Source organism: Thalassospira sp., from assembly GCF_002709775.1.
Lineage (GTDB): Bacteria > Pseudomonadota > Alphaproteobacteria > Rhodospirillales > Thalassospiraceae > Thalassospira.
Genome location: NZ_PAQR01000018.1, coordinates 1 through 54,942, shown reverse-complemented (window position 1 = coordinate 54,942; position 54,942 = coordinate 1). Strand labels below are relative to the sequence as shown.

Annotated in this window: 67 protein-coding genes (1 of these 67 only partly in view); 12 read left to right on the top strand and 55 right to left on the bottom strand. The window is 54.7% G+C overall.

Annotated elements, in window-relative coordinates; genetic code table 11:
• Window position 1: a 1-nt sliver of an alpha/beta fold hydrolase gene (locus tag CMO10_RS08810; protein ID WP_297020872.1), read on the bottom strand. The gene continues 806 nt to the left of window position 1, outside the view; only 1 of the gene's 807 nt is visible here; its start codon straddles the left edge of the window (only 1 of its three bases is visible, at window position 1); its stop codon lies off the left edge, out of view.
• Window positions 2-155: 154 nt separating this feature from the next.
• The gene (locus CMO10_RS08805) at window positions 156-1,358 is read right to left on the bottom strand and encodes an aspartate transaminase (protein ID WP_297020870.1); all 1,203 of its coding nucleotides are present in this window, start codon (window positions 1,356-1,358) and stop codon (window positions 156-158) included.
• A gap of 315 nt (window positions 1,359-1,673) precedes the next feature.
• Between CMO10_RS08805 and uvrB the strand changes: the two genes are divergently transcribed.
• Window positions 1,674-3,809 (top strand): excinuclease ABC subunit UvrB, encoded by a 2,136-nt coding sequence (gene uvrB / locus CMO10_RS08800; RefSeq protein ID WP_297020868.1) that lies wholly within the window; start codon window positions 1,674-1,676, stop codon window positions 3,807-3,809.
• A 112-nt stretch (window positions 3,810-3,921) separates the two neighbouring features.
• Window positions 3,922-4,692 carry a substrate-binding periplasmic protein gene (locus tag CMO10_RS08795; RefSeq protein WP_297020865.1) on the top strand — a complete coding sequence of 257 codons (771 nt, stop codon included), beginning with the start codon at window positions 3,922-3,924 and terminating at the stop codon, window positions 4,690-4,692.
• An 88-nt stretch (window positions 4,693-4,780) separates the two neighbouring features.
• Here CMO10_RS08795 and msrP read toward each other — a convergent pair whose 3' ends face one another.
• Window positions 4,781-5,749: a protein-methionine-sulfoxide reductase catalytic subunit MsrP gene (gene msrP, locus CMO10_RS08790; protein ID WP_297020862.1), complete on the bottom strand. Its 969-nt coding sequence runs from the start codon at window positions 5,747-5,749 to the stop codon at window positions 4,781-4,783.
• A 225-nt stretch (window positions 5,750-5,974) separates the two neighbouring features.
• On the opposite strand from msrP, the gene CMO10_RS08785 reads away from it, so the two are divergent.
• From CMO10_RS08785 to CMO10_RS08755, 7 genes are all read left to right on the top strand, one after another.
• On the top strand, window positions 5,975-6,868 hold the full coding sequence (locus CMO10_RS08785; RefSeq protein ID WP_297020859.1) for a LysR family transcriptional regulator: 894 nt from the start codon (window positions 5,975-5,977) through the stop codon (window positions 6,866-6,868).
• 89 nt (window positions 6,869-6,957) lie between these two features.
• Window positions 6,958-7,794: a putative hydro-lyase gene (locus CMO10_RS08780; RefSeq protein ID WP_297020856.1), complete on the top strand. Its 837-nt coding sequence runs from the start codon at window positions 6,958-6,960 to the stop codon at window positions 7,792-7,794.
• Between the two features lie 55 nt (window positions 7,795-7,849).
• Window positions 7,850-8,902 carry a TRAP transporter substrate-binding protein gene (locus tag CMO10_RS08775; RefSeq protein ID WP_297020854.1) on the top strand — a complete coding sequence of 351 codons (1,053 nt, stop codon included), beginning with the start codon at window positions 7,850-7,852 and terminating at the stop codon, window positions 8,900-8,902.
• A 28-nt stretch (window positions 8,903-8,930) separates the two neighbouring features.
• The gene (locus CMO10_RS08770; RefSeq protein ID WP_297020852.1) at window positions 8,931-9,479 is read left to right on the top strand and encodes a TRAP transporter small permease subunit; all 549 of its coding nucleotides are present in this window, start codon (window positions 8,931-8,933) and stop codon (window positions 9,477-9,479) included.
• Window positions 9,476-10,756 carry a TRAP transporter large permease gene (locus tag CMO10_RS08765; RefSeq protein ID WP_297020849.1) on the top strand — a complete coding sequence of 427 codons (1,281 nt, stop codon included), beginning with the start codon at window positions 9,476-9,478 and terminating at the stop codon, window positions 10,754-10,756. The genes CMO10_RS08770 and CMO10_RS08765 overlap by 4 nt, the downstream gene beginning before the upstream one ends.
• Window positions 10,757-10,885: 129 nt before the next feature.
• Window positions 10,886-11,569: a DUF2848 domain-containing protein gene (locus CMO10_RS08760; protein ID WP_297020845.1), complete on the top strand. Its 684-nt coding sequence runs from the start codon at window positions 10,886-10,888 to the stop codon at window positions 11,567-11,569.
• A 46-nt stretch (window positions 11,570-11,615) separates the two neighbouring features.
• Window positions 11,616-12,890 carry an amidase family protein gene (locus tag CMO10_RS08755; protein ID WP_297020843.1) on the top strand — a complete coding sequence of 425 codons (1,275 nt, stop codon included), beginning with the start codon at window positions 11,616-11,618 and terminating at the stop codon, window positions 12,888-12,890.
• A gap of 77 nt (window positions 12,891-12,967) precedes the next feature.
• Here the strand turns inward: CMO10_RS08755 and CMO10_RS08750 are convergent, their stop codons facing one another.
• Both CMO10_RS08750 and CMO10_RS08745 read right to left on the bottom strand, forming a co-directional pair.
• Window positions 12,968-13,438 (bottom strand): Dps family protein, encoded by a 471-nt coding sequence (locus tag CMO10_RS08750; protein ID WP_297020841.1) that lies wholly within the window; start codon window positions 13,436-13,438, stop codon window positions 12,968-12,970.
• Window positions 13,439-14,615: 1,177 nt separating this feature from the next.
• Window positions 14,616-15,416, bottom strand: coding sequence for a DNA adenine methylase (locus tag CMO10_RS08745; protein WP_297020839.1), 801 nt, complete (start codon window positions 15,414-15,416; stop codon window positions 14,616-14,618).
• 129 nt (window positions 15,417-15,545) lie between these two features.
• Here CMO10_RS08745 and CMO10_RS08740 point away from each other — a divergent pair, with 129 nt between their 5' ends.
• Window positions 15,546-16,067, top strand: coding sequence for a hypothetical protein (locus CMO10_RS08740; RefSeq protein ID WP_297020836.1), 522 nt, complete (start codon window positions 15,546-15,548; stop codon window positions 16,065-16,067).
• Here the strand turns inward: CMO10_RS08740 and CMO10_RS08735 are convergent, their stop codons facing one another.
• The 49 genes from CMO10_RS08735 to CMO10_RS08505 all read right to left on the bottom strand — a co-directional run bounded on the left by CMO10_RS08735 (window position 16,068) and on the right by CMO10_RS08505 (window position 51,262).
• On the bottom strand, window positions 16,068-16,754 hold the full coding sequence (locus CMO10_RS08735; RefSeq protein WP_297020834.1) for a DUF4376 domain-containing protein: 687 nt from the start codon (window positions 16,752-16,754) through the stop codon (window positions 16,068-16,070). It lies immediately after the preceding gene.
• A 14-nt stretch (window positions 16,755-16,768) separates the two neighbouring features.
• Window positions 16,769-18,991, bottom strand: a complete 2,223-nt coding sequence (locus CMO10_RS08730) for a DUF7483 domain-containing protein (protein WP_297020832.1) — start codon at window positions 18,989-18,991, stop codon at window positions 16,769-16,771.
• A 3-nt stretch (window positions 18,992-18,994) separates the two neighbouring features.
• Complete coding sequence (locus CMO10_RS08725; RefSeq protein ID WP_297020829.1) at window positions 18,995-19,579, bottom strand: hypothetical protein; 585 nt, start codon at window positions 19,577-19,579, stop codon at window positions 18,995-18,997.
• 1 nt (window position 19,580) lies between these two features.
• Window positions 19,581-20,165, bottom strand: a complete 585-nt coding sequence (locus CMO10_RS08720; protein WP_297020827.1) for a YmfQ family protein — start codon at window positions 20,163-20,165, stop codon at window positions 19,581-19,583.
• Window positions 20,166-20,170: 5 nt separating this feature from the next.
• Window positions 20,171-21,241: a baseplate J/gp47 family protein gene (locus tag CMO10_RS08715; RefSeq protein ID WP_297020824.1), complete on the bottom strand. Its 1,071-nt coding sequence runs from the start codon at window positions 21,239-21,241 to the stop codon at window positions 20,171-20,173.
• Complete coding sequence (locus tag CMO10_RS08710; RefSeq protein WP_297020820.1) at window positions 21,241-21,690, bottom strand: phage GP46 family protein; 450 nt, start codon at window positions 21,688-21,690, stop codon at window positions 21,241-21,243. The genes CMO10_RS08715 and CMO10_RS08710 overlap by 1 nt, the downstream gene beginning before the upstream one ends.
• Window positions 21,690-22,307, bottom strand: coding sequence for a phage baseplate assembly protein V (locus CMO10_RS08705; protein ID WP_297020818.1), 618 nt, complete (start codon window positions 22,305-22,307; stop codon window positions 21,690-21,692). The genes CMO10_RS08710 and CMO10_RS08705 overlap by 1 nt, the downstream gene beginning before the upstream one ends.
• The gene (locus tag CMO10_RS08700; protein WP_297020816.1) at window positions 22,295-23,356 is read right to left on the bottom strand and encodes a phage baseplate assembly protein; all 1,062 of its coding nucleotides are present in this window, start codon (window positions 23,354-23,356) and stop codon (window positions 22,295-22,297) included. The genes CMO10_RS08705 and CMO10_RS08700 overlap by 13 nt, the downstream gene beginning before the upstream one ends.
• Entirely contained in the window at window positions 23,349-24,542 is a 1,194-nt protein-coding gene (locus CMO10_RS08695; protein ID WP_297020813.1) for a DNA circularization protein, read from the bottom strand. Before CMO10_RS08695 ends, CMO10_RS08700 begins: the two co-directional genes overlap by 8 nt.
• Entirely contained in the window at window positions 24,542-26,290 is a 1,749-nt protein-coding gene (locus CMO10_RS08690) for a tape measure protein (protein ID WP_297020810.1), read from the bottom strand. Before CMO10_RS08690 ends, CMO10_RS08695 begins: the two co-directional genes overlap by 1 nt.
• Window positions 26,291-26,299: 9 nt before the next feature.
• Window positions 26,300-26,419 (bottom strand): GpE family phage tail protein, encoded by a 120-nt coding sequence (locus tag CMO10_RS19790; RefSeq protein ID WP_363928337.1) that lies wholly within the window; start codon window positions 26,417-26,419, stop codon window positions 26,300-26,302.
• Window positions 26,419-26,706, bottom strand: a complete 288-nt coding sequence (locus CMO10_RS08685; protein ID WP_297020806.1) for a phage tail assembly protein — start codon at window positions 26,704-26,706, stop codon at window positions 26,419-26,421. The genes CMO10_RS19790 and CMO10_RS08685 overlap by 1 nt, the downstream gene beginning before the upstream one ends.
• Window positions 26,706-27,077, bottom strand: coding sequence for a phage tail tube protein (locus CMO10_RS08680; RefSeq protein WP_287465581.1), 372 nt, complete (start codon window positions 27,075-27,077; stop codon window positions 26,706-26,708). Before CMO10_RS08680 ends, CMO10_RS08685 begins: the two co-directional genes overlap by 1 nt.
• A 25-nt stretch (window positions 27,078-27,102) precedes the next feature.
• Complete coding sequence (locus CMO10_RS08675) at window positions 27,103-28,578, bottom strand: phage tail sheath subtilisin-like domain-containing protein (RefSeq protein ID WP_297020798.1); 1,476 nt, start codon at window positions 28,576-28,578, stop codon at window positions 27,103-27,105.
• A 1-nt stretch (window position 28,579) separates the two neighbouring features.
• A complete protein-coding gene (locus CMO10_RS08670) occupies window positions 28,580-28,939 on the bottom strand; it encodes a DUF2635 domain-containing protein (protein ID WP_297020796.1) in 360 nt (119 codons plus the stop codon).
• Window positions 28,936-29,505, bottom strand: a complete 570-nt coding sequence (locus CMO10_RS08665; RefSeq protein ID WP_297020794.1) for a phage tail terminator protein — start codon at window positions 29,503-29,505, stop codon at window positions 28,936-28,938. The genes CMO10_RS08670 and CMO10_RS08665 overlap by 4 nt, the downstream gene beginning before the upstream one ends.
• Complete coding sequence (locus CMO10_RS08660; protein WP_297020791.1) at window positions 29,505-29,912, bottom strand: gp436 family protein; 408 nt, start codon at window positions 29,910-29,912, stop codon at window positions 29,505-29,507. The genes CMO10_RS08665 and CMO10_RS08660 overlap by 1 nt, the downstream gene beginning before the upstream one ends.
• A gap of 28 nt (window positions 29,913-29,940) precedes the next feature.
• A complete protein-coding gene (locus tag CMO10_RS08655) occupies window positions 29,941-30,357 on the bottom strand; it encodes a hypothetical protein (protein ID WP_297020789.1) in 417 nt (138 codons plus the stop codon).
• Between the two features lie 36 nt (window positions 30,358-30,393).
• Window positions 30,394-31,296, bottom strand: coding sequence for a Mu-like prophage major head subunit gpT family protein (locus CMO10_RS08650; RefSeq protein ID WP_297020785.1), 903 nt, complete (start codon window positions 31,294-31,296; stop codon window positions 30,394-30,396).
• A 25-nt stretch (window positions 31,297-31,321) separates the two neighbouring features.
• Window positions 31,322-31,753: a hypothetical protein gene (locus tag CMO10_RS08645; protein ID WP_297020783.1), complete on the bottom strand. Its 432-nt coding sequence runs from the start codon at window positions 31,751-31,753 to the stop codon at window positions 31,322-31,324.
• A gap of 35 nt (window positions 31,754-31,788) precedes the next feature.
• Complete coding sequence (locus CMO10_RS08640) at window positions 31,789-32,892, bottom strand: phage protease (RefSeq protein ID WP_297020780.1); 1,104 nt, start codon at window positions 32,890-32,892, stop codon at window positions 31,789-31,791.
• Between the two features lie 297 nt (window positions 32,893-33,189).
• On the bottom strand, window positions 33,190-33,648 hold the full coding sequence (locus CMO10_RS08635; RefSeq protein WP_297020778.1) for a phage virion morphogenesis protein: 459 nt from the start codon (window positions 33,646-33,648) through the stop codon (window positions 33,190-33,192).
• 98 nt (window positions 33,649-33,746) lie between these two features.
• Window positions 33,747-34,988, bottom strand: a complete 1,242-nt coding sequence (locus CMO10_RS08630) for a PBECR2 nuclease fold domain-containing protein (RefSeq protein ID WP_297020775.1) — start codon at window positions 34,986-34,988, stop codon at window positions 33,747-33,749.
• A 5-nt stretch (window positions 34,989-34,993) separates the two neighbouring features.
• Window positions 34,994-36,574, bottom strand: coding sequence for a DUF935 domain-containing protein (locus tag CMO10_RS08625; protein WP_297020773.1), 1,581 nt, complete (start codon window positions 36,572-36,574; stop codon window positions 34,994-34,996).
• Window positions 36,575-36,586: 12 nt separating this feature from the next.
• Entirely contained in the window at window positions 36,587-38,161 is a 1,575-nt protein-coding gene (locus CMO10_RS08620) for a terminase large subunit domain-containing protein (RefSeq protein WP_297020770.1), read from the bottom strand.
• Window positions 38,162-38,166: 5 nt separating this feature from the next.
• Window positions 38,167-38,742, bottom strand: coding sequence for a DUF3486 family protein (locus CMO10_RS08615; RefSeq protein WP_297020768.1), 576 nt, complete (start codon window positions 38,740-38,742; stop codon window positions 38,167-38,169).
• Between the two features lies 1 nt (window position 38,743).
• Window positions 38,744-39,043, bottom strand: coding sequence for a VpaChn25_0724 family phage protein (locus CMO10_RS08610; RefSeq protein WP_297020766.1), 300 nt, complete (start codon window positions 39,041-39,043; stop codon window positions 38,744-38,746).
• The gene (locus CMO10_RS08605; protein WP_297020765.1) at window positions 39,040-39,432 is read right to left on the bottom strand and encodes a DUF2730 family protein; all 393 of its coding nucleotides are present in this window, start codon (window positions 39,430-39,432) and stop codon (window positions 39,040-39,042) included. Before CMO10_RS08605 ends, CMO10_RS08610 begins: the two co-directional genes overlap by 4 nt.
• A 5-nt stretch (window positions 39,433-39,437) precedes the next feature.
• On the bottom strand, window positions 39,438-39,584 hold the full coding sequence (locus CMO10_RS19785) for a TraR/DksA family transcriptional regulator (RefSeq protein WP_363928338.1): 147 nt from the start codon (window positions 39,582-39,584) through the stop codon (window positions 39,438-39,440).
• 49 nt (window positions 39,585-39,633) lie between these two features.
• Entirely contained in the window at window positions 39,634-39,837 is a 204-nt protein-coding gene (locus tag CMO10_RS08600) for a hypothetical protein (protein WP_297020764.1), read from the bottom strand.
• Window positions 39,834-40,433, bottom strand: coding sequence for a plant Invertase/pectin methylesterase inhibitor family protein (locus CMO10_RS08595; RefSeq protein ID WP_297020763.1), 600 nt, complete (start codon window positions 40,431-40,433; stop codon window positions 39,834-39,836). The genes CMO10_RS08600 and CMO10_RS08595 overlap by 4 nt, the downstream gene beginning before the upstream one ends.
• A gap of 9 nt (window positions 40,434-40,442) precedes the next feature.
• Window positions 40,443-41,003 (bottom strand): glycoside hydrolase family 108 protein, encoded by a 561-nt coding sequence (locus CMO10_RS08590; protein ID WP_297020762.1) that lies wholly within the window; start codon window positions 41,001-41,003, stop codon window positions 40,443-40,445.
• A gap of 84 nt (window positions 41,004-41,087) precedes the next feature.
• Window positions 41,088-41,447, bottom strand: a complete 360-nt coding sequence (locus CMO10_RS08585; protein ID WP_297020761.1) for a helix-turn-helix domain-containing protein — start codon at window positions 41,445-41,447, stop codon at window positions 41,088-41,090.
• Window positions 41,448-41,600: 153 nt separating this feature from the next.
• Complete coding sequence (locus CMO10_RS08580; RefSeq protein ID WP_297020759.1) at window positions 41,601-41,870, bottom strand: hypothetical protein; 270 nt, start codon at window positions 41,868-41,870, stop codon at window positions 41,601-41,603.
• The gene (locus tag CMO10_RS08575; protein ID WP_297020756.1) at window positions 41,867-42,571 is read right to left on the bottom strand and encodes a gp16 family protein; all 705 of its coding nucleotides are present in this window, start codon (window positions 42,569-42,571) and stop codon (window positions 41,867-41,869) included. The genes CMO10_RS08580 and CMO10_RS08575 overlap by 4 nt, the downstream gene beginning before the upstream one ends.
• 262 nt (window positions 42,572-42,833) lie before the next feature.
• Window positions 42,834-43,250: a helix-turn-helix domain-containing protein gene (locus tag CMO10_RS08570; RefSeq protein WP_297020755.1), complete on the bottom strand. Its 417-nt coding sequence runs from the start codon at window positions 43,248-43,250 to the stop codon at window positions 42,834-42,836.
• Complete coding sequence (locus CMO10_RS08565) at window positions 43,247-43,903, bottom strand: MT-A70 family methyltransferase (protein WP_297020753.1); 657 nt, start codon at window positions 43,901-43,903, stop codon at window positions 43,247-43,249. Before CMO10_RS08565 ends, CMO10_RS08570 begins: the two co-directional genes overlap by 4 nt.
• Complete coding sequence (locus tag CMO10_RS08560; protein WP_297020751.1) at window positions 43,896-44,195, bottom strand: hypothetical protein; 300 nt, start codon at window positions 44,193-44,195, stop codon at window positions 43,896-43,898. The genes CMO10_RS08565 and CMO10_RS08560 overlap by 8 nt, the downstream gene beginning before the upstream one ends.
• Before the next feature lies 1 nt (window position 44,196).
• Window positions 44,197-44,490, bottom strand: coding sequence for a hypothetical protein (locus tag CMO10_RS08555; protein WP_297020749.1), 294 nt, complete (start codon window positions 44,488-44,490; stop codon window positions 44,197-44,199).
• 196 nt (window positions 44,491-44,686) lie between these two features.
• Window positions 44,687-44,911: a hypothetical protein gene (locus CMO10_RS08550; protein ID WP_297020748.1), complete on the bottom strand. Its 225-nt coding sequence runs from the start codon at window positions 44,909-44,911 to the stop codon at window positions 44,687-44,689.
• Window positions 44,911-45,126, bottom strand: coding sequence for a hypothetical protein (locus CMO10_RS08545; protein WP_297020747.1), 216 nt, complete (start codon window positions 45,124-45,126; stop codon window positions 44,911-44,913). Before CMO10_RS08545 ends, CMO10_RS08550 begins: the two co-directional genes overlap by 1 nt.
• Entirely contained in the window at window positions 45,113-45,547 is a 435-nt protein-coding gene (locus tag CMO10_RS08540) for a hypothetical protein (protein ID WP_297020743.1), read from the bottom strand. Before CMO10_RS08540 ends, CMO10_RS08545 begins: the two co-directional genes overlap by 14 nt.
• A gap of 3 nt (window positions 45,548-45,550) precedes the next feature.
• Complete coding sequence (locus tag CMO10_RS08535) at window positions 45,551-46,051, bottom strand: host-nuclease inhibitor Gam family protein (RefSeq protein WP_297020740.1); 501 nt, start codon at window positions 46,049-46,051, stop codon at window positions 45,551-45,553.
• A gap of 133 nt (window positions 46,052-46,184) precedes the next feature.
• Complete coding sequence (locus CMO10_RS08530; protein WP_297020737.1) at window positions 46,185-46,484, bottom strand: hypothetical protein; 300 nt, start codon at window positions 46,482-46,484, stop codon at window positions 46,185-46,187.
• Between the two features lie 10 nt (window positions 46,485-46,494).
• The gene (locus CMO10_RS08525; protein WP_297020734.1) at window positions 46,495-47,463 is read right to left on the bottom strand and encodes an AAA family ATPase; all 969 of its coding nucleotides are present in this window, start codon (window positions 47,461-47,463) and stop codon (window positions 46,495-46,497) included.
• Between the two features lie 64 nt (window positions 47,464-47,527).
• On the bottom strand, window positions 47,528-49,471 hold the full coding sequence (locus CMO10_RS08520) for a transposase domain-containing protein (RefSeq protein WP_297020731.1): 1,944 nt from the start codon (window positions 49,469-49,471) through the stop codon (window positions 47,528-47,530).
• Complete coding sequence (locus CMO10_RS08515) at window positions 49,471-49,944, bottom strand: phage regulatory CII family protein (RefSeq protein WP_297020728.1); 474 nt, start codon at window positions 49,942-49,944, stop codon at window positions 49,471-49,473. The genes CMO10_RS08520 and CMO10_RS08515 overlap by 1 nt, the downstream gene beginning before the upstream one ends.
• On the bottom strand, window positions 49,944-50,807 hold the full coding sequence (locus CMO10_RS08510; RefSeq protein ID WP_297020725.1) for a ParB/RepB/Spo0J family partition protein: 864 nt from the start codon (window positions 50,805-50,807) through the stop codon (window positions 49,944-49,946). The genes CMO10_RS08515 and CMO10_RS08510 overlap by 1 nt, the downstream gene beginning before the upstream one ends.
• Before the next feature lie 158 nt (window positions 50,808-50,965).
• The gene (locus CMO10_RS08505) at window positions 50,966-51,262 is read right to left on the bottom strand and encodes a helix-turn-helix domain-containing protein (protein WP_297020722.1); all 297 of its coding nucleotides are present in this window, start codon (window positions 51,260-51,262) and stop codon (window positions 50,966-50,968) included.
• A 193-nt stretch (window positions 51,263-51,455) separates the two neighbouring features.
• Here CMO10_RS08505 and CMO10_RS08500 point away from each other — a divergent pair, with 193 nt between their 5' ends.
• Window positions 51,456-52,010, top strand: a complete 555-nt coding sequence (locus CMO10_RS08500) for a helix-turn-helix domain-containing protein (protein WP_297020719.1) — start codon at window positions 51,456-51,458, stop codon at window positions 52,008-52,010.
• A gap of 324 nt (window positions 52,011-52,334) precedes the next feature.
• Window positions 52,335-52,943 carry a hypothetical protein gene (locus tag CMO10_RS08495; protein ID WP_297020716.1) on the top strand — a complete coding sequence of 203 codons (609 nt, stop codon included), beginning with the start codon at window positions 52,335-52,337 and terminating at the stop codon, window positions 52,941-52,943.
• Window positions 52,944-53,287: 344 nt separating this feature from the next.
• Here the strand turns inward: CMO10_RS08495 and CMO10_RS08490 are convergent, their stop codons facing one another.
• Entirely contained in the window at window positions 53,288-54,721 is a 1,434-nt protein-coding gene (locus CMO10_RS08490) for an adenylate/guanylate cyclase domain-containing protein (protein ID WP_297020714.1), read from the bottom strand.
• Window positions 54,722-54,942: the final 221 nt, after the last annotated feature.

The following is a 54,942-nucleotide window of genomic DNA, read 5'->3' as shown; positions in this document are numbered from 1 at the left end:
TATCAGGGGCAATCTTTGTTCGGGCTTTGACCGGATTATTTATCGGTATTTCGGTGCGTAATTATTTAATTTCAATCATGGACAAAAAAACAGGGCCCGGCAAGTGCCGGACCCTGTTTGATGCGTTTTAATCCCGAAGTTCGGGAATGCAGACCTTATTTCAGGGCTGCGCAAGCCCGTTTGATGCGTTTGCAAGCTTCGATCAGGGCATCGTCCGAAGTCGCATAGGAAATGCGGAAATACGGAGCCAGACCGAATGCCGAACCCTGAACCGCAGCAACGCCTTCTGCTTCGAGCAGGTAGGTGACGAAGTCGGTATCGGTTTCGATTTTCTTGCCATCCGGGGTGGTTTTGCCAATCGCGCCCGCGCAGGACGGATAGACATAGAACGCACCTTCAGGCGTCTTGCAGGACAGGCCTTCGCATTCGTTGAGTGCTGCGACGACAAGGTCACGACGCTTTTTGAAGACTTCAGCGCGCTCGGCCAGGAAGTCCTGCGGGCCGTTGAGTGCTTCGATTGAAGCAGCCTGGCTGATTGAGGAGGTATGCGTGCTTGACTGCGACTGTACCTTGTTGATCGCCTTGATCAGGTCTTTCGGACCTGCGGCATAACCAAGGCGCCAGCCGGTCATGGCATAGGATTTCGACACACCGTTACAGGTGAGCGTACGCTCTTTGAGCTTCGGCTCGACCTGGGCGATGGTGGTGAACTCGAACCCGTCATAGACGAGGTGCTCATACATGTCGTCAGACATGACATAGACGTTTTCGTGTTTCAGAAGAACGTCAGCAATCGCACGCAGTTCTTCGCGCGAGTAAGCCGCACCGGTCGGGTTCGACGGTGAGTTCAGAACAACCCATTTGGTTTTCGGCGTGATTGCGGCTTCAAGTTCGGCAGCGGTGATTTTGAAGTCGTTTTCTTCCTGGCATTCGACAATGACCGGGGTGCCTTCGGCCATCAGCGCCATGTCCGGATAGGATACCCAGTACGGTGCCGGGATGACGACTTCGTCGCCCGGGTTCAGGGTCGCGAAGAACGCGTTGAACAGGGTCTGCTTGCCACCGCAACCGACGGTGATTTCGTCGATGGTGTATTCCAGATCGTTTTCACGCTTGAACTTTTCGACAATCGCCTTGCGCAGCTCAGGAGTACCGGCGACCGGAGTGTATTTGGTCTTGCCAGCATCGAGCGCAGCCTTGGCGGCTTCTTTGATGTTGTCGGGGGTATCGAAATCCGGCTCACCTGCGCCAAGCCCGATCACATCAACGCCAGCAGCCTTAAGCTCGGCAGCCTTGGTGGTGACAGCAATGGTGGGGGAGGGTTTGATACGGCTCAAACGGTCGGCAATGAACGCCATTGGTCTGTTTCCCTGGAATTTATGAGAGTGAAAAGAATCTCGTTCTTTCGGTTCGGACCCTACGCCTGCCTTTATTCCAATTCAAGGCTGTTTAGCGGCTTTTGCGGGTTCTTTGGGATGATTTTATCCAATTTTGTGCCCTTTACGAAGTCCGAGCGGAAAGAACTGATCTGCAAACGCGTTAAAACATCGGTTGTTCCGGAATTTCCGTACTGACGTCTCCTGACATTTACTGACAGGAACTGTCAGGGGCAGGGCTTGCGATTGGGTGTATCTGACCTATAACTAGGGTTGGAATAAAAAGGGACCTGCCCGATGAATGCGCTGCCGGAATTTCTGACCAAACGTCGCCCGCCTGTTGAAGGATCACGGGAATTCAAACTGGTGACGGAATATGAGCCTGCTGGCGACCAGCCGCAGGCGATTGCCGAGCTGATGGCTGGCATCAATGATGATGAGCGTGATCAGGTTCTGCTGGGTGTGACGGGGTCGGGCAAGACGTTCACCATGGCCAATATCATTGCCAATACCCAGCGACCGGCGCTGGTTCTTGCGCCGAACAAGACTTTGGCCGCCCAGCTTTATGCCGAAATGAAGCATTTCTTCCCGGACAATGCGGTCGAGTATTTCGTTTCCTATTACGACTATTACCAGCCGGAAGCCTATATCCCGCGTTCGGACACCTATATCGAGAAAGACAGTTCGATCAACGAACAGATCGACCGGATGCGCCACGCCGCCACGCGTGCGATTTTGGAGCGCAATGACTGTATCATCGTGGCATCGGTGTCGTGCATTTACGGTATCGGGGCGGTGGAAACCTATCTTGAGATGACCCAGCGCATTTCGGTGGGCGACGAGGTTGATCGCAACGACATCATGAAGCGTCTGGTGGAATTGCAGTACACGCGTAATGACGCGGCCTTTTCGCGCGGTACATTCCGGGTGCGCGGCGATGTGCTTGAGATTTTCCCGGCCCACGCCGAAGACCGCGCCTGGCGTGTGTCGATGTTTGGTGACGAGATCGAGGAACTGGCAGAGTTCGACCCGCTGACCGGGCACAAGTTTGCAACGATGGACTCGGTCACCGTTTATGCCAATTCGCACCACGTCACCCCGCGCCCGACACTGGTGCAGGCCATGGCCGGCATCAAGCAGGAGCTTAAAGATCGACTGGCGCAGTTCCAGGCCGAAGGCAAGTTGCTGGCGGCTGAACGGATCGAGCAGCGCACGACCTTTGATCTGGAAATGATGGAAACGGTCGGGCACTGCAAGGGGATTGAAAACTATTCCCGCTGGCTTTCGGGCCGTAATCCGGGGGAGCCGCCACCGACCCTGTTTGAGTATCTGCCGGAAAACGCGCTTTTGTTTGTTGATGAAAGCCACGTGGCCGTGCCGCAGATCGGTGGCATGTTCCGAGGGGACTATAATCGCAAAGCGACATTGGCCGAGCATGGCTTCCGTCTGCCGAGTTGCGTTGATAACCGGCCGCTGAAGTTCGAGGAATGGGAAGCAATGCGCCCGCAAAGCGTGTTTGTTTCCGCAACACCGGGCAACTGGGAAATGGAGCGCACCGGGGGTGTGTTTGCCGAGCAGGTCATTCGCCCGACGGGCCTGATTGACCCGGTCTGTATCGTGCGCCCTGTCGAAACCCAGGTGGATGATTTGCTGGGCGAGGCCAAGAAATGTGCGGCCAAGGGTCAGCGTGTTCTGGTCACGACATTGACCAAGCGCATGGCGGAAGACCTGACCGAATACCTGCATGAGCATGGCATTCGAGTGCGTTATCTGCATTCCGATATTGATACGCTGGAGCGGATCGAGATCATCCGTGATTTGCGCCTTGGCGTGTTTGACGTGCTGGTGGGGATTAACCTTCTGCGAGAAGGGCTTGATATCCCGGAATGTGCGCTGGTGGCGATTTTGGATGCGGACAAGGAAGGCTTCCTGCGTTCGAAAACATCACTGGTTCAGACGATTGGCAGGGCTGCGCGTAACGTTGATGGTCGCGTGCTGCTTTATGCCGACAAGATGACCGACAGCCTCGAATACGCGATTGGCGAGACCAACCGCCGGCGTGAAAAGCAGATGGCCTATAACGAGGAACATGGCATCACGCCCGAAACCGTGCGGTCGCGGATCAATGATGTTCTCGAAAGTGTTGCCGAGCAGGATTACGTCACCGTTGATACCGGCGTTTCGGGTGATACGATGGTCGGTCATAACCTGCGTGCGCATATCGAGGATCTGGAAAAACGCATGCGGGACGCGGCCGGGAACCTTGAGTTCGAGGAAGCGGCACGTCTGCGTGACGAGATCAAGCGGCTTGAGGATCAGGAGCTTGGTCTGGCCGAGGCCGGACCGATGGCGCGCACGATTGGGACTGCCGGACCCGGATCGAAATCGGCGAATAAACCGAAATACAAGGGGCGTCGCCGCAAGGGGGCATAAGTGGCCGGATATTTTGCAAATTCCGGTTGTATTCGCTGTTGAGAATATTCATCGCGATCACATATAACAGAAGTACTACAAAGTGCGGTGTGATCGCGATGGAGAAAACTTGATGCGGCGTCTGACAGCCTGGTGCCTGGTCACCATGGCGTTCCTGCTTGGGGCAGGATGGTTTGGCAATGACGTTGCTGCGCGGACATTGGTTGTTGCGATCAATGATGCCCCGCCTTATCGCATTGTCACCGAAACATCCGATGAGCCGGTCTATACCGGCATTTATGTTGATGTGATCCGTGAAGCGGCTAGGCGCGCGGGCATTGATCTTGTGTTTGACGTGGTTCCGTTCAAACGTGCGCTTTTCCTGATGGAAACCGGCGAAGCAGACCTGATGCTCGGTCCCAATCGCACCGATGATCGTGTGAAATACATGTATTATTTTGGGGCGGCGCTGCCCAATGAGCCAAAGGTGATCTATACCGGCGACGTCGATGCCAATGTGATTGAGGTCAAGGACCTTCGGCACAAGTTGGTCGGGGTTGTGCGCGGGGCCAATTATGGCTGGAAGCTAAATGACGCGCGCGATATCCGCTTTGTCGAGGCGGCCGATTACGAAACGCTGTTCAAGATGCTGGATCTGCACCGGATTGATGCCTTGATCTCGCCGGAACTTCTGGCTGCAGCCTATATCCGGGAATTCGGACCGTTCCGGATCAAGAAATCCGATCTGTTGATACAGGGCCAGCCATCCTTCATTGCGTTATCGCGCCAATCCGACTTTTTCCTTGATGGCAGTTTTACCATCCTTGAGCAGCATCTGATCGAGATGCGCCATGATGGCACGTTTGAAGAGATTTATGGCCGCTATGCCCAAACGGATTCGTAATCCCATGCGGGCGTCATGTGGGGCCGCCATGCAAAAAGCCGGTGTTTGAGGACACCGGCTTTTGTGTTTGGGCGGGCGGGGCTGCGGGTTACATAAACAGCCGCTCGTTCTCCATGCCCTTATAGATGTCAGCGACATATTCGCCGTAACCGTTATAGATCCGGGTGGGGACGCTTTCGCCGTTATTGAGCAGGCGTTCATAGGCCTGCGTCCAGCGCGGATGAGGAACTTCGGGGTTTACGTTGGCCCAGAAGCCATATTCGTCAGCATTGATATCTTCCCAGAAGCTTTTCGGGCGCTTGTCGGTGAAGGTAAAGCGGGCGATGGATTTGATGTTTTTAAAGCCATACTTCCAGGGCGTAACCAGACGCAAGGGGGCGCCGTTCTGCTTGGGCAGTTCTTCGCCGTAAATGCCCGTCGCGATCATGGTCAGTTCGTTGGTGGCCTCTGCCATCGAAAGGCCTTCGATATAGGGCCAGGGATACCAGAACTGACGCAGGCCCGGCATGGTGTCCTTTTGGCTGGCGGTTTCCATTTCGACATATTTGGCACCCGACAGGGGCTTTGCGAAATCAACCAGCGCCTTCATCGGGAAACCGGACCAGGGCACGGTCATCGCCCAGGCTTCAACGCAGCGGAAGCGATAGACGCGCTCTTCAAGTGGCATCTTGCGGACCAGATCTTCGAAATCAATCTCGATCGGTTTTTCAACCAGCCCGTCGATCACCACGGTCCAGGGGCGGATGCGCATGGCTTGGGCTGCTTGCGAGATCGACTTGTGCGATCCGAATTCATAGAAGTTGTTATAGGTCAGCGCCTTGGATTTTTCGGTCATTTCGCGTTCGACTGTATAGGCCGGGTTGCGATCAACCGGATAGAGATCGGCGGTGGCGCCGGACCCTTGCGCCAGTGCGCTGCCAAGCGGGAGGCTTGATGCCGTTGCGCCGATTGAACCGGCCGCGATCCCCTTAAGGAACTGGCGGCGGTTTTTATAGATTGATTCCGGTGTGGCGTCTTTTTCAGGGATTTCCCATCCCTTCTTGCGGCGTATCAGCATGGCGTCCTCCGTTGATCCTGATCCTAATGTCCGTGCAAAAGCCGATTTGGGCAAGTCACGGCTCGGTGATCGGCGGGTGAGAAATGGGGGCTCGTCTAAAGCGAGCTTACAGCTGATCTACGTTAGCCCGATCTGATTTGATCATTACGGCGATCAATTGATCGTGCAGGCTGATCAGATAGCAGGTAATGTGATCACAAATTACTACAGAAGGGGATGGCTGACGTGTTTGAGTTCAAGGATATCGAGATTCTGCAAGATATCATCAAGGCTGGCGGTTTTAGGGCTGCAGCGCAAAAATACAATCTGTCTCAGTCAGCGATTTCAGCGCGTGTTTCAGGTCTGGAGAAGAAGCTTGGCATGAAGCTGTTTGATCGCTCAAACAGGCAGGTTCGTCTGACCGCTGCAGGATTGAGGTTCATAGAAGAAGCCCAGCGTTTGTCGCGCGCGCGTGACCGCATCTGGCAGGAGCTTACGCATCCGGGCGAGCTGAGTGGTACAATCAGGATCGGTGTTGCAGAAACCATTGTTCACACATTGCTTGCAGACATGCTCAACAAGCTGAAAGACGACTTCCCAAAAGTGCGTTTTGAGCTTTCAGTAGATACCTCCGGTCAGCTTGGAAAGGCGCTTGATGACGACGAGGTAGATGTCGCGATAATGTTGCGCGAATCCGTTCCACAAAGTGCGGTAGCAGCGCCATTGAAGCCGGTTGAGCTTGGATGGTATTGTGCCGAGAGTATGGAGCTGGACAAGAGTCCGCTGTCACTGAACGAACTGGCCAGTCATGCCATCGTGACATTTCCAAAAGGAACACCCCCATTTCGTGAAATCGAAAGCATCTTTTCTGCCCCTGATATTTCACAACCTGCATTGAACGGTTCAGCGTCTCTTTCGACGGTAAAGTATCTCGTGGCGGGCGGGTTTGGAATTGGTGTTTTACCAACCTTGATGGTCAAAAATTCCATTCTGGATGAACATATTAAGTCGATTCCCGTGTGTCGGGAAGCATCCCTGACAGCGTTACATTTTGTGATCGCTTATTTCCCTGAGCGTAACAGTGAAATCGGTGGGGCAATTCACGAGGCAGCGAAGCTCTTTGATCAAATTGATCGATAAAAACGATCAATAAATAAGTAAAATGATTACTTGACAAGATCAGTTCCATTTTTCAATCTTTGAAAAGAGGCAGCGAATGGGACTGAAAAATGAACGCGTCAAAAAGCGCCACCCGTTCCGATGACACCGCGTACGAGACTGCATCAGCGATGACGCCTTTGGCGTTGCGCACAGCTATTCGACGTGGCGAACATACGGGACCAACGACTGGTTACTCATCAGGCTATCTGCAGGGAAATCTGGCGATTTTGCCGGTAGATTATGCGGATGAGTTTTTGCAGTTTTGTGCGAAGAACCCAAAATCATGTCCGTTGATAGGCATGTCGGAACCGGGATCCCCCCATATTCCGGAATTGGGCGAAGATATTGACATCCGTACAGATTTGCCGGGTTATCGCGTCTTTCGCGGCAGCGACGAGTACACCAGCGTTACCGATCTGACCGATATCTGGCGTGATGATCTCGTTACGTTTGTCTTGGGTTGTTCGTTCTCGTTCGAGGCAGCGATCACACGTGGTGGCGTTCGATTGCGCCACATGGATGCGCGCCGCAATGTGCCAATGTATGTAACGAACATTGAAACGGCAAAAGCCGGAAGTTTCCACGGTCCTTTGGTCGTTTCAATGCGATCCTTTGCGCCCGGCGACGCCATTCGAGCGATCCTTTTTTCCGACAGATACAGACTGGCCCATGGTGCACCGGTGCATATCGGTGATCCGGCTCAGATCGGTATCGCGGATATCATGAAACCGGACTTCGGCAATGAACCTGTCATTGAAGAAGGGGACATTCCGGTTTTCTGGGCGTGCGGAGTCACGCCACAAATGGCAATCCGCAATGTGATGCCGGATTTTGCCATTACCCACGAACCCGGTCTGATGTTGGTGACAGATGTACTGGCTGAGGCCGCAGAATTCTCCCTATAGACCAAGCCTGAAACGAAGCAACTATAAACGACATATCAGAGAGGACTTTGAACTCATGAAAAAGATGGTTTCTTCCCTTTTGGCAGTATCCGCACTTGGTGCTGGACTTACTGCCACACCGGCATTCGCCGAAGAACTTTCCGTCGTCGGCAGTTGGAGCAGCCTGCCGCTTTACAAGCAGTATGAAAGCCCGTTCTGGACCGAAACTCTGCCGGCAGATTCAAATGGCGAGATCACTGTTCAGATGACGACGCACGACCAGATGGGTATCGGTGTCGGCGACGTGTTTCGTTTGGTAAATGATGGCGTTTTCGACGTCGCGATGACTGTTGGCGATTATGCCGTTGGTGATGCCCCGGAACTTGAAGGCCTTGATGTGCCGCTCGTGGCAAATAGCGCAGCCGAAGCCAAGGCGATGGTCGAAGCAGCCCGTCCTATGGTTGATGACATCTTTGCAGAGCGCTTTAATGCCAAGGTTCTTGCTGTTGCTCCGTACCCGCCGCAGGTTGTTTTCTGTGCTGGCGAAGTTAACTCCCTTGCCGATCTGAAGGACAAGAAAGTCCGTGGATCGGGTCGTATGACAACAAAATTCCTTGAAGCACTTGGCGCGGTTGGCGTGAATGTCGCTTTCTCCGAAGTTCCGGGTGCCTTGGAACGTGGCGTGATTGACTGTGCTGTGACTGGTGCTGGTTCGGGCTATAGCGCAGGCTGGTGGGAAGTTTCCGATCACCTGATGACCATTCCGCTTGGTGGTTGGGACCCTGTCGTCACGGCCATGAACATGGATAAATGGACCAGCCTGTCTTCCGACATGCAAACCTTCATCATGGATGAAGTCAAAACCAAGTTCGAAGCCCCGGCATGGGCGTCTGCAGCTGATGCATTGAGCAATGATGTTGCTTGCCTGACAGGTAACGGCACGTGCCCGGCTGGTGATCCGGCCAGCATGACCCTTGTTGAGGTTTCAGACAGCGATCTTGCAGAAGCCAAGGAAATCCTGACCTCCACCGTTCTGCCAGAGTGGGCCGAACGTGCGGGTAATGACTGGGTTGCACGCTGGAACGATAGCGTTGGCAAGACTGTCGGTGTTACCGTACCCCTCAACTGATTGACAGTGCTTGGCGGAGGCCCGAACAGTGACCGAAAACTTGATCGCGGCCATCCGCCGCGCCAATCGTATTATCGCGTTGTCCGTCGGACTTGTTCTGATGGGCAGCGTGATCCTGATTATCGCGGAAATTCTGTTGCGTGAAATCGGAATTTCTTTGGGCGGCGCCGAGGAAATCTCTGGCTACGTCATGGCGGGGGTTGCCAGTTGGGGGCTTTCATATGCGCTGACAGAACTGGCGCATGTCAGAATTGACCTTATTCGGCTCCGCTTGCAGGAACGCGGAAAGGCATTCCTTGATTTGTTGGCAATTGTCACTCTTGCTGCGGTGGCAACGATTGTTGCCATCCAGTGCTGGCCTGTCCTTTCAAAAACCATTGAACGGGGATCGACGGCGAATACACCGCTTGAAACACCGCTTTGGATACCTCAGCTGGTCTGGTTTTCAGGTTGGTTGTGGTTTGCATTGTGTTCCTGTGCGTTGGTGATCCTGACCCTGGTTTTGCTGACGCGCCGCGATCTTGAAAAAGCAGACTCATTGGTTGGTGCGCGATCCGAGCTGGAGCTTGAATCATGATTACAGCAGTTACCGTTTCGCTGTTGGGGCTTCTGGCCTTTTCCATTCCGGTGGGGATTGTGCTTTTCCTTCTCGGTATTGGTGTTGATCAGTTTTTTACACCCTTTCCGCTGTTACGCGGCTTGGGGCAGGTGGTCTGGTCATCTTCAAATTCCTCGACCCTGATTGCGATACCATTTTTCGTCCTGCTTGGTGAGGTCCTTGTACGCGGTGGTATTGCTGCCAAGACCTATGAAGCACTTGATAAGTGGTTCTCATGGCTGCCCGGTGGGCTGGTCCATGCCAATATCGGAACGGCGACAATGTTTTCGGCAACTTCGGGTTCGTCTGTTGCGACCGCCGCAACGGTCGCGACTGTTGCAATGCCGCAAGCGGACAAGCTGGGGTATGATCCGAAGCTGTTTTCGGGTGCCATCGCGGCTGGTGGTACGCTCGGGATCATGATCCCGCCATCCATTAATTTGATCGTTTATGGGTTTCTGACTGAAACATCGATCCCGCGTTTGTTCCTTGCCGGGCTGGTGCCGGGGTTGGTGATGGCTGTTGCCTTCATGCTTGTGACCGCTGCCCTTTGCAAAGTGAAGCCGGGACTTGGTGGGCAAAGCCGTTCGTTTAGCTGGGCAGATCGGTTTGGCGGCTTAAGGCATCTGCTGCCAATCTTCCTGCTGTTCTTTGTTGTGATTGGTTCAATCTATGCCGGATGGGCAACGCCAACGGAATCTGCGGCAGTCGGTGTTGCCATCGCCATGATTATCGCCGCCTTTAACAAAGGCGTGTCGAACGAGATGATCAAAATGTGCCTTCTTGGGACGGTTCGTATCACGGCGATGATCATGCTGGTGATCATCGGGGCATATTTCCTGAACTTTACGCTGACCGCAGCGGGCATGGGCCGGGAGCTCAAGGAGCTTCTTGTCGGACTTAATCTTAGTCCGATGGGGACATTGCTTGTTGTTATTTTGCTCTACATTGTGCTGGGTTTCTTTATTGAAACCTTGTCCCTCATGGTTGCGACCATTCCGATCATTGTGCCGATCATGACTGCTATGGGTTTTGACAAGGTCTGGTTTGGAATTCTTTTGATCGTCTTGATCGAAATGGCTTTGATCACGCCGCCTGTCGGATTGAACCTATATGTCGTGCAAGGTGCAAGAAAGTCGGGTCAGCTATCCGAGGTCATGCTGGGCGCTGTTCCCTATGTTCTTGTGATGTTGGCGATGATCGTCGGTCTGATCTTCTTGCCGGAAATCGCACTTTTCCTGCCTGATTATCTCTGAGGTGCAATTAGGTAAGAAAACCTCCCTTAACACAATTGGCGAATGGACCAGTGTCATCTGGTCCAAGCGCCCCCTCTATGTCTGAGACCAAGTGTCCAACACATCATTCCAAAAAGATCGGAACCAGAAATGCAGATGAACTTTACCCTGGCAGGGACCGAAATCACCTTTGATATCGACCATTGCACTGTTGCGGGATGGACCGGCAGGGATGCCGCAGCGATCCAGCACCATATCGACGAGCTTGCCGCGATTGGTGTCAAATCGCCGTCAAGCGTGCCGCTTTATTATCGGACCGCATCAGGAATGGTAACCCAGCAATCCTGTATCGAGGTTGTGGGAAAAGGAACGTCGGGCGAAGTCGAACCGTTCCTGATTGCTTGTGATGGCGAGCTTTACCTTGGTCTTGCATCTGATCATACGGATCGAGAGCTTGAAACTCACTCAGTCGCACTGTCCAAGCAGATTTGCGAGAAGCCTGTTGCATCTGAAATTTGGCGCTTCGATGAGGTCAAAGATCATATCGAGCAGATTGAAATGCGATCCTGGATTCAGGACCATGATGGCGAAGGCTGGGTACCTTATCAGGAAGGAACGATTGCTTCGATCCGTCCGTTAAGTGATCTGATAGAGGGATCACAGTTGATTGGAAATGCTGCCAACGGTAAGGCGTCTGTCATGCTGTGCGGTACACTTGGTGCAAAGGGCGGCGTTCGTCCGGCACGTCGTTTCAAAATGGCGTTGCATGATCCAGTACTTGATCGCACGATCACGCACGCCTATGAAATTAGGGAACTGCCAGAAGTTGCGTAAGTAATTTCATCGTCAGAACAACACCATAACAGGATGAGGCACCGCTATGGGCGCGATGGTTGACAAGGCCAGACAAGCAATCGACAAGGTCAATCAACTGGGGGATCTGAAGGGCAAGATCTTTACCGAGTTCGATCCTGATCGAATTTTGCAAGCTGCCGCAGAGGCCGAGCAATATTGCGCGCAAAATCCTGGTGCGCCGCTTGCCGGCATGCTGGTCTCGGTCAAGGATCTTTATGACGAGGCGGGGCATGTGACGTCTGCAGCCTCACAACTTCTGAAAGATCGTGCGCCAGCGGAAGTCGATTGCGAATGCGTGCGCCGGATCAAGGCGGCAGGCGCCATTCCGTTTGGTCGCACCACCATGAGCGAGTTTGCCTATTCCGGTGTCGGGCTTAATCCGCATTACGGTACGCCGGGCAATATCTTTGACGCTGAGGGCATTCCGGGTGGCTCGACATCGGGCGGCGGTTTGACTGTGGCGCATGGGCTTGTTGATATCGCGCTTGGCACCGATACCGGCGGATCGATCCGTATTCCATCGGCGATTAACGGGCTTTATGGCATCAAGCCAAGCCGCCTGTCGGTGCCGGGTGCGGGTGTTCATCCGCTGGCCAAAAGTTTTGATACGCCGGGGCCGTTGGCAGCCGACCTTGCGACCGCGATTGCGGCGTTTGAGGTCCTGACGGGCATGATGGTCGCACCGCTTGCTGAGGGTGCAAAGTCGCTTCGCATCGGGGTGCCGGTGAATGCGTTTGTAGATGGGCTGGATGCGCGCGTTCAGGCCGATTTTACGATGATCTGCGAGCGGCTGAGAGATGCCGGGCATGAATTGGTCGAGGTTGATCTGGGCTTTATTGCCAGCAATGCGATCCTCAACAAAAAGCTCGTGGCGTTTGAAGCGCACCGGATCTATGTCAAGTATTTCGACAAGCTTGAAACCATTGGTGATCCAAGGGTTCTGTCACGGATGAAGTTTGCCGATACGCTGTCGAGTGATGAGGTGATTGATGCCTATGCCAAGCGAACCGATCTTGTATCGATGTTCGGGGCAGCGATGGCCGATGTCGATGTCATGATCGCGCCGACCTTGCCGATGATGCCGCCCAAGATTGCGGCGGTTGAGGCCGATTTTGACAACCTCAATGCGATGATGTTGCGCAATACCGGTTACCTCAACCTTGTAGATGCGTGCGCGCTTTCTATACCGGTTCCGGTGGCGGGTGAAACAGCACCAGCCGCCCTTATGATCGGCGCGCCACATGGACATGATCAGGCGATGCTGGAAGCGGTGCGTTTGATTGATCCGCTGTTTGGCTGATCAGGTAAAACAAACAAAGAAAAACGGCCCGGAAATTTCCGGGCCGTTTTGCATTGGGGACGCGATAAATCGGGTTCTTAGCCTTCAAGCAGGGAACGCAGCATCCAGGCGGTTTTTTCATGGACCTGAATGCGGGCGGTCAGAAGGTCTGCGGTGGCGTCATCATCGGAGCTATCGCAAATCGGATAGAGCGAACGCGCGGTCTTGATCACGGTTTCATGGCCTTCGACCAGCTGGGCAATCATGTCCTTGGCGGCCGGCACACCTTTTTCTTCCTTGATCGCGGTCAGTTCAGCGTAGGCCGAGAAGCTGGCCGGGGCATAGGCGCCCAGCGAGCGGATGCGTTCCGCAACTTCGTCAATTGCCGTTGCCAGTTCGGTGTACTGTTCTTCGAACATGGTGTGCAGGGTCTGGAACATCGGGCCGGTGACGTTCCAGTGGAAATTGTGCGTTTTCAGATACAGGGCGTAGCTGTCAGCCAGAACGCGGCCAAGGCCGTCGGCGATAGCGGTACGGTTGGATTCATTGATGCCAATATCGATCTGCATATCTATCTCCTTTCGCCGCTTTCAAACCAAGCGGCTTTATGTGCTCTCTTTGTCTTGAAGAGAGTATGGGTGATAGCTCTTAATTACACCAATTGATTGTTTAACTGTTTGCGATAGGGCAATTCTATTACTGAAAGTAGGGATATTCCCATGGGCCTTCGATATGGCTGAATCGGGCCGTTGGTTGGTCGCGGAAATCCTGTCCAAAAAAGAATTTCATAGGTTTTGGGCCGAGGTGGAATTTGGCGGACTCAATGAAATCAATGGGTTGAGTTTTGGATGCCTTGATTGGAACACAATTCGCCCCGAAATGGCCCAATGTGACCTGTTTTCCCGCCTTGATCTGCAGGCATATTCTCAACTGTCAGTCGAGGACGCGGTCAGCAGTCTCTGTCCCCCCTCACGAAGCTGGCCCGATTGGTTTCAGGTTGTTCCCCCACCTGAAATACCCCGGCTGACCTGGTCTCCCCAAGACCATGATGACCCCGAATAGATTGGGGCGGGTTTTATCCCGCCCCACTTTTTTGTCCGGGTGTCGGGCTGCGAAATAAAGGGGATATCCGCGCTGCCGCAATTGCCCCAATTTACCCCCAAAATGGTCACCAACCCCCGTATTTTGAGCCGCAATTCAAGGGCATATTCCTAACTGTCGGATACGAAAACATCGATGTCGTGCTCTCCCTCACGGCACCGAGGCCCGGAACGGACACCTTTCCTCCCCCCAGGTGTCATGCACCCCACGGGCAAGGCAGCTGTAGCGCGACATTTGGTTTTGGAGTGCTCGCCATTTAAAGTTGGAGCATAGCACTTTTCGTCATACCGGATCATCCTTGGCTGGGAGGTCCGGTATTGCTTTACCGATTCCGGCGCAATTTCTTGGGTAGCCAAGCCGGACCGTGAAATCCCTCTCTCCGCATGAATTGCAGCGTAGGCGACGGGTGAGCGCCCAAAGGCCAGTTTCGGGCGACGCAAGCGTCAGCAGCTGTTGCGGGGTCTTTGAGATCGATCTATGGCAGGTGCGGCAATAGAAGTGAACGGCTTCGAGGTCGTGTCTGACCGTGTCGCTTAGCGGTATTCCGTCCTTGGCAATGTCCATATGGCCTCTCAACTATGGTCATCACCTGTCCCGATCGGGAATTTAAGAGGCTTGGGCGACCGTTTCAAGCCGCCCGCACCATCAGATGTTTGAAATGATCAACTCGCCATAGGCACGGCGGCTTTCAGACTGCTTCGCGATCGAATAGTTGACCTCTGCCGTGTCCATTGAGAACCCGTCGAAGATCTGGCGCACTTCTGGCGTATCGTTCAGAGACAGGATAAACCGCCCTGAGAGGCCTCTGAGATGCTCTGAGAGCTTCTCAAAATCGGCGCGCTCAAAAATGTTCTTTCCATAGTCATTCTCGCCGCCATAGTACGGCGGGTCGAGGTAGAACAGTGTCTGCGGCCGGTCATAGCGTTTGATGAAATCAGCATATGGCAGGCATTCAATCACCACACCTGAAAGCCTCGTGTGCAGATCGTCTAGCATCGGCCCCAGCTTGGTGATATCGAAGCGGCCACCACGCTCCACCGACACCCCGAAATTTCGGCCGGAAACCTTGCCGCCAAAAGCTGTTCTCTGAAGATAGAGGAACCGCGCAGCGCGCTCGAGATCCGTCAGCGTCGTTGGATCTGTTTTGACCAGGCGCTCAAACTCTGCCCTGGTCGTGATCTGAAACTTCATCATATCCATGAACGGCACATAGTGGCGCTGCAGGATGCGATAGAAGGTCGCCAGCTCCTTGTTGATATCGTTGATGACCTCGGCCTTGGGCTGACGGATTCGGCGCAGAAACACGCCTCCCATACCCACAAAAGGCTCTGCATAGGTGGTGTGCTCAATCTGATCGATCATGGCGACCAATCGCTTGGCCAGATTGCGTTTGCCACCAAGATACGGGGCGACAGGGCGGACAGGCGTAACTGTTTGAGTCGACATAGCTAAACAAGTCTTTCTAATCTGTACCCGCCGTTGCAACGGTGGCGGGGCGATTTATCGTGGGAGCTAAGCCCTCCCGGTTCAGGGTGTTGGCGCACCCTGACCCCCGCCTAGTTTCATGACGGGGAAATGATGACCAAGAACGAGAAGCAAAAATCTGACGTCCGCAGGGGATGGTTCCGAAATGCGATGGATTTCCGAAGAGACCATGCAAACGCCCGGAAAATCGGAAACCACACCGAAGAACTGAAAGCGATCTATAAGTCGATCGATGAGTACGATCAGGAAGTCAGATTGAAGTGGAAGACCTTCCAAAGCTTCATCCTGAGAGGGCTTTGCGGCGGCTTGCTCGCTTCCCTCACATTTGTCGGCTCTCAGCTCTTTACCGGCCCCCTGAAGACCAATGTCGCCATTCTTACTGCGATATTCATTTTGGGCTTAGCCATTCAAGGTTTCCGAATGATTATCGAGGGTTTCGGGGCGCTTGAACGCTTCCATAGCCTTGCTATGCCGGTCCACCAGGACAAGCCCGGCTTTCGGCCTGGCAGAGGCTGGTCGTTCTTTCCTGTTCTATTGGACGCCATCTCGCTCATCGTTCTAGTGGTGGCTATTATATTCGCCCTGGTCTTACTCTTCAGTGTCACACAATAGCTATGACGCTTCCGGGTCTGGCACAGCCGGGAAGCCCGTAGAGCAGTCAAACGCCATACAGGCCTCAATATCCGGAAGCGCCTCGATCGACGCCCAGACCGCATCGAGGTTTTCGATACAATCGTCACGCAGGATGGCAACCGTGTCGGCAATATAGGTCATTTCTGCCGGGGTGATTTTTGGCGTCGAGTTATCGGCCATCCGGAACGGGATCAGCGTGGCATCCGACGCTGCGACCCGCCGATCGGCAAGACGACCTTTCTCAGCGATATTCGCACGGCTCATTTCATCGGTTTGCACGACGTAACTTTCACCCTCCGCGCGATCCCAGATCCAGCCGCTAAACATGGCTTTCTTGCAGCAGTGAGTCGCACGTTTCCGCAGCTTGTCCTTCGCCGCCTCAAGGCTGATCGGCTGTGTGATGTACTGCAAGGTCGCCGTCATGGTTTCCGGCTCGTTCGGAGCGCCGTCAATCACCACTTGCGGGTTGCCAATCACCGTCTGCCATTCCTGATCAGGCTTGCTCCCCTGATCAATCACCAGCACGAAGTTCGCCCGCAAATCCTCGACGGTGGCCAAGGCCGCGTTGTTGTAGGTTTTACCTGTTTTCGCCTTAAGGCCCATCGGGCTGTTGGCCACGCGGGCCAAAACCCACTGATCGTCACAAATCGCATAAAGCGCTGTCATAGTCTGTCTCCTGTTTATCGCGCACGCGCGAATTTGCCGGGAAATTCTGCCCAAAGGGCAGAGTAGTAAAGCGATCCGCTGGCGTTGTTCCCAATTGAATTGGATCTGGTTTTCGCACCGCTTGAAACGAAATCTACAGGTTCCCCGGTGTCGGAACTGGCGTTATCCAGCCTCAGATACATCACTTGCGTAGCAGGGTTTTCCGGGTTTCGCTCAGTGTCCTGAATTGCGGTGTGTTGACCAATTCCGTCCCGCTTGCAAAGCCACACACGGGGCTGGAAATCGACTGGTACCATCGCGCCATCGGAATCGCCTGTACCGGCATGGACTTCAAATGCCGAGAACTGGGGCACTGCCCTCCAAACATAAAGGATGTATCGCCCAGATGGCATCGAAGCCCCAAGCGTCACCGTGTTTGCCGCGGATGAAAACCACCCCACATCCGTGCCAACGTCATTTTCGTTGAGCTTCAGGTAGTCGCCCGATGGCAATTTCGAGTGAAAAACGCGCCGGTCGCCGCCGTCCAACGGAATGACCCAAGCATATTCAATCGCGCCACCGGCCAAATGCGGAACAGTTGAGGCAGCGCCATTGACGTGATCAAGTGTCAGGATATCGAAGCCGGACTTGGGGCTTGCTCGGAAAACATAGTCTATACGAGAACCTTGGTATGGCGCGTCAGCCCCAATTGTGTAACCGGTATCGGTAAAGGCAGTGAGCCCATCCAGTTCGGTTGTGATTTCCGGGTCCGCTGGGTTTGGTGACCAAGGCAGCCCAGCGCCCCTCAATGTGTCATGAATGCGCCAAGGCTGATTAGTATCAGTCCTTTTGGAGATAACGAGAGTTTTATGGCTTCGCGTATCCCAAGGCAGGTCGGTGACATCTGCCCCCCCGGTGGATTGGCGGATTGTAAAGTAGTCATCCGGGTTAAGGATATCCGGGCACGGCATATAGGCCGATGTCAACGGGTAGTAGTCGGCTATCGGTGATATATCGGTTAATTGCTGTATACTGCCGCCTGTGTTTCGCGCATCTGGATAAGCAAAAAGAAGCCTGCCGGTCCCGGGAATGGATACGGGTGACCCGAATGGTGCGCCGTTCAGGTTGAAAAACACTTGCCTTGTCTGTGGGTCGACAAACGTATCCACCACGTCTTCCGCGACAATCGATCCGAGGCCGGATTGAACGATTGCGTTGTCAACGTAAATGGTGCCATTGGCTTCGAGATACACCACGTTGCCTGAGAAGTCGGTGGCACCTTGTTCAATGACAGCAGAAACACCCGCCACGCCTGTAACATACTCTATCGTTGTCCGGCTCACCCATTTCTTTTCGTTCGGGATCACAGATGTCTGAGGGACAATACCAATGAATTGCGTAGAGCTTTCAATGCGCCGGTTGCCGCTCGCAAACGACAACACGCCCGTATTATTCCCTGCAATTGGCGGGAACGTTGGGTTAAAGGTGGACTTCGTATTTGTTGGCGTATCCGTGACCTGATTATTGGCCGTCAAACCGCTTGATGTGAAGTGGTTGCCATTACCCGAGATATCTTTGCCAAGATCAAGCGGATCGGCAAAGTCCAGGTGAAAGCCTTTGGGACCGTACACAGCCGTACCACCACCCGTTCCGGCAAACCGCTTTGCCCTTACGTGCCCATATGATGTCACGTAGTCAAACTCTTCTGGTGCGACCAGCGAACCTTCAATCGCGATGATTTCCGAAACATATCCTGAAAGGCGGTTGTCTCCGGGAGACAACAAGCCAGAAATGGCATGTTGGGTCGCGGAGAAAAATCCAGAATTCCAATCCAAGGGGATAGCATCCGGGAAAGTCACCGGGATTTTCTTCAGGTCGACAAAGAAAGCTGCTCGCTGATCCGCGTCCGCATTCGTTGACTGCAAATGCAGCACGATACTTGTGTGCCCTGCGTAATCGCGAGATAGCGCATCTGATCGGCACCGGATGGCACCATCTCCATGCAATTCCAAGCGCGAATTACTGATTAAAATTCCAGTTCGGTTCGCCCCAGCGTTTGCAGAAAGAACAGCTCTCTGGGTAGCAGGCAGACCTGCGAGCTTGAGCCGAACAAGGATAGTCATTTCCTGACGATTACCAGCCTCCGCGAATGTCTTGGTAAGCTCGCCGCTACCATCAAACAGACAGCCAAATTCAATCGGATCACCCGGATCACCACAGCCAATTGCAGGCGGCGGATTGTCAAACAGAATGGACATTAATCAAGCCTCCGCCCGCTGTGTGATATGCACGTCGATAAGTGCGCCGGTAAATTCCATGTGGATCAGGTTTACGACATTCGGATCGGTGTCGATTTGGCCGTGATTGACCCGGAAACCCGCCCCCCACGAAATCGCGTGATTGCCGACAGCATCAATGGTCAGTTCAAGCCGAGCCGATCCACCGGCAGGCATCGGGTCCGGCGCAAGGATCGTTAGCGCCTCGGTCGCGGTGAGGGTGAAACGGTTGCCCGATGCCACCGGCAAGGTGACATCCCCGGCATTGACCGTGGCCGCAACCGGCGTGGTCCAGAAACCGGCCGTGAGGGTTGAACTGACATTCCCGCGCAAGTAATTGCCGTTGGCCAGCTTCGCCGTGATAGCGGCTGCTAATTGCGTGCGATTGTTCGCGTCAAGGACAATGCCTTGTTCTTCGATGAAATTGGCGATCTCTTCCTGGACGTGATCAAACCAACTTTCGTCCAGTTCGGTCGCTGGCGTCGGGATCGTCGGGTTGCCATTGGTAAAGCCGTGTTTGCCCGGGCCGAATTTATCGGTTGCCTTTGTTTGAGTATCGATGCGTTTCATATCAGGCTCCGTAGGTAAAAATGACTTTGGTGTGCGCCGGCTTCAGGCGATTGAAGTTGCATTCAAGCGGTGCGTTGCCCCATGTCCGCAATGGCTCAGAGCAGCCGGAATTGGCCTTCATGGTGCGAATGGTTTCGGCGGGCGCGTTGACCTGCCAGACAAATCGCCAATCGCCCTGCGTCAGCGGGTCTTTGCATTTCGAAATGCACCTGAAGGGGCGGAACTCGGTAATCGTGACTTCGTAACCAAGGTTGCGGGCGAGCTCGATAAAGAACGGGATTGATTGCCCCCCGCGTGCGGCAAGTTTGGCGACAACCTGGTCGCGACGTTCAGCCAAACTTTCAGGTTGGCCACTGCACGGGTCTGGCAACCCGCAAACACGTTCCCAATCGGGCAGGAGTTCAACCGACGTTCTGGGATCAACCTCATCGATCAGATCAACTGCGCGGTTGTGGACCCGCATGAGAGGCGTAGCAAAGGCGCGTAGCAGCCGTGTCAGGGCCGCCTCATTTTCGCGTGCCCAGGCTTTGCCCTTTGGCATCAGGGATCGAAGGTTGTTGAGATATTGATCGATCGTTGCCCGCATAACCTTCAGCTCCAGGTAATGTTGCCAAAGGTGAAGATTTCATGCGTGTCCGCGACCAGGTTCTCATTGGGCGCAACCAGGACATGATCGGTCTCGCCGGCCGCGATCGAGATCGCCTCGCGAACATGGCTGATCAACAGCGTGCTACCCGGTTCTGCTTCACGGCGGATCAGATCGCGAAGCTCGGCCTCGATGGCAGAACGGACCGCTGCATTGCCTGGTGTCAGACCGGAGATCTGGAACGCCACAGCAACAGCCACCGGCGCTACGACCGTAACTTCGGCCGTTACAGGATGAACCTCATCAATATAGCTTGCGACAGTCGCCACATCGGCAGGCAGCGGAATACCATCACCGTGGGTGTCATCCATCATGAAGCGTAGGACAACCGTACCCAAGCCAAGCTCGAGCGGGTTTGACCAGGCCCGCGTGACATCGATGCCATGTGCCTCTTTGTCCTTTGCCCAAGTCTCATAGTCGTCCTTGTTGCCGCCGTGCGGCGGGCGCTGGATACGGTTGAGCAACCGTGCAAGAAGCGACTCATCCTGTTCTGCGTCACTGCCCTTGGACAGGCCACCGGCCGCGACCGTTACATTGGTCTGAACGCCTACGATCGGCTCAACAAGTGCCAGTGTTGCGCCAGCATCCAGATTGCCGGTGGCACCGCCCGCAATCGCCTCGATCGCGACAGTTCCGGTTTCTGCAGCAAGGTCCAAGGCGGCGAGCGTGACGTACTCGACCCCGTCAGAGCGCTGAAGGACCGTATCAACCGGGATGGTAGATCCGATTAGTCCGGTGAAGGTTACATTGCCAGTCGCAGCCTGTGCCGGCTTTGGTTTTACACCCCAGATCGAAGCCCAGCGGCGCAAAAATGCCTTCTCGGCCGTATCGGGAAAGACCTGCTTGGCAACATAGGAAATAAAGCCGTAAAGCCCATGCAACGCACCGGCGAATGCGCGTGACAGAACACCCAGAACGGTACGACGCAGCCAGGCATTCGCATCGGTCAGATTGCTTTTGATATCACTTGAAATCTGGTTCACCAGATCCGCCAATGTCGGACGCGAGAATGGCATTACAGGTTCTCCCACAGCTGATTAAAACGCCAATTCACCTGGTCGCCATCGGGTTTGGTGATTTTGATCTCTTCGGCCAGAACACCGCGTTCTATCCATTCGGTCGTAACAGACACGGACGCTGCGATCCCGTCATCGATCAGCCACTGCAGGGCTTCCTGATCGGCTTCGCGGATCTTCTCAGCGGTTTCTGGTGATTGCTTCTCACGGACATAAAGCCAGCGGCGTGATCCGATCTTGTCGCCTTCGACTTCGGGCAACAAATCTCCCCACCAGCCACGTCGATCCGTTTCACCGGCTGGCAATTCATCGTCCGGGTTGGCCAGTGCGTCGGTAAAGATGCTGATGACAACCGCAGTGCGGAGCGAAGGGTCCGTTTCAAGGTCGCCGGCAACAGTTTTGATGTCGCCGATCAGAAGCTTGTCATCAAATGCGATCAGGACGTCCATCAACCGGCCCTCACTTTGTCAGAGCCAGAAACAATCGGCCACTGGCCTGCAGAGCTGCCCGAAGCAACATCAACCAGATCGCCTACACGTGCGATCGGTTGTCCACCTTCAGCGCCGAGATGAATTTCATCACTGTTGATAACGGCCCTGGCCGCGTTCACCGTGACTTCGGTCGCGTTGGTTGTAACCGTGTCCGAATTCACCGTCGCAGCAGGCGCATTGACCGTCACACCGGATGGTTGGTCTGTCTCAATCAGAATGCCGTCGCGCTTCAAATACACTTTCTGGCCAAGATCGTCGTACAGGGCCACTTCACCAGGTGCGAGGTTCTTCAGACGAAAACGGCGATCATCAACGGCGATCACGATGGTATGAGAACGATTGCCGCCGACGGCCGTTGCCACAGCCTCAGCATTGCCCTTTGGTACGGATGTCAGTCCATATTCCTGGAAACGCTCGACCCCCTCAAGAAGCTCACCGTCATAGCCGACGATCTGAAGCTTCTGGATGCCCCCGGCGTCATTCACGACCTTGATCACCGCACGGGACACCATCAGCATCACGCGACGACGCAACGGCTGGATCAAACGATTGAAGATCAGGCTTATTCGATCCATTTGAGCGCCCCCTGATCTTTGAGTTTCTTCTCTTTGGGTGGTTCGATATCGAACGCGGCCGGTGGCAACAGCGTGAGCTCTGTCACGGTACCGGACTGATCCTTGGTATTGATGACCTGGGAGATCAGAAGATCCTGATCGACCTTGAGTGTTGCTGATTTGATTTGCACCAGGCGGTTGGGCTGCCATAGCGTGCCGTTTTCAGTTTCCCGCCATCCCTGCACGCGCACAGTGATCTGCTGGCTGCGGGCTGCACGGACATTGGCCTCAAACTGCGCACGCTTGCGCGCGGAGTTCCGATCGGCGGAATCCTCCGCCAGGATGACCATCGGACGATAGCGCGAAACGCCTGCATCGGTTTGTTCGGCAACCACTTGGGCAATCTGATCGACAGACAAGTCGTCCGATCCCGGCTGTTGTGCCTTGACGATATAGCGCGAGAAACGTTCGTTATCCGAATAGCCAGCAGATCCGGACAGAAGGTTGACCCCTTCCTCCAGCCTGACAGAGACCCGCGAAACACCGGGTTTGGTAATAACCAGACTTCCCTTGCCATCACTGATCGCCAGAACCGAGCGCATGCGGCAAGCCCGATCAATGGCCTCGAAAGCGGTCTCGCCTTCCTCGATCCGGAACTTGGTGAACCTTGCACCCGTGGCAGTCTCGACCCGCAATGGAATGCCGAACGGCCGCGCGATATCGGTCGCAACCTTCTCAAGGCTGGCATTCAACCATTCACCCGGCCGGTTGATTGCCGAGCAGTCGACAAGGTCACCTGTCACATCACGACCGGCTGCGCGGATCTCCCGCGACTTTGCATCAAAGCCCGGATTATCGTCATAGACAAAACCCGTGATGACAGTTTCGCTATCGATGGCCACCTTGCAGGCAGATCCTCGGGAGATAACGGGAATGCTTCCCTCGGCCGGATAACGATCGCTGAGCTGCAGGTCAAAGGTGCCTGCCATATGCTCGATCGAGCGCGTGATACGCACGCGCTTCCAACCACCGTAATTGGTACCGCTGAGGCTAAGCGTGACATCAGACATTGCTCAGCACCTCGATCATTTCCCCGCCAGGCACAAAACCCGGATGCGCCACACCGTTGCGCGTGGCGATCTCGTCGGCACGGCCGGCGTCTTGGTAAAGGCGATAAGCCGTGACCAGTGCCGGCTCGGTCACCGGAGCCACCGTATTGATTAGCTGAGCTGTGCGGGGCGATTGGGCGTTGATGTAATCGGTGGTCGCCGTGCGAAGTACGCGGAGCGTCTCGAACAGTTGATCATCCTCAGCCTCGCTGGCGCGATCCATCGCGGTATCCAGATATCCGCCAATCTCGTCGCGCGTTGCGAAAGCATCGTTCGTTGTCACGAACTGGGTGTCGATCACGTTCCTGGCCATCTCGATAACAGCCGAGTTGGTCACAAGCGAAACGACAGCATTCTGATTGAGCGCCTGGACTTTTCGGGTTGCCGTGGTCAGCGGTACCGATGCCAGTTGCGTACCAAACTGAGCAATAGGACGGAGCGCCTGCATGGTGTCCGGACCAGCACCGGCAGCTTCGCCAGCCTGAACAACCAGATCTCCCAATTGATTGGCCAGACCCGACGGGTTCTGAACAAAGGTCAGCGCTTCGTTTCCGATCTTGCTCAGCGCACGGGCAAAGGTGCCGTCGCCCTGGTCACTGACCGCGCCATCGATCTCGTTGGTTGCCTCCGAAATCACATCAACCGACTCATAGGCCAGAAACGCTGGTTTGCCTGCGACCGAGAAGTCATTGGCAAAACTCTCGCGGTTTGATGCGTGGGCGGCTTCGACGGCCTGCGTCAGCGCAAAGGATTGATCCTTGCTCGATGTCGGAAACTGGTTTGTGCCACCTTCAACGAAAGTGAGCTGAAGGCGTGCCATGCGTCCTTCATCAGCCCGCTCTGACAGTTTACAGCCAGTACAAATGGCGATGATCGAACCCAGATATGGGTGCACCAGCGTGCCCGCACCTTCGCTGTCACACGCGCTGATCAGCTGATCGCGGACCGTCATGTAGTCATCGCCAATCACATAGGCGGCAAAGCTGAAATTCTTGGTTTTGCGGCGCATGTCTTCGGGATACGGCACATCGCGGCCGGGATACTCATGCACCTGGACTTCACGACCAGCCACATCGGAATCGTGACCTTCGATGTGGAACCGCGCACCCTTGTAGCTGGCTGGACGCAACTTGTCTTTCCAGGACATCACGACCCTCCCATCGCGTAGCCGGCATAAACCGACGGCACGAAATCAGGATTGTCTGATTTGACTTCCTTGACCCGCATGTTTGACGGCGCGTTATCAAAGGAAACCTTGACCTCACCGGCAAAGCGACCCTGTCCTTGGCCGTTCTGCGGACCGATTGCAGGCGCAACTGCCGATGCGACATTGCCGACCGCGCCCCCAGGCATTTGCCCAAGACCACCTGCGTCCAATCCCAGACGTTCTTTAACCCAATCGGGCATCCAGTCCATCAATGACGTAATGGCCGTGCTCAACCAGTCGACCAGCTCCGCCCACTTGGCTTGCATCCCGTCCCAAAGGCCGCCAATCCACTCGCTGCCAACCTTGGCCAGATCGATGCCAAACAGGTACGCGATCAGTGCATTGACGCCTTTGGCAATCCAGATCGTCGGGTTGAAGACTTCAAGAACCTTCAACACACCTTGGATGAAGCCCTGATCAAAGGCTGATTTGATTTCTGCCCATAGGCCGGAGAAGAAATTGCTGATCGGACCCCAGTTTTGGTAGATCAGATAAGCTGCGGCAGCCAAAGCCGCGACGGCCGTAACAATCAATCCGATCGGGTTGGCCGCAAGAACCAGATTGAATGCCGCCATAACGCCATATCCGGCACGCAACGCCGTAACCAAGTTGCCTACGACAGCGATCAGTCCTGTGATCGGTGCAAATGCAAGCGCAAAGCCACTGCTAAGGACACCAATAGCACTGGATGCGAGCCCAAGCCCGATGATCACAGGTCCAATTGCTGCGGCGAGTAACGCCAGTGTAGCAATCCACGTTGCCAATTCAGGATGGTCTTTGGCAAACGCCTTAAAGGAAGTGCGAAGGCCCTGCACTTGGGCAATAAGGAAATCGATTCCCGCTTTGACACCGAACATCTCGTCGATCGTCACTCCGATATCCGCAAACAGCAAGAACACGTTGTCCTTCAGCGTCGACAGTTTACCAAACAGCGTTTTGGACTGCTCTTCCATCTGTTTGAAGAAGATACCGCCCTCGGCCGTCATGGTCTGCATGGCACGTTTGAGGATATCGAAGCTGATCCGCCCCTGAGACGCCAACTCGAAAATCTGATCCTTGGACTTGCCAAGTCCCTTGGCCAGGACATCAATGATCGGAATACCGCGATCCGAAAGCTGCAACAGTTCTTCGGTCATGGCCTTGCCCTTGGCTTTGACCTTCCCGAAGATTGCCGCCATTTCATTAAGCGGCACGTTGGCGCCGGCACCGATATCGCCCAGCATCCGCAAATTTTCGATGATCTTTGCCGGCAAAACGCCAAAGGAAAGCAACTGCTTTGTAGCCTGACCAATACCTTCCAGCTGAAACGGCGTGCTGGCCGCGAATGTTGTCAGCTTTTCCATCATCTGGCGTGCTGCTTCACCGCCACCAAGCATCGACTTGAAGGATGTGGTCAGTTGCTCGATCTTGCCATAAGCGTTAAAGGCAAACCCTCCTGCCAACGCCAACGGCGCTGTAACCTTCGTCAGAGCGCCGGTACCGAAATCCTGAAACCGCTTACCCAAATCGCGCGCAGCAGTGCCCATCGATGACAAACGCTCACGCGCTGCCAGCAATTTGGCTTGCAGATGATCAAGACGGGCGCGACGGGCCATATCGCCCATCGCATTTCCCATCTGGCGTGCCGGTTTGGTCACCCGGTCTATCGCCTGGACGATCATCTTCAATGTGAGTTCGCGGTTTGCCATCTCGGGTCGCTATCCATGCAATTTCTTGTGAATATTGCGGGCACCGGTGTGCCATTTGAGAAGTTGGCTTACCTTCATGCGCTCCAGCTCGGATGGCTGGAAATGAAAGGTGTAAGCCACTTCCTCCATCAACTCGCGCCAGTTGGGAGGAACTCTCCCAAAAAATCCATCACCGCTGGCGCAATGTTCTTCAGGTCCGAGATCTTGATCTGCTTTGCGGCTGACGGCGGGATACCGGCCATCGACGCGATGATCTTGTGAAGGTCACCAAGATTGATCTTGATCGTACCTTCCATGCTGACCGTGAGATCGACGCCATCAAGGCCGCCGAGATCCGGCTCGTTGAGCGTGAGCTCGCTGACTTTCTCGCCATGTGCTTCGATCGGCGTCTTAAGTTTTGCAGTGATGGGCTTCATTACTTCATCTCCTCGGCGCTAATACCTTCGAAACGGACCGGAATTTCGGCCTCTTCTGAGCTGCCGGTTCCTTCACCGGCCCACCAGGCGTTGCGAAGGACGATGGTTTTACTGTTGGCCAGCTCGAGGGTGACTGTCACACCGTCCAGTTCCAGAACGGACTTTAGGTCCATGTCCGGACGGTCCGTCACAGCACCTTCGATGAACGGAACCTGCGGCATGGCTTTGTAACCGTGCACACCGTCCGCCCCGACAATGCCGTCGCGCTTGTCTGCGCCCAGGTTGTAACTGAAACTGCCCTTGGCATCGTATTGAGTGCCATCGACCTTGAAGTAGATCCGCCCGGCGCGGCGATTTGGGTTATTAGACATATCCTTGTCTCCTCACGGAAAGCGGTTAGAGAATGAAGCCGATCTTGGCCCCGCCAACACGGAACTGGTTCATAAGGTCCGGTGGCAGATACCAGTCGAGCCGGTTCGGATCGCTTTCATTGCGCTCGCAAATCAGATCGTTTTTGAACTGATCGATGTTCTCGACCAGACCCTGTTCTTCCCATACGCGGAAACGTGCAATCGCCTCGGCCTTGCCGAGCTTCGGCGTCATGATTGCCTGACCGGCACCGTAGTTCGTGCTGTCATTGCCAAGTTTATGACGGGGATATTTGCGCAGGATGTAATTGCGGAAATCGTAGCGCAGATAGCCAAGGGTCAGCGGCGTATTGACATCGAGGTAGCTGATATCTTCCGCACCCTGCGGGTTGGTCTTGTAGGTCGTAATGAGACGCTGAATACGAACCAACCCACCGTCATCAACCATGAAGGTCGAAATGCCATCGAACAGCAGCAGGTTGTTCTCCTGCAGCGTGAACCGATCCTGCGTCTTCGGTGGCAGGATGCCATCCAGCGTCAGCGTCTGGAACGGACGGGCCGGGTCGATGTTGGCGTAGTACGAAACCTTGCCTGCAACAGCGGCCGCAATTTCCCAAGTAGGCGACGGGCTGCCGGCACCGTTCATGATTGAGACATGCGGGCTGTTGCGGCTGTCGCCCAGTGTGCCCAATTCCGAATGCGTTCCCGTGGCTGCGCTGAAAGCCATCGCCTCAATCATGCGCAGCGGTCCCCAACGATCGACCAGTTCGGTCTCGAGCGCCGTGAGGTTAGCAGCATCGGTGTAAGGGTTGGTGATGACGTTGTAATGCTCATCACCGATCGCCGCCCACACGGTGTCTATATCCGGGTTTGCCTGCCCACCAGACATGGCTGTGATCGTAAGCGTCAAGCCTTCAGGCAGGGTCTCACCATCGTAGTAGTTGACGCGGATATCCAGATCGTTCCCCGCAACGCCCTTGTTGCGTGCCGTCAGGTTGACCTTCTCGGCCGTAACGCCGTCAATAGCTGCAGAGACCGACAGATCTGTGTTGGCAGCAATCGCATCGACGATGTTGCTGGCGATATCGCTCAGCGCATCATCGCCAGACACACCAACCTTTACACGACGACCACCGATGTAGAGATAAATGACGCCGGCCGAAACCGTGCCACCTACGGTCAAAGCCCCGGTCGCGGCCTGAGCGGCACCATCATCATCAAGTGCAATTGCCCAGGTCTCGGTAACGCTATTGTTCTGCAACTGGCGTTCAAGCATCTGGGCAAGCATCGAACCAGCACCGAAATAGTTCTTTGCCTGGGCAGCACTGGTGACCCGGATTGGTGTGAGAGCGGCGACGGGCTGACCACTCGCAATGCGCTGGCCAATAACCAGATTGCGATAAGGCATCAATGCCGGACCGGATACCGCGTTCGTGTTGTCAAACTCGGCATACACGAACGGAACTCGCAAATTCGTCGGGATACTATCGAAGCTGATCGACATTTCAGGCCTCCATTTCCTTCAGGGCCGCGTCAACTTCCTTGCGCGTCACACGGCGATTTAGAATGTCTGAGAGATAGGTGAGAGACGGTTTCCCATCCTCGGTCGCTTGCGCCTGGTCGCTATAATCAAGCGTTTTGAGAAGCGAGCCGAGAGTGACCTCCTCTTCGGCCACTGGCGTGTCGGGTTCATGGGTCTCTTCAGGCAAATCTTTTACCTGTTTGAGATCACCTGCAGCGATCCGACGACGGTAATAGGAAGTGAGCGAAACGCTCTCGCCTTTGGGGCGGATATGGCGGGCACCATTTTCGGTACGCACCTTCAAGCCGTCCTTTCCAGGCACAACATTGACTTTGTTGGTCATTGGTCTTGCTCCAGTGTGATCGTGTCTTTGGCATCCGTCGTGCCGTCAGGTGCCGCGAGATCCCACTCGGAGACACCAGTTTTGAAATCATCAAGATCAGCACGTTCCGGTTCGGTACCGTGCAAAGTCCACTCGACGGTAAAGTCGACCTGACGCCAGATCGCCCCTTTGTTCACTTCGATCAGTCGATCGCGGCTGAACTGCATTCTTTCGGTCTGATCAATGTCTGGAGACCAGCCCGACAGTGCAGCCATGATCTCCATGCTAAGAGGCTTGAGCTTTCCACCCGCCTGGTTTGCCAACCGATCATTCGCTCGAGCTGCGATGACGATCCCGACCGTCGAGGTGATGGGTTGAGAAAACTCGCCCGTGGTGAAGTCCGGTCTGTCACCCGTTGCCCCAAGATCAAGCACCCAAGCCGCAGGTGTATGGCTCGGGAGGATTTTTCGATCGATCACATCGGAGAGGGACGTAACGCCCTCGACCGTTTTCAATCCAGGCACCATTGCCTTGAGGCGATCTTCGATAGCGGCGGTCAGATCCGGAATCTCAAAAACGAGTGCCATCAGAAACCCTTCCGTCTTGGCTCAGACAAGACAGGCCCGCTGTCGCCCCATTGAGGCATGCTCACGCTGGGAACCCTCTCAGCACTGAGAACAAGATCTCCGGCAGCAATTTGCTTCAAGGTCGCCATCGCATCCTTAAAGCGCAGACGCATTTCTTCAGGAGCCCCCCATGGATGGAGGTTGTATAGTGCGATGTCAGCAGCGAGGCCTGTTAGCAACGCAGGCACCGGCGTGATCGGCAGACTGTAACGACCAGTCAGGTAGCCGTTAATCGTGCTCTCTGCTTCGGAAATCGCGCCAGTGATGACACCAGCATCGGCCTGTCCGTCTCCATCTCTATCGGAGAGGCGCAGCAACTCTGCTGCGCCAATCCGCTGAGTGAGATCTTGCTCGGTGAGATAGGCCATAGCCGTTCGCTACCCTTGCATCTGACGTTCAGGTTTCCTGGTTGACCGCTTCAACGATCAATTTCGGATCATTGACAATCGCGTCGGCTTTCCGTTGATCGAGTTCCGACAGATCCACAACCTGTTCGGATCGCGTAAACTTGATCCCGGAGCGACGATGTTCGGTTTTTCCGCGAACCGTGCAGACTGTCACCTTCGACGGCAACTCAGACGACGTCTCATCAGATGCACCGCGCTCTGATTTAACGCCCTTATCTGATGCGACCTTGCCTTGAGGGCTTTGCTGTTCCGGGCTTGCCTGCGGTTCCGGTTCCCCGGCCGATGCTGACGCTTCAGTCGACGCCGGTTTGGTATCGGAACTGACTGCTGTGGTGCCTTCAGTTCCTTCTTTCTGTGGAACCGTCTTCTTTGCGGCGGTGGACTTGCGGTTGCTGCGCGTTGCCATTGTACTTTCCTCACTGACCGGGTTATGGACTGGCGATTAAGAGGTCGCCAGCCACGGGTTAAGGATCAGCTCGGAAGTTCCTGCCCACTCGTTGGTCTCGCCACCAGCCGCCAACGAATTGCTGATGACCTTGCGTGCAGCCCCTTCAAGTGTATTCGGCACCATCGTATGAGTGTGACGCAAGCCAAGCGGGCGACCATGGTCTCCTTTAAGCGCGGTCAACGCCTGGCGAGCGGCTGCATAGCTTGCCGCGTTAAAGGTCTGCTTGCTGCGAACGACCAGCTGCCACAGGCCTGGACCGGCATTGACGCGCGCATCAACACCGAACATGAACCGGTCTGTCATGAACACCTGCTCACTGCTCAAGTCATTCATCGCGCGGAAACTGTAATCGCGACGCTTCTGGAAAATGGCCGGCTTGATAGCGCGTGAGAGGTCCATCACGTACCAGGCAGGGCCAGAACCACCCATGTCGTTTGATACGCTCTGTTCCTGACCATCTGCATCAAGAACAACATGGTCGGTGTCGAACAGCGGTTGACCGTCATAGCAATCCGGATTTGCCTCGAACATTTCAACGCAAAGCTCATTCGGGTGCTCACCCGAGCTGCGGCCAAATTCCTGAACAACAGGACCGTATAGGCCAAAGCTGTCGTCTTCGATCCGATCGCGTTCGACGCCTTCAGTGAGTTCGAACTTGCGGTTCTTGATCGAGAAATCAGCTGCTTCGAGAGAACTGATTACACGGTCGCCGATCCATTCGCGAAGGCGCGGAAGGGTCTTGAGGAACGGATACACTTCGACAGCGGTTGTGCTTGGCACTTCCATTGCGAACTTCTTCCAAAGTTCGGCGTCACCGCCCAGCGAGGCCATACCCTGCTGGAACTGTGCTTTGTATCCTTTGAAGACGGCTTCAAGGTTCTGTGGCGTCAAATCCATGACGAAAATTCCTTATCCGATAGGGTTAAACAAGAACACCGCTGGTCGGATCGATCCGAACCCAGACACCAAGATCGTCGACCTCATCGACAATCCCGGCCTTACTGCGCGATGCCGTGCCATCAGTCTTGGCGACAGTCTGATCGTCGACCAGGTAGCAAGCCTTGCCGATGTCAGCCGACGTGATTGCGTCAGCATCAGCCGAGTTCGCCAGGCGGAAACAGCCCCGATCGAACTCAGCAACAACATCACCATCTGCACCGTTTGTGTTGTCTGCTTCTGCAGTAAACACCCCCAATGCGATCAGTGTGGTGGCTGTGCTGGCAGGTTCCACGTAGCCGGAGGCATTCTGGACTGCGATGGTCCCGGCAAAACAATGGGCTGCGGCGGCGACCTTCCCGGCGCGACGAAGGCCTGCACGGGTCGGGGTATTGCGGTTCTTAGTAGCTGCGGTCATCTCAGCATCCTCTTGGTTGGAGCCGTTTCAACGGCTCAAGCGTTTGCTTTGGAATAGTCTTCCGGTTTGATGTTCATTGCTTTGCAAACCGCAAGGTCAGCTTCTGAAAGATCACCTTCGCCGCCGTCTTTGTCGGCAGCAGGTTTCTTACCGCCGGTCTGCATACCTTTCAGGGCAGCAAGCGGTTTGGCGTCTTCGAGGTGCTTGGTCAAAACAGCAAGATCCTGGGTCTTGAGCCACTTCGCTGTTGCTTCACCCGGAATGCGACCATCGGCGAGACCTTCCTCGATCAGCTTGTCCTTTTGCGCCTGATCACTACCGGCCTTGAGCGCAGCAACCTTGCTTGCCATTTCGTCATAAACTTCGCGCGGGACGCTATCAGCGGAGCCAGCTTTAAGAGCTGCGATCGCTTCTTTCGGGTCGCCATCGTCAGAAACTTCAAGTTCCTTGCGCAATGCTGCCAAGTCAGCATCTGCCTTGCGCAATGCGGCGACAGCACCCAGCACTGCTTTTTCGTCGGCGTCGTTTTTCAGGCCGAGTGCCTCGGCGATCTGTTTGAGATCCATCGGATCATCCTCCTCGGAATTTGATTGAGAACCCGGCGCGATGTCTGCCGGCTGTTTGAAGGCGGATCGCGCAGCGGCAAGAGCTTGCACGCCACCACCATCGATCGCTGGCGTATTGGTCAGTGCGACCTGCAGCAGATCGAGCGGGTGTTTGGTTTCGCGGTCGTAGGTGAAAACAGGAGACAGATAGCGATACTCTTTAGCTTCAATCGCTTTCTTGGCGGCTGCGGTCCATTCGATCACCCCGTAGAGACCGTCATCACGAAACTCCAAGGTGTCAGGCTTCAACCATCCCGACGCCGGTGCCGGTTGACCGTTCTGATTGGAGAGCAACGACTGATGCTCGTAATCAACAACGATATCCGTGCTCCGCTGATGACCTCGTGCAATAAGCAGCTCTGCCGATTGGCGGTCGAGCACCCACGGCCCCTGACCTTTGAGCGAGCCGTTGGGCGCGTCAAACGATCCAGCCGGAATAATTCTGCGTGCGTCTCCGGTCGAACCCGACAGGTCGACAGCACAAGCAGCAATAAGCCCGTTATCGGGGGATGTTTTGAGGTTCGCGTTTTTCATGCGCTGATCTTCTGCGATCGCGCAAACACTCATAAGGGCGCAATTGTTGCGCCCCTTGCCCGAGAGGGATACAAAACGGTGACTTCGGATTGGGAAATAGAGGCGAGCGTGCCAGCGATCTGACGCTACCCCAGTCAGGTTCGTCGCGCAACTGTGGAGACGACGGCACGGATTATAAAATTAAGAGCCAATAAGAGGCCTGAGAGGCGGGTTTGGGCACTTGAGAGGTACAACGGGCCATTTTAAGAGCATCGTTTAATCTACCCGGCTGAAATCGGCTTACCCGATTTTCAGTGTTTAGCGTCCGGTAATATCGGAAATATGCTTTACCAAGATGTCTTCAATTGCTCTCTCATCGTCATCTGAAATGCCCAGCCATGGACGGGCTGGAAGGTTGATCTCTGGTCGACCAAAGTGCTGAGCTGCGCCATAAACCTGATTGGTTCCGTAATACAGGCTTTCTCCAGATATTTGATAGCTCAGTAAATCACGAAGGTTTCCGCGTTCAACCAGGATGCCACGATTGCGTCCCTTGCGCGCCTTTCTGCTTAACGTCGCCGGGTTCAAAGGTGCCCACGACTTCCCGCCAGGCGACTCTTCTCGATCCCATCTTAGGCGGTGAGACAAATCGAGATACTCGCCAATGTCGCGAAGCACTGGCCCCATGTTCGAGCTCAAAGCTGCTAGGTTCGACAAACTCTGCAAGGCTGGACGTTCATCAAACGAAACCCTGAAATCGATACTTGAACCCGCCATGAGATCATCCCATAATTAGATCAACAGCATGAGCAGTCGCTGCAACCGACCTCTACTCCTCATGCACGCTTGGGCCATGACAGTGCAGTGTCGTGGCCTTATTCTTCTCTGCGATACAGTCTAACGCCTTGGCGGAACCGCTCTACATATTCGTCTGAGCTGTTAAATGTCGTGACACCGGCCCAACCGCCACGCCCCCACTCAAAAACGGCAATGCCTGGTGTGGCCGACCCTTCCACAGTGTATCGGGCGATATATCGACGACGCAGAACGGCTCTTCCGATCGAACGATGCCATTCTGCCGCAACCCATATCTCATCTGGTGACAGGACGGTTGCGGCTAACAATGGCAAATAGGGCGCACGCTCACGCTTCGTGACCTTGAGCTCGCCTTTGTTATTCAAAAACAATGCCTCGGAAATAGAGATCCGCTCGCCAACTGCATCTTTGAACACCACCGGCTTACCAATATCAGCGCCAAACTCCTTTAAGAACGCTTTGAGATACGTCTCATCGTCAAGACCTTCAGGTAGTAGCTTGGTCGGCAATTCTCGGGTTGCAGGCAAAGCATCCTCGGCCAGACGAGCCGGGAAAGTTCGGCCTGGTTCAGATCTTATTGGCTCATCCAACTGAGCAGGCGTAACGCCACGTAAGCGATTTGCACCTGGCCGATGTTCGAACCCAGGATCAATACCTTTTGGGACGGTAACCGTTCTTGGGTTTGGTCCGCGAATGCCAATGGTCTTGGTTTCTGTCTCAACGACTGGTGGGCGTTCGGAGACCTTCAACTTCAGACGGGCAATGTCCTGGTCAGAAACCATATATTTCTTGCACGTGCACCCCCAGCCATTCTGTGGTGACCAGGTGTCCCAAAATTCGTCATCAAGCGGAAGCACGGTACCATCCAGCTCAAGATGCTCTGGCCTTGGATCTTCTGAACCACCGTGACGGTAGAGACCATATGGGCGTGCCTTGCGAAGTTCCGGATCTGCCATTTGAGCTTCTCGGCCGGCATGATAGCTTTGCCGCAAATTGGTCTCGTAGATTACCCGTGTTCGCCAATTCCGACCGCCCTTGTATGCCCATCCGTGGCGCTCGACGATTGCATCAAACTCCTTTCGGAAATCTGCAATTGTCTTACCATTTTCGATCATGTCACCGATGGTGCGCTGGAAATCCTCGACAATGGCCATCTTCGCGGCACCCGCAACCATGAACGCGTGGTCGTGCTCACCGGCATAAATATCGGTCCAGGTTTTCGTCGGCATTGCGAGTTTCTTTTGAAAGAACTCGATCTGCTTTTTGAACGGAAGCGAGCCGTATTTCACAGACGAAGGCATCGGATCTACAGACCTTCCACAATGTCATAGCGACCGGCCAAATGCGCCGCAGACATTGCCTCAGCCATTAAGTCTGCCAACTGCGTTGCATCGAGATCAGGGATCATTTCAACCAGCTTGTCACGCAAGTCTTCGAGGCTGTCTGCAGTTTCAGCAAGAGTTCGTATCTGATTGCTCCATGTTTCGGTAGGATCTTCACCCGCAAGTATCCCGAGTTGATCGCTCGTAGCATCGTCAACAATGGGTTTTGCGCGCAGCGCCGCAAGTGCGGCTTGCCTTTTCCTGGTCAATGCACCGAAGTCATTTTCACCTGAAGGACTAACGGTAGGGCCTGCGACGAGGATATCATCCTCATCCGTCGCTTTTGGGATGCCCGATTTCTCATGCACCCACCATTGCGGGATTTTCATCCCCATGCCCACAAATGTTGGCAGAGCTTCTGCCAAGACTTTGTAGTCCTCTACCTCACCAGTATCGAGCCAGAACTTCGGTGCTCGGTTTAGATCCTCAACGCCAAAGTTCAATGCCGCCATCGGCCAAAGCAGATCCCGTCGGATGGTCGCTGCATACTGCCTCACGTCCGAGCCAATCAAACTGGCCAAACCGCGCTCATGGACATTACCAAGGGCGTTGGTGTTGGTGCCTTCACCTGTACCACTGGTCAAAGTGCCACCAAGAATCACCTTTGCTTTTGCCTGCTCGCACCAGTCCAGCATGACCTTGTACATATCAGCACGTCCCTGGGACGCCTGCAGAAAGTCAATTTTCATGCCTTCTGGAACAATGCCTGCCGCCGAATTGCCCAGGCTAACGACGGCCCGGAGCAGAGCTGCTTTCTCTTTTTCCGACGCATTTCGTGGATAGTATCCCAAGCGTGCAGGCAATCCGTAAATCTCAAGCAGTTGCGCAAGATCTCCAAGCGCATAGTTCTGAAAAAGATATGGCCATGCCAGCATGCGATGAAGACCAGTGCGAGCAATGTATCCGGGGCGCGCACGATGTCTGTGCTGAACCCAACCGAGCGCCCATGGTTCTGCACCCGTGGCACTCTCATCACGGATCATCAACTTGTTCTGGTCATCCGGATGCAGACGAAACCAGCTGTGAGGCCTAAGTTCCGGTTGTTTAACTGCACGCTTGTCACCCTCGCGGTCCCACGGCACTTCAAGCATTGCAAACCCGTGCCCGATTCCGGCCCCCATATCGATAATCAGATCCTCGATATCAAGTCCACCAAGCACCTCAGAGCAGAACTCAGTCGCTTTCTTCTCTGCCGGCGTAGCGTTTTCAGGGGCTGCAATCTGCCATTCCAGTTCTGCGGCCATTTGTCGTCGCTTGGCCAGATCAGACCCAATCTGCGGATCTTTCTCTTCCATGTCCTCAAAGAGTTCGGACTGGGACAGAAGGTTTCCTTGTTCGGCCTCTTCCATAATCTTGTGAAGTTTTTCGGGTGTCAGTCCTTTGGACGGATGCTGAGAAAACTCTTTCTTGAGTTGGCCGATCCGGCTTTCACCAGCACTCTGCTCTTCGTCGAGTGCTTTCCCATCGCCATCCCAAATTTGCTTGATGATTGATTTCAGGTTCACGAAAGTCACTCCTTACCAGGCACCAGAAGAACCAAATCCGGTCAACATGCCGGTGTCTTCAAACTCGTCATCTATGTCTGATCGGCCTCCACGAAACTTGCTACCATTCGGCGCAACGGTGAAGTCGATCTCGATACCGTCTGCATCGCTGGCACTATCGGCCATTGCCAACGCGATGGCTGCATCCCCATGCCGATCTTTCGCTTCGCCAGTTTTGTCGTCTGGTATCTTTGGAATACCCTTGATCACCTGAATTGCTCGCAAATCATCGCTCACATCACGGTCACGCGGGATCGCTATCAGATCGTCTTCGAAGCGCGCTTTGAATTTGGGCATGACATCGAGGTACCAGGACTGACTAATCATCACCGCTTCAATTCTCGATGCTCCATAGCGATCTACTGCCCGCTCGGCCAGGTACTGCCCATTACCTCGTGCGTCCAGTTTGCCGGCACGCAATCGGGGCAATCTGTCCACGATGTAAAACAAAACCTGTTCCTGAGATCTGAAAGGCACGTTTCGAAGCTCGACCAAGAAAGGAACAACCCGTTTTAAAGATGGCTTGATCGCCATGGGAGCAATAACCGTAAGGTCGGCGCTGCGCCCAAAGTCTTCACCAAAAACGTGGTCGTCCTTTTCATCAAGCTCATCCAACAGCGGGGCGAAATTGGTACGGCAGAACTCGTTGATCTCGATTTTGCGTTGTTCATCGGATAACTGACGAAACTCCTCATCACACTCAAAGCGAATGACGGGAGCCTCGAACATGCGTGCTTCGACAAGAGTTCGGGATAGATATGCGCCACCGCCAGACTTCGGAACACAATAGTATTCTTCGAGAGCGTCCTCTTTTGACGCGGTACCGGCCAGCAGCTTTTCCTTCCAAGCCTTTTCGGCTTGCGCACTCCAATCGATCCCACGGATCTGGCAGATGCGCTGGTAAAGCCCTTGCTCGCAGGCATCATCAAGTGTGATCCGATGAATGCTATAGGGCTTCTTGCCTGCACGGGTATCTTCGATCAGCTCATTGAAAAGATGCTCAACCCCGTTGTGGGTTGAGATGATCCGGATCTTTGACCCCCACATGGTAAGCGCCATTGCCGCCTTCAGCACTTCATCAAGGTGATCGTGGAACGCGGCCTCATCGATCGTCACGTTGCCCTGGCGACCGCGAAGGTTGCTTGGACGTGACGACAGCGCTTGAATTTTAAACCCGCTTGAGAACCGGATATTGAAGGTCAGGATATCCTTGTCACCATCCTGAAGGATCTCTTCCTCAATCTCGCCAGCCGCCTGATTGAATGCTTTTGCCCACATCGCGCAGGCATCAATGAATTCAACCGCCATCTCACGGTTAGACCCGACATAGAAGTGATTGCCACCACCAGCAGACTTTGACGCGCCTGCGGTCAGAACTGCATCAGCGGCTTCCGCCCAGGTAAGGCCCGTGCGTCGCGACTTCTCGGCCAACTTGATATCGGACGTATCTGCAATCCAGTCGCGCTGGTATTTCAGCAAGACCTCGTCCGCATCAAACTGCGACGGGTCAAAATCGGAGGGTGCCGAGTTGATTTCAGCCAGTTCCATGATGCTTAACCTACGCCCAGAATTTCGGCTTTGATCGAGTCAACAGCTGCACGCGACAAACCCTTGCCAGCTTTGGCTGCAGCTTGCTCAACGATATCTGCCGCCTTCTTGCGTTCTTCTGCGGCGATCTGTTCGCGGACCTTCGTCTCAAAGTCCTGGTCCTGGCGAAGGGCCTTCCCAAGATCTGCAAGTCCTTTACCAAGCATCATGACGTCCTTGGCCGAAATCCCGGCGCCGTCACCGTCCTCATCTTCCTGAGGCTCCTGGAGCTTCATGAGAAGGTCAAAGACAAGCGATCGGGTCATTTCGACCAGCAATCGGCCTTGCTTGCCTTGAACCGCTGCCTCACCAAGCTCTGACGTAACAGCCTCTGTGATCTTGCGCGATTCACGAAGACGCGCCGCGACCCTCTCAAAGCTCTGGCTATAACGCCCGACTGAAGAACGAGAAATCTCGTAACCGCGCTTATCAAGCCAACTTACCAGACCGTCGATCGAACAACGCCCCGTCGCCATCAAATGACGAAAGTCTTTCAGATCATCCTGCGATAGTTCTGTTTCGATCTTGGATTTCGGGGCCATGTCAGTTCCCCGGACTAGGGCGGGCAACACCGGCAACGCGCGCGTTACCTTTGGCCACATCAATACCGCGCTGCGTGATCTTGGCGAGATGCACATCATCTGAGACTTCTTCGACCGAGACCAAACCAAGGTCACGAAGCCAGGCGAAGTCACCCCGCACTACATCCCGTGAGCAGTTAAACCCAAAATGCTCAACGACCGAATGCATGACGCTGTCATTGGCCGAATAGCCGTTTTCTTCAGTCAGGTAACGCAGGATGGTCAGGCGGCGTTTTTCGCTTACAAAATCCCGATAGCTCATCGCTGGATGCCTCCGTTGTTCGTAAGCAGATAGGTTTCAACGCGATCCATCACCCGTTCCAATCGGCTTTGATTGACGTTGGATGCTTCGACGCGTTCAACGACCCGTCCGAGTTCGCCAGACAGTTTTTCAAGCGCAACACTCAATTCGTGGATCTCTGTCTGGGACGGCATGTCATCGAGCCGTCCTTCCGCCCGTTCCATACGGCGATGAAAGTCATCCAGGCGCTTTTCCAATGCTTCGAGCTCATCGACAAATCGCTTTGCATCTTTGCCGTAATCCTCTCGGGTCACGAACTGCTTCTTGAGCGACCAGCCAACCCACCCCAGGAACAGCTGAGAGACCAAGGCGAGCAACCAACCGTACTTGCTCAGTAATTCTAACGTCACGGACGCTATCCCCCTTGCTCAAGGCTGTTTTGGCAATCAAGGCATCGGCATGCATGTGGATTTGCCGCCAGCCGTTTCGGTGCGATCGGTTCCCCACAATCCACACAGTCTGTTTGACCATGCGAACCAAGGCTCTTGCGAGACTGGGCCATCGCCTGGTCTCGCAAGAGCTCTTCTGTTCGTTGTGCTGCGTCAATCACGTCAGGCATCATCGCTGCTTTCATGGAGCTGCAGACGTAGCGCATTGGTCACAGTGTTCAGTTCGGCCCATTCGGCCTCTGTCGGATCACGATCTTCCGCAATCATTTTGTCGATCGCTTCCTTGGCCTTGATGGCCCCGGGCACACCTGCCGCAATAGCGTTGGCAATCTGAATGCCCATCAGGATCAGGTTTGCTGCACTCACGGCAAAGCTCCTTTCTCAGCAAGGTATCGACCAAACTCGGTCATGGCTGACCGGGCGGCGGAAATTGCAACCGGGATTGTCGGGCTGTCACCAGATCGCACAGCCTTTTGCGCTGTCATCAGCGCATCGTGCGCGGCGATTTCCAAGCGGCGAATGGTGTCCGCAACATCTGGGTCCGTGTTCGGACTTCGGACAAACTCCGTTGCAGTGGCCAGAGCCGCATTATAATCCGACTGAAGGGCAAAAACTGTTTGCGCCGGTGTGGCCTCCTCTGCCTCGTATGCGGTATAGGACGCACACGCGATGGGACCGGCAAGACCAAGTCCACCGAAGACAAGTAGGGCAATCGCGATTGAGCGTACTGCGCTTTTGTTGATCTTGCCGATGGTGTGCTTTGCCGAGATACGGCCGTAGATTGACAGGCACGTGCCAATCACACCACCAAATGAGATCAAGACAGTCACGATCTCAGTCTGCATTTCCGGTGCAATCGCCACGCCGAAGCTGGCAAGCAGGGTAGAAACCAACGACACCACTGCGCCGATAATGGTTTTGGACTGCCACCAGTTTTTGGTTTTTACAACGCCGCTATTCATTGAATTCTCCTAGGCGTAAGCGCGGTTAAGCCACCCGTCGCGGAACTCGACAAACGACGGTTTGGCAATGACAAGCCCCCGGTAAAAACCGGCTGCTTCCGAACGGAACGCTGTAATCACGCCCCACTGATCAAGATCGAAAAGGGTTCTGCGGGTGACAGGCCCGATCACTCCATCATCAAGGATGTTCTCACCGCACGATCGGCAGGCCCGCTGAAGCAGCTTATGCGCCTGCGAGGCACCCATATTCACCGCCAGATCAAAAGTCTTAGCGGCAACCTCGGCAGGCAGAACGTCATATTTGAATTTCTGCCACCATTCTCGGTGATAAAGCTCGACAGCGGCGTCCTTGGGCACAGCCCGGATATCATCGATATCGACGTCACCATCCCGGTCAAAATCGAAATCATGGAAGCCATCGCCATCCAGATCGATCATGCCTTGCTGAACAAGGAAACGCAGGCTGATCCCGAAATTGGTTGCCCCGCCCGGATCGGCAGGGTTATTTGCAAAACCGCCCTCATGCAAAAGGACGGTTTGAATGGCAGCTTTAAACGCGGGGGAGTACATGACTTGCTCCAACTGTGTTGGTAGCAAGATGCGCGACTATCCTCACGAGTGTGAGGGCGCAACGGTTGCGCCACTATGAGGATATCAAAGGGAATTGAATAGGTCGGCTTGGCGGCTCGGCGTCTGGCCTGACTGCCAGTATTGCACGGTTCGACGACTGATCTTTAGCCGCACGGCGATCTTCTCTTGGCTCCAGCCCTGATCATGAAGCCATCCGGCAACGATCTTTTTGGCCAGCGGAATATCAATCCGTTCGTCGGCCAGATCCTTCACGATCTTGCGGGCGGCGTCAATCCCAACAATTTGCTCTAATAGAGATCCCTCGGCTTTCTGAGGAATCCGCAACCGTGAGCCGCCGCGTTCCAACGCAATCTTCAACGCGGTTTCCGCATCTGATGCCTCAGCGATCTGAGTTAAGCCGTGCGGGAGCGGAAGATCAGGCATGCCCATTGTCCTTCACTACTGCTTTAGTTTTCGACGTAGCTGCATTCGCTTCACTAGCGCGATCTGCCTCTACCGTCCCAGACCCTCGACACACATCACACGGCCAGATCCATAGCCACCCTGTACCTTCACAAGCAGGACAAACACGCTTGGTCATAGGTGCCTCCTATTTGGATGAGTCCAGACAGTGACCAGGCAATGCAAACGAGCGTCATAGGTCACAACCAGCCACTGGCCAGCGTGACGAACCGTCAGACGATATCTGGCCTGACCATCGCGAACAAAGGCACGCTCAAGGCGTTCAATCGCATCCTGCAGGCTCTCGATTGCGGCGGGTGAAAGATCGATGTGTCTGGCGCGCGCCCGTTTCAGCACGTGCAGAAAACAATGGGTGCGGTGCGCGATCAGTGCATCAAGGTTCACTTGGCACCGCCTTTCAGCGCACGCACACGCGCACCAAGGGCCTCTATTGCCTGGTCGGCCTGATCATCAGACAGATGAACATGCGAAATCTGGCGCGGGCTCTTCACAAACCGCTCAACCCACCGGCAGAGATCGAGGATGTCAAACTTTCCGGGATGCAGGATCTTCCATTGCGCTTCGAGAATGCGGCAACGCGGTCGTTCGATTTTGTCGCGGAACCCGATCGGATAGGGCGACCAGTTAACCTTGGCCTCGCGCTCAGCCCAACTCTTGAGAGCTTCAATCACTTTGTAGGATTGTTCCGGCACCAGAAAAGCAGCGTCATCGACCTTGGCTTGCCGTTTGACGAATGCCCCCAAGGCGCTCTCAGAAGGGTCTGAGATCACGCCGAGATGAAACAAAGAGATCCATAGCGCACGGATTTTGCGCGCGGTATCACTGTCCGCAAGCCGTGCCCGACCTGCACGTTTGGGTGCTTTGCGCTTTGGCTTGAAACCAAGTGTTTTGAAGTGATCGATCAGCTCGCCCAGTTGCGCTGCGCCTAGCTGGGTCCGGCTACTTTTGCCCGGGAACTTCTGTCCGATGATATCGCGGTATGCGTCGTCATCGAGTGCCAGCTCTTTCTTGGCGATCTCGATCTTCGCATACAGGCTGCGACGGAACGGATCGATCTGCTTTTTGGGTTTGCGAACAGCACTCATGATTGATCTCCGCGTTTTGACTTGGCAACCAGACGCTCAAGCGGTGTGAGAGGAAGGTTGCGCAGCCTCTCTTCTGGTGTCACGAACCGGGAGAGATATTCGCGCTGCGCCTTGCACCATGCCTTGTATGGCCACATGCTGCGCTCACCCCACGGGTAAGCCTCACGAACAGCCTTCCGTCGTTCTTTCAGCGACAAGTCGGCGGGTAGACTTCGGTCCAACTCGGCTATGATATTGCGAGCGGTTTCTAGCCAGGACGCACTCATATCGCAGTCCTCCGAAGCCAGTATCCACGGCCGAATTCGTTGACAATCTGTTCGGTAGCGCCAACCTGTTTGAGTTGTTTCTTGAGCTTGCACACCCGGACTTTGATTTGATCGGCCCAATAGTCGGGCATATCGTCCGGATGAGGCCAAAGCGCTTCCATCAGGATCTCGTCCGTTGCAAGTCGATGCCCTGCAAGCGTGATCAGAAGGACCGCCTCAAGCGGGGCAACCGGGATCACATCCTTGGGTCCGGCCAATATCCAGCCACCAGCACAAAACAGCCGCGCCGTATCAAACGATCTCTTTTTTAGGGTCTCAATCCTGATCGCCCGTCGATCACGTCGCGGCCCGCGAGGTGGTCGTGCAAAGACCGATCCGTTTGGCTTGGTACTGTTTGACGCGATATGGTTCATGCCGCGTCTCCAAACTTGTCGACCTGGTTACCCCATGCCGACCAGCCTTTTCGGCGCTGACGCGCAAACAGCTCGATATATGGACCGTAAAACATCGTTTCGATCCGGTCATATTGTTCGTCAGGTTTTCGGGAGTGCCCGCGCGCTTTGGCGCGGATTTCGTCATCAGGCCACCACTCCATCCAGTCGCGGACAGAGCGCACCCCTTCAGGCACGCTTCCGACACCAAACAGATCATCAGGCAGCTCGGATCTAAGCGACGGATTTCCGCGTGTCGCCAACAGGCACGGCTCCAGGTTCTTTCGCGTGCCGTAGCCGGTACCGAACGCATATTTGCCGGTGTCCGGATTGAACTTTCGCCATTCCCAGGCAAGCCCTTTGAACGCAAAACCCCACGCTTTCAGAACGCGGTTCCATTCGGGCATCAATGGCCAAGTCGCCCACATGAACAAGGCGCAATCATCCGCCGCCAAAATCTCGACCGGCATCTTCGCAATCTCACCCACTGTCATGCAGTCATAGTGGGCCATTGGCCCTTTGCCCTCTCCCTTGGGCGAGTAATTGGCAAACGGCCAAGCCGGGTCAGCCAGGATGACGCGAAAACCACCAGTCGGGCGGACTTCCAAGAATTCTTTGGCGAACTTCTTAATCATGACGCCGCGTTGCCCCCTCAAGTGAATGGCGACTGACGGCCGCGACCAGTTCCTGCCAGTTGCCACCGGCCTCGATGTAGGCGCGAACCAACTGTTCAGGGTCGGAGATCGTCACAGGATGATCTGCAACCGATCCACCGGCCCTCAACGCTTCGTTCGCTTCATGAATGGCCTTGCGCAGATGTTCACGGGCCTTCATGCGGCCGCGACCGCGCAGAAACCCGGCCGCGACGATTGCCAAATCGGCAAGCGCAGCGCGTGCATCCGGGTTATGTGCGGAGTGATGAGACATTTCATGCAGCCTTGTCGTCAGCTGCGATGTAAAGAAAATCCAAGATGGCGTCGTACCAGTCGGAGCCTTCGAAACGTTCGCTGGCTTCGCTGAAAACAGCGCCATCGGGCAGCTCCCCGATGAACTTGCCGTTCCAGATCGAGTAGATGATACGGAGGCTCTTGTCTCCGAACGTTCCACAGATGGTGATCCAGTCTCCACCATCATCGTAGCGAGAGGTATCAACCTCAAACCCGGCTTTGGCACATGCCGCCAGAACTTGCCTGTGGTTAAGATGACCTTTGAACTTTTTCATGTTCTGCTCCTCGGTTAAAGGGTGGTGCAGCGGACCATTCCGGTCGGCCTTGCGGCCTTGACGGTTTTGGCAATAACGCCCTCATCTCCGCTCGCCGCTGCACCAATCAGCAGTCCGTGGACTGCTCGTTGCTGAAGCGGTACCGGGGCCGAACCAAAGGACTTGCAACAGGTTCGGGTCGACCCCGGTTGGCTCATCAGCCACCACGCACACGTCTGCGTGGTGCCATCAGAAATCGTCGGTATTGTTCGATTGCCTGGCGGTCACCAATTGCGTCCTCGGCCGGGATGCCAGGCACGCGACGGTTTGAACCGATACGGCGGCGAAGAATGGCTTCAGGACCGCTTGCGAGCTTGATCGCATTCACAGGCAGCTGCTCGCCCAACTGGATGTCTCCACCCTCGTAGCAATAAGCAAACATCAGGCTGCCTCCCCCTCAGCAGACTTGAAGTTGATCGCCCGATCCTTGAGCACATCAACGGCGCGGCGCGGCCTGACACCGGGGCTGCGATCCGGGGTGTAGCCATGCGATATGGCAACGCTCAATGCTCCCTTGGCGTGACGTGCCAGAACATAGACGTTGCGGCGATCTGTCAGCAGCACCGAGTACAGGACAGTTGGCTTACGCTTGCTCATCGCTATCCTCCGGCTCGGCAAAGAAGTCAGATGGCAGGATGAGCTGAACGAACGGGTCACTGCGGCCCAGCACACCGTCAATGTGTTCACCGGTGATTTTCTTGGCCTGGAATTCTCGCCCTTCATACTGCTCGGGAAGGCGTGAAAGGGTGATTTGCGCAGTCTTGCCGCGCTTTGGCATTTTCAAGGGCCACCCTTTGGTAACTTCGTTCAGGCGCAATTTTCCTTGATGATCACCAATGCCCCAGCGGGCGGCATATTCACTTCCTGTCTTGAGCCTGAGCCGCTTGAGTGCCTGTTCTCCGAACCGCAAGACAATCATGCGACACCCGCGCATTTTGCGCGTTGACAGCTGAATTTCGTCCGGCTGGATGGTGGGCTTCGCATACTTCTTTGGTGGGCTGATTTCGACGAATACCATCTCTCAATCCTCCTCGATGAGCGCCGCAACCATCTTGTCCACGTCACTGTCTTGCGGCTTGACAATGACGGTATCGGTAGAATCCACCACCGACACACCAAGGCGTTTCAGGTCTTTACCCGGCAGGTTGCCAAGCGCCTTTTTGACCGGCGTTTCCGTGACCTTCACCAGTGATGAAAATTGATCGGGATAAAGCTTCCGGATCGCAGCAACCAGTGGCGCATCATCCGGACATTCAAGCCGACCTGGCTGTTTGCCAAAGCCCACTTTGATGCCCGCGAAAGTGCGTGACTTCGGTTTGGCAAAAAGGTCCGGTGCCCCCTCGACCGCCTTCTTCAAGGCGGCCTCATGCTCGCGCACGGTTTCGGCTTGCTTGCGGATCATGCCCATATAGCGCGCCTTGACCTTGTCGATATCTTCCTGCAGCGCTGTAACGGCTTCCTGCAGTTCGATACGTGCGGCAGCATAGCCTTGAGTTTTCTGTTCGATTTCGGCCATCGACATAGCGTTTTCCTCATTTCTCGGGATTGCGATCACTTTTTCAGGCCAGTAGCAGCGAACCATCACTGCCCCCTGACGGACGGGAACCAGATGAAACGCATCCACCGGCACCACTGTCCGAATGAGCAACGACGTTTCATGCCACCGACCCTCCATCATCTGGCGGCAAATCCCGCTGCAGGTTCGCCGCCGTGCGCCGATCAGCCAGACTGACCACCTGACCGCGTGCAACTGCACGCTCGATCGCATCCAGGCAGGGATTGGCTATCAGGATCGGTCCCTCGGTATTTTCGTAATTGCCGACCTGACCGGCCAGATCCTGCAGATTGCTCAGCAAGATATCGGTCATGTGCGTATCGAGCTGAAGTTTGCCGTCATGGATGTTGGCCTGCTTGCGAAGGGCGGCCGTGACGCTTGAGAGTTTCTGACTAAGCATTGGGGCCTCCTTACACTGCTGACGAGGAATGTTTTTCCCACGCCATCTTGATGTGCTCGATTGTGCGGGGAACGCCTGCGCCATTCGCCAGAAGGGTTGCCAACTGCAAGCATTTGGTCATCCCACGCAGAGCGCCTGGCTTACGCGCAATCGCCTTGAGGTATCGGATTTCTTCTTTTTCAGTGATATCCCAGGCAGCGATCAACGCACACATGTCGGCTGCTTTCGGTTGGTTTTGTGTACAGCGCACGCCAACCCGTGAAAAAAGCTGCGCGAAACCGGGTTTGCGTCCGTTGCCTTCCAGTCGGGCGTAAACCGTTTCATTCCCAACAAACACCAGCCCGACAGTTCCGCGTGCCTTGTCATAAATGGACCGCGCCTGATCAAGCGCCTCAGTTGTCAAATGCTGGGCTTCGTCGATGATGATCAAGCCGTTGGTGCCATCAACGCGGTTTACGATTGCCTTTGACAGCTTGGTTGGTGACTTCTCGGTAATGCCAAGCACTTCTGCCAATTCAAGCAACATGCCGTGCGTGCCCTTGGTGCTCGGCTCCATGGTCGCCACCCAGACATTGCGATTGGTACGGGCATATTGTTCGCACGCTGTCGTCTTACTGATACCGGCACCACCGGCGATAATGGCGATTTCCGGCAGCACGTGGGCATATTGCAACGCGCTCATGAACTCGATCGTTGACGGGGTTTCAACATAGTCAGGGATGCGCGGCACCCGCTTTGCCGTCTGCTTTTTCTCGCCCAGACCTGACAGCCAGATTTGAACCTCGCCCGCCACGCGGGAATTGTTGCCGGCATAAGTGCCTTTGAACCAGCCAGTGAACGTGCCGTATTTTACACCGGTCAGCTTTGCCACATCGGCTTGGCTGTAGCCCTCTGCGTCCATGACCTCTTGGACACGGCTGCGGATTTCCTGAATCTCTTCGTCTGTAAAAGTGCTGTCTGTCGCAACGATATTGTTCATGCTAAAATCCTTTATTGGTCGTCTTGATCAAAGAGGGTGCGCAATGCTTGGCGGCGGCGCGCCCTCACTCATCCCGTCCGCCCTGCAGGATCTGCAGACCAGCCCGGAAATTCCGTGAAAAATCTTCTTCGTCATCAGGTGTTGGTAATGCCTCGGCTTGGCGTGCAAGGTTGCCTGTAACCAGGCGAACAGCAGCGGGCTGCGGTGCCGCGTCGGCGTCATCGCTGTCCGGAAGCAGATCCATGTATTCTTCAAGTGAAAGTGTGCGCTCGATCTCGGCGGCTTTCTTGGTCAGATTGATGAATGCTCGACGCTTGCGGCCATGTTCGCGAGCCGCGTTGCGATCAGCGAACCCACTGGCCTCCCAAAGGCCGACTTCACCGATGAAACTGCCATCAAGGCGATAGGCGTAAACGCTGTCATGGAGGAAGTCCGGGTCAAACCGCACCATGATCGACTTGCCCATGTGATCATGCAGGCATTCATCCCAATAGAAGTTCCCCATAAGCTCGATCCGGCCACTGCGCTGATCCGTGCGGATCTGTTCGGCGGCAAGCAGGCACATGCGCAATTGCTCGGGTGCTGCCTTGCGGATGACGGAATCCGCGTAGCTGGCATCGAATGCTTGGTCAAAAGACCGAACCCGACCGCACACCCGCGTATTGCGCTTCGGACGTGCGTTGTGGACGCGAATGCCCTCGCCAACGACCTTCAAAAATTCATCAAGCGGGATCGCTTTACTGCGGTAGTTTTCCGGCTTGGCATCCGGCTTGTTGCCGGTGTAGGCACCGGCGAATTTCGGATGTTTCGCAATGTGGTTGCAGAAATCCCGGAACATGCGTTCGATTGGCTTGGATTGCCCGGAATACGGTGTGGTCCAGTGGATATTGATGCCCAGTGCGGTGAGGATACCGCTTGGTTCTTCAGGCTTGACCTTGAACCGGAAACGGTTTGGCGTGCCGCCCGAAATGCACTTGGCAGCAAATCCGCGACCGTTATCAAGCCATGCATGATCCGGGATACCGTATTCACGGAACAAATCACCAAAGGCCAGTCGAACGAGGTCAGAGTTCTCGGATTTATCTACGCGCCAGGCGACACATTTGTTGGAATACAGATCCTGAATCGCAATCATGATTGGGCGGCAAATCTCGCCATCCGGGAACTCAACCCATACGTCCCATTTGTGACCATCAACGTTGACCGCTTCCATAGCGTGGAATTCTGATCTGTCGCGCACCTGGGGCGGATACATCATCTTGAGTTTTTCACTACCTTCGCGCAGCAAGACACGAACCGGAGCCGGTATTTCGCTTTCCAACCGCCGTTCCAGTGTGCGTGCAGCTGGTATCGTCCAACCATTCTCCTGCGCCGCTGTCTCAAGTCGAAGATAACAGGCAGCAAATGGCGGCTTTTCAAGGCGAAGAAAATCAGCCTTCAGACATTCCCAAGCGAGCGGGTCACAAGGCACCTTCTTCGTGCGGCCGGCATGTCGTGGACAGAGGGCAGGCAACCAATCTTTGCGATCCAAACCTTCAACCAGCTTGAACCAGTTGTAGATCGTGGATGCACCGATGTTCTGTTGTGCAGAAACGCTGCATACGGCTTGATCTTTTGAAAGCGCACCACGTTGCAGAGTGCAAATCGCATCAAGAACAGCAAACCGATCATGTGCCTTTTTCTTCCGAGCTTCCGGCAGAGCCTCAAACCACTCCCAATCTACGCGGGCAGCAGTCGAACCCCGTCCATTTGATTGCGGTGCTTCGGCTTTCTTGCGGGCGATCTCTCGCTTTTGTAGCTCTGTTTGGGCCGGTATTGGCAGCAATGACCAGTGATATTCCCAACCGCCGCCGCGCCCTTTGCGTTTCCTTGCAAGCGGGTCATTGTTATGGGTGGATGCATCACGCCAGTTGTTGCGATCTGCCAACGCATTGACACCCATCTTGGTGCCCGGTGTGCTTGGCAACCTCAGTTCGGCGATTTCAGCGGGTGAAAACCACTCTTGCATTACGACTTCCTCCCGCGCCGGAGAGAATGAAGCTCCCCGTTAAGCTCTTCGATTTTTTCAGCAAGGATGGCTTCGCGAACCGTGCCTTCGTATTTCCGTGGAATTACGGTCAGGCCAAGCTCCTCGGCCAGTAGGGTCAAAAGCCTGTAATCATCGGTCGCGTGCATGAGCGCAACAGCACGCGGCACGCTGATTTTGTGATCTTCTCGGGATTGGCTAGCATAGGCGTCGAGCATGTTTTTGGAGACTTCTTCACCAAGAAATTCTCCCATGCGGCGTGCTACGTCCTCGCGTTCCAGCGGTTCCTTTTCGCGGACCTTCACATCTGCAAGAATGCGAGACACCGCCAGTGCGATCTTGCCGCTGATGGTCGCTGCTCGAACCATCTGCTCTTCGAACCTTTCGACCTTCGGGCTGGAGGGATGCCAGCTCAGCAGGTCCAGTGTCTTGCGATCTGAACGTTGCCGTGCCATCAAGCAGCCTCCTCGGTGTCAGGATTTGCCATATCGAGCAAATCTTGGAGAAGAAGACGATCTCCGGCTGACAGCTCTCGGACGAACGTCCGTCGTGCGGTAAGACCTGAATGACGCCAGGCATCCATCAGTTTTTTGATTTCGGCTTGAGTCGTATCCGCAACTACCTTCGGCTTGCCACTGGTTCGCTCAAGCGCGGCTTTAACCGATTTAACCCCGTGCTTCTGATCAAGGATCAGTTCAACAATCTTGATCTGCGCGTCCGGCTCCTGCTTGGCCAAAAGCAGTAATTCACTTTGGTTTTTGGAAAGGTCGGTGCCGACAAGGTTCTTGCGAACTTCCGGTGACAAGCTGGTGGCGATCTTTACTGATCGCTCAATCGTGCGTGGGTTAAAGCCCAGACGATCTGCTGCATCTTTTGCAAACGACATCGTGTCGCTTGCAGACCCATGTTTGGCTTTTGCACCGGCAACACCGGCCTTTGTTTCAGGGTGTAGCTCTTCGTAAATGCGCTTGCGTTCGGCAAGGAAAACCGCCCGATCCAGAGGGTTCAATTCGTGTCTCAGAAGGTTCTCATCAATCTCTATTAGTTTGGCTTGAAGCGGCTTGATATCGTCGACAATTTCAGCAGGGATCACATCAAGACCTGCCAGTTTCGCAGCGGCCAACCGGTGTGCACCCGCAAGCAAGGTCATCTCCGGGCGCAGTGCGTCCCTTGTGGCAAATTTCCGTGAGATCGTAATTGGCTGCAGAACACGTCCACATTGACGGATGCTGTCTGCAATCACTGCAACATGGTCTTGGTCAACGGCTCGCAGACGTTCACCAATCGTGATCAACTCGATATCAACCATTTCAGCCATTCAGAGCCTCATAAGAACCGTAAGAGATGAATTGAGAGGTGGCGGCGGCGCGGGGGTTGAGAGAGGGTTTCACGCCGCCGCCACTTTTCCCTGTGATCGGAAGCGACCAAACAAACCGATCAACAGAGAATTCTGCGTGTTCGTATCCGGGGAACTGTTCACGCGGCTTCTCCTTTTAGACAGTGACGAAGCCGTGGCCGATCCGTATAGTTCTGGGAAGGTTGAGGTTTGAGGCGTTTGCCTTTGGCGTCGTAGCGCGACGGCCAGATATCCTTTGCCTGTAGACCAAGTGCTTCTGCGATCGCTTGCTCACCCTCTGCATGGGGATGACGGGTTGCATCGCGTGTCGTACCGACGCGAAAACCGGAAGCACGGTCTACATCAGCAAAGGTAAGCCCCTTCTGGTTCAATTCGAACCGGATCTCCTGAGGGCTTTTGTCGTGCTTGCGCACCATTGGCATCTCCTCGAACTTCCCGGCCCTGCCAGGCCGATAGACTTGGAATGAGAAATTCCGTGAACGAGGAAATTATGGTCCCTTATAAGGAACTTTTCAACATAAAAAATCCTTTTACGGTTCCTTTTTTACCAACTGAGAACCCTATGAGGTACTTTTTGAACAATTTCAGTGACTTGGCGGAACTGTAAACATGGAAAAGAACCGTAAAGTGGACTTTCCAGTTCAGGAACAGAAGCGTAAAGCGTTTGCCAGTCGGCTGAAAACAGCGATGCGTGGGAAATTCACTCAGGAAACGCTAGCTGAGGAAATCGGCTTTTCGGTTTCTGGAATAAAGAAGTGGTTTTCTGGCACGACCGATCCGTCATGGTCTGCAATCATTCAGGTTGCTCTGGCGTGCAACGTATCGCTGGATTGGCTCGCATTCGGCACAGAGCCACATAGTGATAGTGACCGCGCGAATGAAGCTGTAGACGAAGAAGTACTCCTCGCCGCCATCCAGGCTGTCGAGACCGATTTGCACGATAGAGGCGAAACAATGGAGCCTAGTGACAAATCTAGGTTGATTTACTTACTTTATCGAACCAGAATGAAAGAGAAAGATCAGAGTCTTACTGAACCAAAATCAGTGATGAGTAGTTTGCTTGGAAAGTCCCGAAATGGCAGAACTGGACGAAATAACACGCCTGATGAACGCCTTGAGATCCCGCAACGACAACGGTCGCGGAAACAAGGAACAGACGAGTAATCCCACTGAGGTTGGGGCCGGTATCAATGTTTACGGAGGGACCGTGAACATTGAGAACCTTGAGCTTTCAATCGTTCTGCCCGACTCAAAAAAAAACTGTGAAAAGTGCACTTTCCTAAAAGTAAACTTTGGACAGAACTGCCCGGATTTCGAAAAAAAAATCTCTGTATCGTACTATCGTACTATCGTGCTTTTGCTCGAGGCCTTGATCTCAACTACCTCTGACAAAATAAAAAAATCCATCCGTGACCAAAACTTATTCCAAAAGCTCAGCCCCAGCTGGGGGCTTTCCATCACAATCTAGAACCGATAGTTGAGGAAATTATGTCCGGTTTTCTTGGGCTTCTTGCCGTTGTTTTGTTTTTCGCAGGTTGCATCGGCTTCTTCCGCCCGATCAAAAGTCTTAAAATAACGACGAAATTGCGCGCTTCCGGCGTTGTCTTGCTTAGCCTTCTGATTGGCGTTGTCGTCGGCGCAATTAAAGATATCAACCGCGCCAACGAACTTGGCTACGCTAGCGTGACAGAAATGCATGCCGCCGAAAAAGCAGAACGGGATGCTGCTGCCGCTGAAGCAGCCGCAGCGAAGGAACAAGCTGAGCGAGCAGAGGCGGCGGCAAAGGAAGAGGCCAAACGGGCAGAGGAAGAACGCATTGCTGCTGAGAAAGCTGAGACCAATCGCAAGGGCTTTCACTGCCTTAGCGCTTGGGATGGAAGCATGCCTGCACTGGAACGTTACGTAGAAGACAACTTAAGAGATCCGGATAGCTATGAACATATAGAAACCCGGATTGCACCAGTCTCCGCAGATGGCATGCACACTGTGATCATGAAATACAGAGCGCGCAACGGGTTTGGCGGCATGACCATTGGCTATGCTTCTGGCGAGATCACTAACAAAGGTTGCCAGCTGATATCAGCTACGATCGAATAACTAAGAACCGCCTCAGAGCAAAATCAGAGAGAGTTCGAATACTTGTTCTCAAATAGAACTCTCTCTAACATCTAGTGACGGAATGCCCCAATAGAGGGATGCACTCCAATAACTGGTTCAGCGGTTTCGCGCAGGCATCCCTACAAGCTCAATGCCCCGGAAACCGTGGTTTATCCCACTTGGTCCCGTATCATCCCACCTTATCCCGCCTCACTCTAAGAATAAGTGTCGGTTAACAGCAGCGTATCTGACAGGTCTCCCCAAGACCATCTGTCCCCAAAGCCCGGGCGAGCTTAAAGCTCCCCGGGCTTTTAATTTGTCTGGATGGCTGGTTTCAGGCCTGTTTAGCCGCGTGCCGCGATATCGCTGTCAACGTCTTTAAGCGGTGTTGTGCCCGCGGTCTTGAGCGGAGAAAGCGCAAAGATCCGGGTTGGCTGTTCCCGGCCGCGCACGGTGACATCGCCGCAAGGTGTCCATGCCGGGATGTCATCATGGTTGCCGCAGACGGTGACGGTATCCTCGGTCGCGAGGATATAGGTGCCAAATTCCTTATTCAGGGCTTCGAGCCGTGAGGCGATATTGACGTTATCGCCATGTACGGTGAAGGTCAGGCGGCTTTCGGAGCCGACAGCACCAACAACAATTTCGCCGGTATTGATGCCGCAGCGGGTTTTAAGCTGTCCGCCATGGCAATAGATGCGCCGGTTGGCGAGATCCTGAATGGCAAGGGCCGTGCGCACGGCATTGAGCGCATGGTCGCTATCGGGGGTGACGGCGTTAAAGGTGATCAGCATCGCGTCACCTTCAAACTGGGTAATCACCCCGCCAAAATGCGAGATCACAGCGCTGGTCTCGGTAAAATACTCATTGAGCATGGTCGAGAGTTCTTTGGGCGACAGCTTTTCCGAGACGGACGAAAAGCCTTCGATGTCGGTAAACATCACGGTCGCGTTGACCGCATCCCCATCGCCCGGGCGAATTTGTTGTTCGGCGTGGGTGATGCGATCGGCAATTTCGGGCGAGACAAAACGCGAAAGATCGCGGGCAGCGATTTCATCGGTCACGGCGCGTACAAAGGACCGTTTGGCGCGCAGTACGGCAACCGTCAGCACGGCTGTAACCAGAACGATGGCGATGATCTTGTCGATTTCCGCCCCGATGAGAATCGAGTTCGAAGTCAGATAGGTCACATAATCGCGCGTGATCATGCTTTTGCCGCCTTCCGACCAGATGACATACCCGGTCAGGATGATCCAGCCGGCCGCCGCCGTGCCGCCAGCGATCAGGATATAACGCGGATCAAACCGCAGACTGCGCAGCGCAATGAAGATAAAGACATAAAGTACGGTCGGTGCTTTGAGATAGAAGCTGGCCGGTTGCATGTACTGGATATGGAAGCTCCAGATCAGGACCATCAGAAGGCCGATATCGGCAATCACCGACAGGGTCAGAAACCAGGTCGAGAGCTTTTTACGATAGGTCAGATAAAGCCGTTCGAGTGTGAACAGGTAATAAAGCCCCAAGGCCCATGGCACAGGGTGGATGCCATCGGACATCGCGGTCTTGGGGGAAATGGCATAGAGGCTGGCAAAGATCGTCACCAGCAACAGCTGCACCCAGCCGATCAGCTTTTCGCTTTCATATTGCTGTTTTTCAATCGCGCTTTGTACACGTTCTGGCAGATGGCTGTTGGCGTTCTTGCCAAACAGGAAGGCACCAAGTGTGCTTTTCATGCGGTCGATGTCCCGGTCATGCGAAGGGGTGTCTTTAATCGACACGATATGGTGTCCCCATAGTGAAACCATGGGTGGCACTTGCCAAGTCGCGATGCGATGACGGCTGATCACAGCTGCGTGCGGCAGGGCGGGATGGAGCCAGGAAGGGAAGGCGATAAAGCAAAAAAAAAGCCGGGCATCAATGTGCCCGGCAAGTTTATCAGGGAGGCTTCACGTCTGGGAGACGTAGGACCCTTCTCAGGGCCCTGGGTAAGCCGGACAGG

Bases quoted from the DNA above. Each gene is read 5' to 3' on its own strand.
- CMO10_RS08720 (WP_297020827.1), bottom strand. From the start codon at position 20,165: ATGCGGGCAACGATCGATCAATATCTCAACAACCTTCGATCCCTGATG.
- CMO10_RS08695 (WP_297020813.1), bottom strand. From the start codon at position 24,542: ATGTCCTGGAAAGACAAGTTGCGTCCAGCCAGCTACAAGGGTGCGCGG.
- CMO10_RS08610 (WP_297020766.1), bottom strand. From the start codon at position 39,043: ATGAGCTATCGGGATTTTGTAAGCGAAAAACGCCGCCTGACCATCCTG.
- CMO10_RS08495 (WP_297020716.1), top strand. From the start codon at position 52,335: ATGTCCGGTTTTCTTGGGCTTCTTGCCGTTGTTTTGTTTTTCGCAGGT.
- CMO10_RS08760 (WP_297020845.1), top strand. From the start codon at position 10,886: ATGCAGATGAACTTTACCCTGGCAGGGACCGAAATCACCTTTGATATC.
- CMO10_RS08565 (WP_297020753.1), bottom strand. From the start codon at position 43,903: ATGATTAAGAAGTTCGCCAAAGAATTCTTGGAAGTCCGCCCGACTGGT.
- msrP (WP_297020862.1), bottom strand. From the start codon at position 5,749: ATGCTGATACGCCGCAAGAAGGGATGGGAAATCCCTGAAAAAGACGCC.
- CMO10_RS19790 (WP_363928337.1), bottom strand. From the start codon at position 26,419: ATGGAGGAAGTGGCTTACACCTTTCATTTCCAGCCATCCGAGCTGGAG.
- CMO10_RS08765 (WP_297020849.1), top strand. From the start codon at position 9,476: ATGATTACAGCAGTTACCGTTTCGCTGTTGGGGCTTCTGGCCTTTTCC.
- CMO10_RS08530 (WP_297020737.1), bottom strand. From the start codon at position 46,484: ATGCTTAGTCAGAAACTCTCAAGCGTCACGGCCGCCCTTCGCAAGCAG.
- CMO10_RS08560 (WP_297020751.1), bottom strand. From the start codon at position 44,195: ATGTCTCATCACTCCGCACATAACCCGGATGCACGCGCTGCGCTTGCC.
- CMO10_RS08640 (WP_297020780.1), bottom strand. From the start codon at position 32,892: ATGAAAAACGCGAACCTCAAAACATCCCCCGATAACGGGCTTATTGCT.
- CMO10_RS08805 (WP_297020870.1), bottom strand. From the start codon at position 1,358: ATGGCGTTCATTGCCGACCGTTTGAGCCGTATCAAACCCTCCCCCACC.
- CMO10_RS08500 (WP_297020719.1), top strand. From the start codon at position 51,456: ATGGAAAAGAACCGTAAAGTGGACTTTCCAGTTCAGGAACAGAAGCGT.
- CMO10_RS08795 (WP_297020865.1), top strand. From the start codon at position 3,922: ATGCGGCGTCTGACAGCCTGGTGCCTGGTCACCATGGCGTTCCTGCTT.
- CMO10_RS08715 (WP_297020824.1), bottom strand. From the start codon at position 21,241: ATGCCATTCTCGCGTCCGACATTGGCGGATCTGGTGAACCAGATTTCA.
- CMO10_RS08515 (WP_297020728.1), bottom strand. From the start codon at position 49,944: ATGGCACGGCAACGTTCAGATCGCAAGACACTGGACCTGCTGAGCTGG.
- CMO10_RS08620 (WP_297020770.1), bottom strand. From the start codon at position 38,161: ATGGAACTGGCTGAAATCAACTCGGCACCCTCCGATTTTGACCCGTCG.
- CMO10_RS08660 (WP_297020791.1), bottom strand. From the start codon at position 29,912: ATGGCCTATCTCACCGAGCAAGATCTCACTCAGCGGATTGGCGCAGCA.
- CMO10_RS08540 (WP_297020743.1), bottom strand. From the start codon at position 45,547: ATGGTATTCGTCGAAATCAGCCCACCAAAGAAGTATGCGAAGCCCACC.
- CMO10_RS08550 (WP_297020748.1), bottom strand. From the start codon at position 44,911: ATGTTTGCTTATTGCTACGAGGGTGGAGACATCCAGTTGGGCGAGCAG.
- CMO10_RS08545 (WP_297020747.1), bottom strand. From the start codon at position 45,126: ATGAGCAAGCGTAAGCCAACTGTCCTGTACTCGGTGCTGCTGACAGAT.
- CMO10_RS08735 (WP_297020834.1), bottom strand. From the start codon at position 16,754: ATGACAGCGCTTTATGCGATTTGTGACGATCAGTGGGTTTTGGCCCGC.
- CMO10_RS08510 (WP_297020725.1), bottom strand. From the start codon at position 50,807: ATGGCTGAAATGGTTGATATCGAGTTGATCACGATTGGTGAACGTCTG.
- CMO10_RS08645 (WP_297020783.1), bottom strand. From the start codon at position 31,753: ATGACCGCAGCTACTAAGAACCGCAATACCCCGACCCGTGCAGGCCTT.
- CMO10_RS08705 (WP_297020818.1), bottom strand. From the start codon at position 22,307: ATGGATCGAATAAGCCTGATCTTCAATCGTTTGATCCAGCCGTTGCGT.
- uvrB (WP_297020868.1), top strand. From the start codon at position 1,674: ATGAATGCGCTGCCGGAATTTCTGACCAAACGTCGCCCGCCTGTTGAA.
- CMO10_RS19785 (WP_363928338.1), bottom strand. From the start codon at position 39,584: ATGGCCCAGTCTCGCAAGAGCCTTGGTTCGCATGGTCAAACAGACTGT.
- CMO10_RS08780 (WP_297020856.1), top strand. From the start codon at position 6,958: ATGAACGCGTCAAAAAGCGCCACCCGTTCCGATGACACCGCGTACGAG.
- CMO10_RS08685 (WP_297020806.1), bottom strand. From the start codon at position 26,706: ATGAAGCCCATCACTGCAAAACTTAAGACGCCGATCGAAGCACATGGC.
- CMO10_RS08650 (WP_297020785.1), bottom strand. From the start codon at position 31,296: ATGGATTTGACGCCACAGAACCTTGAAGCCGTCTTCAAAGGATACAAA.
- CMO10_RS08745 (WP_297020839.1), bottom strand. From the start codon at position 15,416: ATGTCGACTCAAACAGTTACGCCTGTCCGCCCTGTCGCCCCGTATCTT.
- CMO10_RS08505 (WP_297020722.1), bottom strand. From the start codon at position 51,262: ATGGTGCGCAAGCACGACAAAAGCCCTCAGGAGATCCGGTTCGAATTG.
- CMO10_RS08670 (WP_297020796.1), bottom strand. From the start codon at position 28,939: ATGACCAACAAAGTCAATGTTGTGCCTGGAAAGGACGGCTTGAAGGTG.
- CMO10_RS08570 (WP_297020755.1), bottom strand. From the start codon at position 43,250: ATGAACCATATCGCGTCAAACAGTACCAAGCCAAACGGATCGGTCTTT.
- CMO10_RS08690 (WP_297020810.1), bottom strand. From the start codon at position 26,290: ATGGCAAACCGCGAACTCACATTGAAGATGATCGTCCAGGCGATAGAC.
- CMO10_RS08585 (WP_297020761.1), bottom strand. From the start codon at position 41,447: ATGCCTGATCTTCCGCTCCCGCACGGCTTAACTCAGATCGCTGAGGCA.
- CMO10_RS08635 (WP_297020778.1), bottom strand. From the start codon at position 33,648: ATGGCGGGTTCAAGTATCGATTTCAGGGTTTCGTTTGATGAACGTCCA.
- CMO10_RS08710 (WP_297020820.1), bottom strand. From the start codon at position 21,690: ATGGACGTCCTGATCGCATTTGATGACAAGCTTCTGATCGGCGACATC.
- CMO10_RS08740 (WP_297020836.1), top strand. From the start codon at position 15,546: ATGATGACCAAGAACGAGAAGCAAAAATCTGACGTCCGCAGGGGATGG.
- CMO10_RS08595 (WP_297020763.1), bottom strand. From the start codon at position 40,433: ATGAATAGCGGCGTTGTAAAAACCAAAAACTGGTGGCAGTCCAAAACC.
- CMO10_RS08675 (WP_297020798.1), bottom strand. From the start codon at position 28,578: ATGTCGATCAGCTTCGATAGTATCCCGACGAATTTGCGAGTTCCGTTC.
- CMO10_RS08615 (WP_297020768.1), bottom strand. From the start codon at position 38,742: ATGGCCCCGAAATCCAAGATCGAAACAGAACTATCGCAGGATGATCTG.
- CMO10_RS08520 (WP_297020731.1), bottom strand. From the start codon at position 49,471: ATGCAAGAGTGGTTTTCACCCGCTGAAATCGCCGAACTGAGGTTGCCA.
- CMO10_RS08750 (WP_297020841.1), bottom strand. From the start codon at position 13,438: ATGCAGATCGATATTGGCATCAATGAATCCAACCGTACCGCTATCGCC.
- CMO10_RS08555 (WP_297020749.1), bottom strand. From the start codon at position 44,490: ATGAAAAAGTTCAAAGGTCATCTTAACCACAGGCAAGTTCTGGCGGCA.
- CMO10_RS08575 (WP_297020756.1), bottom strand. From the start codon at position 42,571: ATGAGTGCTGTTCGCAAACCCAAAAAGCAGATCGATCCGTTCCGTCGC.
- CMO10_RS08655 (WP_297020789.1), bottom strand. From the start codon at position 30,357: ATGGCAACGCGCAGCAACCGCAAGTCCACCGCCGCAAAGAAGACGGTT.
- CMO10_RS08730 (WP_297020832.1), bottom strand. From the start codon at position 18,991: ATGTCCATTCTGTTTGACAATCCGCCGCCTGCAATTGGCTGTGGTGAT.
- CMO10_RS08680 (WP_287465581.1), bottom strand. From the start codon at position 27,077: ATGTCTAATAACCCAAATCGCCGCGCCGGGCGGATCTACTTCAAGGTC.
- CMO10_RS08535 (WP_297020740.1), bottom strand. From the start codon at position 46,051: ATGTCGATGGCCGAAATCGAACAGAAAACTCAAGGCTATGCTGCCGCA.
- CMO10_RS08525 (WP_297020734.1), bottom strand. From the start codon at position 47,463: ATGAACAATATCGTTGCGACAGACAGCACTTTTACAGACGAAGAGATT.
- CMO10_RS08700 (WP_297020816.1), bottom strand. From the start codon at position 23,356: ATGTCTGATGTCACGCTTAGCCTCAGCGGTACCAATTACGGTGGTTGG.
- CMO10_RS08725 (WP_297020829.1), bottom strand. From the start codon at position 19,579: ATGAAACGCATCGATACTCAAACAAAGGCAACCGATAAATTCGGCCCG.
- CMO10_RS08590 (WP_297020762.1), bottom strand. From the start codon at position 41,003: ATGTACTCCCCCGCGTTTAAAGCTGCCATTCAAACCGTCCTTTTGCAT.
- CMO10_RS08775 (WP_297020854.1), top strand. From the start codon at position 7,850: ATGAAAAAGATGGTTTCTTCCCTTTTGGCAGTATCCGCACTTGGTGCT.
- CMO10_RS08630 (WP_297020775.1), bottom strand. From the start codon at position 34,988: ATGCCTTCGTCTGTGAAATACGGCTCGCTTCCGTTCAAAAAGCAGATC.
- CMO10_RS08665 (WP_297020794.1), bottom strand. From the start codon at position 29,505: ATGGCACTCGTTTTTGAGATTCCGGATCTGACCGCCGCTATCGAAGAT.
- CMO10_RS08755 (WP_297020843.1), top strand. From the start codon at position 11,616: ATGGGCGCGATGGTTGACAAGGCCAGACAAGCAATCGACAAGGTCAAT.